We start from the raw sequence: 56,291 nt of genomic DNA, 5'->3' as shown, positions 1-56,291 counted from the left end.
CGCGCCTGAATTCGGATCTCCCGAACCACGCCAGGTTCGCGTACGACCTGGACTTTGAGCTGTCGGCGCCTATATTCCATGTTCGCCGGAAAATCTGTCACTTCCACCGTCTCCTGACCGGTAAGACCCTGCTCCGGAGTGTTCGTCTTCTCAAAAACCTTGCAGACGTATCGCGAGGGCGCGTCCTTGTCGCGGCCAGCAAAGTTTTTGAAGCTGCGTGACAAATACGTTCTGAAGCGTCCTGGTTTTCGTTCCGCTTATCGAACGCCCAACGGGTGGGCGTGTGATTGTTGATAGTAGGCGTCTTCCATCTCTTGTGGAGTGATGTATCCCAATGACTCGTGCAGGCGATGGTTATTCCACCAGTACACCCAGCGAAGGGTCGCGATNTCCGCTTATCGAACGCCCAACGGGTGGGCGTGTGATTGTTGATAGTAGGCGTCTTCCATCTCTTGTGGAGTGATGTATCCCAATGACTCGTGCAGGCGATGGTTATTCCACCAGTACACCCAGCGAAGGGTCGCGATCTCGACTTCCCCAACCGACGCCCACGGCCGGTGGGGATAGATCAGCTCGGTCTTGTATAGACCGTTGACCGTTTCTGCCAACGCGTTGTCGTAGGAATCGCCGACGGTGCCAACGGACGGATCAATCCCAGCTTGAGCAAGCGCCTCACTGTAACGAATGGACACGTACTGCGAGCCGCGATCGCTGTGATGGACAAGTCCTTCAGCACGGAGATCACCTGCGTGATAAAGAGCATGCTCAAAAGCCTCAAGGGGCAGTTCATCGGTGCGCATGCTCGCCCTGGTGGCAACCCCGACAATCTTGCGGGAGTACGCATCGGTGATGAACGCGGTGTACGCAAACCCCGACAGGGTACGCACGTAGGTGATGTCAGCGACCCACAGCCGGTGCGGTGCTGACGCGGTGAAGTCACGATTGACCAGATCAGGACGACAATCCGGGACATCAGCCCGAAGCGTTGTGATCGGAGTGCGGCCCCTTCTGCGGCCTTGGATGCCGGCGAGTTTCATCAACCGTGCCGTCTGATCATGACCGATGTCCCAGCCGGCGCGCTGCATGGCCTTCCACATCTTGCGTACCCCGTACACGCTGAAGTTGTCCTCGAAGACTTTCACCAATTCGGGGATAAGCAGCGCGTCTGACAAGCTCCTGGCCGACGGGGCTCGTGTTTTCGCTGCTCGGTAGCCACGAGAGGTGATAAACCCACATTCTGTCTGCCTTAACGTGCGACAGATGGCCTCGACCCCGAAGCGATCGCGATACGTGTCGATGTATTCGATCATCTTCTGGTGGGACGGTCGAGTTCCGCTGCGAAAAAAGCTGAAGCGGTCTTCAAGATCTCGTTTGCCCTGCGCAGCTCTTTGTTCTCTTGCCGCAGACGCTTCAGTTCGTCGTCGACCGACTCGCCAGTGCTCCGCTGAACGTCGGGGGACGCTTTGACAGGTTTCAACCAGTTGTTGAGCGTGTGCGCCGAGACGCCGAGCTTCTCGCCGATCTCCTCCGCCGCCGCCCACTTCGAGCACCCCTCAAGCTCAACGAGCTCCTCGGCTAACCGCACCGCCTTGTCCTTGAACTCGTCACTGAACTTCCTAGGCATGGTCCAATCCTCCTCTAGAAACGATCGGAACTAAACCCAGGACACTTCAGCGCTTCCCGAAGAAGCCCACGCCTCCCGCGACCCCTCCTGACGGTCGAAAGACTCGCGGTCGCGACGAGACCGGCACCGACGCTTTCCCCAACGCGCCACCGCTTGTGGCATAAACCGACCAAGGCCACCGGCTGGTCCTCAGAACAACGAGGACGAAGCCCGTGGCCTAGAGGTCGTGGGCGAGTGCCGAAATTCGGCCCAAAACGGCGTTCAGGCAAAGAAAAATGACCCCTCCGAACGAACGGAGCGGGTCATTTTTCTGTTCGCGGCCAATTACCTTCGGCCGGAGCGGGGTTTCGTGAAAAGATTGGAACAGTTTCGTGAAACCCCCGGGGCCGACCGTGTCCCCGACAGGATTCGAACCTGCGACCTTCGGTACCGGAAACCGATGCTCTAATCCACTGAGCTACGAAGACATCCGAAGCGCATCGCTGCGCAACGAATTACAACACTAGCACCCCGCCCAGGCGGGGTGAAAACCAGTTGCGAAAACCGGACGCGGTTACTGGTCGAGCGCCTCGAAGTAGCCCGGGGCGTCGGTGGTGTGCACCTCGCCGGAGCGCAGGTAGTCCACCACGATGCGGTCGACGACCTTGTTGCCCAGACCGACGTGGCCGTGGCCGGGGCCGTGGACGGTGACCAGCTGGGAGCTCATGGCGTTGGCGATGGTGCCGCGGCCGGAGTAGACCGTTTGCGGGTCGTTGGTGGCGTTGATCTGCAGCGGGCGCGTGGCGAGCCCGGCCCCGCTCAGCGGGGCCTTCCCGGTGACGGGGGCGGCTCCGGAGCAGTAGGCCCCGGAGCCGATGCCGGCGCTGGGGATGGTGAACAGGTCGCCGGTAACGAAGGTGGACCAGATCGCGCTGGGGATCAGTCCGTGGTCGGCGGCGGTGATGTTCTCGTTGCACATCTGGACGGCCTGCAGGTTCATGAGCGCAATGCCGGAGCCCTGGAGCTCCTCGATGACTGCGGGGGAGGGCTCCTCCGAGGCGGGGGCCTCGTAGGTGCCGTTGGTCATGCGGGCCAGGGTGTCCCAGTTCATGGCTTGGGGCAGCATGAGGCGGGTGCGGTTGAACAGGGGGGGGATGATCTGGTTGGCCCCGGGGGGGAGGAAGCGGGAGACAACGCCCTCGGCTTCGACGCGCGCCTTGCCGGTGGCGGTCATCGCGTCGGCTCCGGCCTGGCCGGCGAAGGCGAGCCCGGGCGGGAGGTCGCCGACCTGGGCGGGCGGCGGGGTCACGGTCGGGTTGGTGCCGGTCTCGGCAACCACGCGGTTGGACCAGTACTGGTAGGCCTGCAGCGGGGTCTCGCCCATGCCGTAGGTGGCGTTGTTGGCGGCCACCCAGGCGAAGTACTCGTTGAGGACGGCCTCGTAGCCGCCCTGCTGGTCGCGCATGAGCTGCTGCCACTGGGCGTCGGGGTCCATGGCGGAGTCGAGCACGACGCGGTCGGTGGTGGCGGGGAAGAGGCTGGCGTAAGTGGCACCGAGGTAGGTGCCGTAGGACAGGCCCATGATGGAAATCTTGTCGTAGCCGAGGGCGCGGCGGGCGGCGTCCCAGTCGCGGGCGTTGTTCTCCGTGGTGATGGTCTCCGGGTAGCCGGGGCGGGATCCCTGGCAGGAGGAGCGGCTCACGGCGCCGGAGTTGACGAAGGAGTCTAGCTGGTACTTGGCGGCCGAGGAGGCGTCGGCAAGCTCGGGGGCGTTGCACTCGAGCGGGGTGGAGTGGAGCAGGCCGCGGGGCTGGACGATGACGCGGTCCCACTCGTTGGTGATCTCCTCGGGCCATTCGAAGCCGGCGTCGGGGTTGCCGAAGTACGTGTAGGCGTCGCCGCCGGGGCCGCCGGGGTTGCCGAAGAGCACGCCGCGGCCCGCGGCGGGGTTGCCGGCGGGGATGCGCATGACGCCGACGGAAATCGTCGGGCCTGCGGGGTCGTCGTAGCGCATCGGGGTGACAAAGCTGCCGCACTCCGCCCCGGGCTGGGTCACCGTCGGCGGGCACGCCTCCCAGCGGATCTGCGGGTCGGCATCCGCGGAGGCGGAGGGGGCGGTGAGGGCGCCCGCCGTCAGGGCGAGGGCCGCCCCGAGGGACAACGGCAGGGCTTTTGCTGGGAATTTCGCTGGCAACGTGCCGGACCTTTCCAGGGTTGTGTCATTGTTTTCCAGGCTCAGTGTTCCATACTTTCCTTGCGCGCGATGGAAAGCGTGGCACGGGAAACAATGACAGCAGCTGGGCCGGTCCCCTCCTCGAGGGTGACCGGCCCAGCTGTGTGTCCGGCTACGGTGCCACGAGCATGACAACCAGGTCGCGGGGGCCGTGGACCCCCTCGACGCGGACGAGCTCGATGTCGGAGGTGGCCGAGGGCCCGGAGATCATCGTAGACGGCTTCGAGGGGTCGATGCGCGCGATCATCTCGGGCACGCCGTAAACCACGGTGTCGTCGCGCACGATGACCACGTGGCGGTCGGGCACGAGGCTGAGCGCCCGGCGCCCGCAGACCTCGTCGGCCTCCAGGGTGATCGTGCCCGTCTGCGCGGAGGTGACGTGGGAGTCGGTGACCACCGCGTCGGCGGTGCCCAGCGAGCGCGGGTCGGAGGCGGGGTCGTCGGGGCGGGCCTCGCCGTCGAAGGAGGAGAACAGGGCGTCGGGAAGCCCGGGGGCGTAGACGACGCTGCGGCAGCCACGCCCGTGAAGCACCTCTGCGAGGTCGCCGGCGAGCGCGGACTCGGTGGTCTCGACCACGTCGGCCTTGTAGTCGAGGAGGCGGTCGACAAGCAGCGCGCGCAGCTCGCCGGGGCCGACGGGGGAGTCGACGCGGTAGCCGCGCGCCACCTCCACGTGCGCGGGGGCCTCGGACAGGGCGAGGGCGTCGCGCACGCGAGAGAGGATTTCCTGCTTCGCGGAGTCGTTTCGTGTGCGGGGCATCTACTTTTCCTCCCGGGCGGTGCGGTGGGCGTCGTCAAGCAATGTGCGGGCCTCTGCGGAGTCCCACCACGAGCGGAAGGACTTCTTCGGGGGCACCGCCACGTCGCGGTAGTCCGTCCAGCCGGACATGGGGGCGGGCAGCGTGGTGATCTGGCCGGAGAAGCCGCCGAGCACGCGGCCGAGCGCAACCGCCCGCACAGCCTTGTCCCACAGCGCGGGGTGGCCCCAGAACAGGCTGATCGCGCCGAACGCGCGCGCCTCAAGGAACGGGGTGTGCTCCTCGACCTTGCGGTGGCGCAGCTCCAGCAGGATATCCGTGATGGGGATCTTCACGGGGCAGACCTCGTCGCAGCGGCCGCACAGCGAGGAGGCGTAGGGCAGGGAGGCGTTCGGGTCGTCCGCCGCGTCCATGCCGGTGAGCTGCGGGGTGAGGATCGCCCCAATCGGCCCCGGGTACGTGGAGCCGTAGGAGTGCCCGCCCGCGCGCTCGTAGACGGGGCAGACGTTGAGGCACGCCGAGCAGCGGATGCACTTGAGCGCCTCGCGCCCGATCTGGTCGGCCAGCGCGGCGGTGCGGCCGTTGTCCAGCAGCACGATGTGGAAGTTGCGCGGGCCGTCTCCCTCGGTCACCCCCGACCACAGGGAGGTGTACGGGTTCATCCGCTCGCCCGTGGAGGAACGGGGCAACAGCTGCAGAAACACCCCGAGGTCCTCGAAGGTGGGCAGCAGCTTCTCGACGCCCATCACGCTGATCAGGGTCTCGGGCATGGTCAGGCACATGCGCCCGTTGCCCTCGGACTCGACGATGGAGACGGTGCCGGTCTCCGCGATGCCGAAGTTGGCGCCGGAGATGGCCACCTTGGCCTTCATGAACTGCTCGCGCAGGAAGGTGCGCGCCGCCTCGGCCAGCTCGGCGGGCTCCGCCGTCAGCGAGTCGTCGGTGTTCGGCATTTTCTCCACGAAGATGTCGCGGATCTCGGCGCGGTTGCGGTGGATGGCGGGCACGAGGATGTGGGAGGGGAAGTCCTCGCCGAGCTGGACGATGAGCTCCGCGAGGTCTGTCTCCTGGGCGTGGATGCCGGCCTTTTCCAGCTCCTCGTTCAGCGCGATCTCATGGGTGGCCATCGACTTGATCTTGACCACCTCGGTCTCGCCGGTGTCCTCGATCAGCTCGCGGATGATGTCGTTGGCCTCGCGGGAGTCGCGGGCCCAGTGCACGTGCCCGCCGCGGGCGGTGACGGCGGCCTCGAACTGCTCGAGCAGCTCGGGCAGGCGGGCCAGCACGTCGCGCTTGATGGTGGAGCCGGCCTCGCGCAGCTCGGCCCAGTCGTCGACCTCGTCGACGACGTTCTGGCGCTTCACGCGGATCGAGGTGGTGGCGTAGTTGAGGTTGCGGCGCTTGGTGGCGTCGTCAAGCTCGATGTGGGCCCTCTTCTGGAACTTCATCGACCCGCGCAGGTGGTTCGGGCCCGCCGCGCGCGGCGGCATCGTGGGGGTGCCGAGCGAGACTTTCACAGCATTGCCTCCCTGGAGTAGGCCGCCGAGGTGGGCGTCCACGGGTGCTCCTTCGTGGACGCGAGGATCTCGGCGATGTGCAGCGCGCGCACGCCGAGGTGCTGGCGGCTCATGGCGCCGGCGATGTTCATCAGGCAGGAGGAGTCGCCGGCGGTGACGTACTCGGCCTGGGTGTCCTTGATGTGGCGTGCCTTGTCGGCCACCATCGCGGCGGAGACCTCGGACATCTTCAGGGCGAAGGTGCCGCCGAAGCCGCAGCACTCCTCGCGCTGGGGAAGCTCCACGAGCTCGAGCCCCTCGACGTTGCGCAGCAGCTGGTAGGGACGCTCCCCGACGCCGAGGATACGCTTGGAGTGGCAGGATTCGTGGTATGTGACGCGGTGGGGGAAGAACGCGCCGAGCTCCGTGGTGCCGGCGACGTCCGTGATGAACTCGGTGAGCTCGTAGGTCTTCTTCGCGGTCGCCGCGGCGGCCTCAGCCAGCCCCTTCGTGCCGTAGCGCTCGGCGAGCCGGGGGTGCTGGTGGCGCACCGCGCCGGCGCAGGAGCCGGAGGGGGCGACAACGTAGTCGATGGAGGGGTCGGAGAAGGCGTCGACGTAGGCCTCGACGATGGGCACGGCCTGGCGCTGGTAACCGGTGTTGACGTGCATCTGGCCGCAGCAGGTCTGGCCCTCGGGGAAAACCACCTCGTAGCCGAGGCGGGCCAGCACGAGGGCGGAGGCCTTGTGTGCGTCGGGGAAGAGAGCGTCGCCGATACAAGTAGAAAACAGTGCTACTCGCATGTTCGAACTCCTAAATTTGAGAGATCACAGGGAAAGTGGAAGCCCCCGCATGCTGTGACGACCTCGAGGGCTCCGATATTCAGTTGTCGGTTACGGAACGACCGGCGCAAGCGCGCTGAGGACGTTCGACTGAAGGAACACTATCACGCATACCGCGATGAGGAGTCCGAAGCTCCACCCGACGACCTTCTTCAAGATCTCGGACTCCTTGCCCTCCATGTTCACCGCGGTGGCCGCGATGGCGAGCGTCTGCGGCGAAATCATCTTGCCCACGACGCCTCCGGTGGTGTTTGCGGCCAGCAACAGGTCCGGGTTCAGACCCAAGTTCTGCGCGGCGGTGACCTGCAGGTTGGCAAACAAAGCGTTTGCGGACGTGTCCGAGCCGGTGACAGCCACGCCCACCCAGCCGAGCACCGGGGCGAAGAAGGCAAACGCCGGGCCGAGGTTGGCGAAGAACTCGCCGATCGTGACAGTCTGGCCGGAGTAGTTCATCACGTAGGCCAGGGCCAGCACGAGGATGATGGTCAACGCGGACCAGCGCATCTTCCAGGCAGTATCCACGAATTCTTTACCCACCTGGCTCCAGGCCAGGCTGTAACGTCCGTTTTCGTTGAAGACCATGTACAGGACGGTCACGATAATGGCAGAGATGACCAGAAGGCTGCCCGGGTTGTTGATGTAGGCGAACGAGTAGTCGCTGTTGACAGGTTCACCTGCTGCATTGAGCAGCTTGCCGTCCAGGCCCGGCCACGGGAAAGAGATCTTGAACTGCTTCAGCCAATTCGGGATGGCAGAGCCGAGGTTGGCCAGGCCGAAGACAACCACGACCACGGCGTACGGCAGAAGCGCCATGAACACTCGGTTAGCCGGCAGTTCGGCCTCTTCCCCGTCCAGAGAGGCGCGGTGCGGAAGGCCCAGGCGCTCGCGCATGGCGTCGACACCGCAGGGCTGCCGAAAGCGTAGGAGCACGAATGCCGCCCCAAGCGCGACGATGCAGGCAACAACGTCAGTGAGCTGGTAAGCGAAGTGGTTGGAGGTCCACCACTGGGCGATGGCGAAGGAGCCGCCGATTACAATAGCCGCGGGCAACGTCTCGCGGACGCCGCGCCAGCCGTCGATAATTAGCGCGATGATGAAGGGAACGAATAACGCGAGGATCGGTGTCTGGTGGCCCACGATCGCGGCGATGTTCTCGGTTTGCTCGGGGGTGCGGCCGCCCATGTCACCGGCTGTGGTGATGGGGATCGCCACGGCGCCGAACGCCACGGGGGCGGTGTTCGCGATGAGCACGACAGTTGCGGCCTTTAGTGGCGGGATGCCCAGCGCCAGAATCATGGTCGCGGTGATGGCCACTGGCGCACCGAAGCCGGCGAGTGCTTCAAGCAGGCCACCGAAGCAGAATGCGATGAGCATGGTCTGGATGCGCACGTCGCCGTTGCCCATCTTGTCGAAGACGAGGCGCAGGTCCTCGAAGCGGCCGGACGCGACGGTGATTTGGTAGAACCAGATCGCCGTCAGGATCACAAAGACAATGGGGAAGAGGCCGAAAAGCCCACCGCGCAGTGCTGCGGAAAGTGCCATTCCGGTGGGCATGTTGAAGCCCAGGATGGCCACCAGCAGCGCAACGACGAGTGCTACAGCACCCGACGTGTGCGCGCGGGCTTTCAGCCCCAACAACATGATGAAAAAGGTCAGAAGTGGTAGGGCAGACACCAGCGCCGAAAGACCCACACTGCCAGCGATGGCATCGGTGACCACTTGAAATTGATCCATTGAAAACGCTCTTTCGAGTCTGGGAAGTTCAGTGTCCAAAACAATATGCCACCTTCCGAAGGAAAGTGACGAATTCAGGGGTAGTACATTAGTGTGACCTATGGCACCTGGGTTGCTGTGGGCATGCTGCGTGCGGTGTCCGCGGGTGCTTTAAACTTGTGCCCCATGACGCCAGCTGAACTCGCAACCACCGTGAAAGAGGCCGCCACGCGCGTGCTCGCCACCCACGACCTCGACGCCTCCGTCGTCCCGGACACCGTGACCGTGGAACGCCCCCGCAACCCCGAGCACGGCGATTACGCCACCAACGTCGCGCTCCAGGTGGCCAAGAAAGCTGGCACCAACCCGCGCGAGCTCGCCGGCTGGCTTGTCGACGCCCTCGCGGCCGACCCCGCCATCGACACCGCCGAGGTCGCCGGCCCCGGCTTCATCAACCTGCGCCTGGCCACCGGCGCCCAGGGCAAGATCGTCACCGACATCCTCGGCGAGGGTGGCGAGTACGGCCGCAGCCACGGCTACGCGGGCCAGAAGATCAACCTCGAGTTCGTCTCCGCCAACCCCACCGGGCCGATCCACCTCGGCGGCACCCGCTGGGCGGCGGTGGGCGACTCGCTCGGCCGCGTGCTGGAGGCGGCCGGGGCGACGGTGACCCGCGAGTACTACTTCAACGACCACGGCGGGCAGATCGACCGCTTCGCCCGCTCCCTGGTCGCCGCGGCGAAGGGTGAGCCGACGCCCGAGGACGGCTACGGCGGGGACTACATCTCCGAGATCGCCGCCCGGGTCGTCGAGAAGCGGCCCGACGCCCTCGAAGGCGACGACGCCGAGGTACAGGAGACCTTCCGCGCCGAGGGCGTGGAGATGATGTTCGCGCACATCAAGCAGTCGCTGCACGACTTCGGCGTGGACTTCGACGTCTACTTCCACGAGAACTCCCTATTCGACACGGGCGCCGTGAACAAGGCCATCCAGACGCTCAAGGACAACGGCAACCTCTACGAGGCCGAGGGTGCGTGGTGGCTGCGCTCGACCGACCTCGGCGACGACAAGGACCGCGTCGTGCTCAAGTCCGACGGCAACGCCGCCTACATCGCCGGCGACATCGCGTACGTGGCCGACAAGTTCGACCGCGGCCACACGCTGGCCATTTACATGCTCGGCGCGGACCACCACGGCTACATCGCCCGCCTGCGCGCCGCCGCGCAGGCACTCGGCTACGACCCCGAGGCCGTCGAGGTGCTCATCGGCCAGATGGTCAACCTGGTGCGCGACGGCCAGCCGGTGAAGATGTCGAAGCGCGCCGGGACGATCATCACCCTCGACGACCTCGTCGACGCCATCGGTGTCGACGGCGCCCGCTACGCCCTCGTGCGCTCCTCGGTGGACCAGACCCTGGACATCGACCTCGACCTGTGGACGAAGCAGTCCTCCGACAACCCCGTCTACTACGTCCAGTACGGCCACGCGCGCCTGTGCTCCATTCAGCGCAGGGCGGCCGAGGCCGAGGTGAGCTACACCGACGCCGACGTCTCCCTGCTTTCCCACGAGAAGGAGGGCGAGCTCATCCGCACCCTCGGTGAGTACCCCGCCGTCGTCGCCGCGGCCGCCGAGCTGCGCGAGCCGCACCGCATCGCGCGCTACGCCGAGGAGCTGGCCAGCAGCTTCCACAAGTTCTACGACGCCTGCCAGATCTTGCCCAAGGCGGGCGAGGACGCCGAGCCGATTCACGCGGCCCGCCTCGCGCTGGCTATGGCCACCCGCCACGTCCTGGAAAACGCCCTCGGACTTGTGGGCGTCTCCGCGCCGGAAAGGATGTAGACGGTGCACCAGCCGGACAGCTTCAACGACCTGCCCGCCCACGTCTGGCCGCGCGGCGCAGCCCGCCAGGAGGACGGCGTGGTCACCGTCGCGGGCGTGCCCCTGCCCGAGGTCGCCGAGGAATTCGGCACCCCCGTGATGGTCGTCGACGAGGACGACTTCCGCTCCCGCTGCCGCGACATGGCGCGCGCCTTCGGCGGGCCGGGCAACGTCCACTACGCCTCCAAGGCCTTCCTCACCCGCCAGATCGCCCGCTGGGTGGACGAGGAGGGCCTGGCCCTGGACGTCGCCAGCGAGAACGAGCTGCGCATCGCGCTCGCCGCGAACTTCCCGGCCGAGCGGATCACGGTGCACGGCAACAACAAGTCCGGCTCCTTCCTCCGGCTCTGCGTGGAGGCCGGGGTCGGCCACGTGGTGATCGACTCCCACCAGGAGCTCGCCGAGCTCAACGCCGTGGCGGGGGAGTACGGCGCCACCCAGGAGGTCTTCGTGCGCGTCAAGCCGGGCGTCGACGCGCACACCCACGAGTTCATCGCCACCAGCCACGAGGACCAGAAGTTCGGCCTCTCGCTCGCCTCCGGCTCGGCGTTCAAGGCGGCCGTGGATGCGATCGAGGCCCCGCACCTGTCGCTGACGGGCCTGCACTGCCACGTCGGCTCCCAGGTCTTCGACGCCGAGGGCTTCAAGCTGGCCGCCGAGCGCGTGCTCAAGCTCTACCGCCGGATCTGGGAGGAGTGCTCCATCGCGCTCGAGTACCTCGACCTCGGCGGCGGCTACGGCATCGCGTACATGACGGAGGAGGAACCCCTCGACGTCAGCGCCGTCGCCGGCGACCTTCTTCGCGAGGTGCGCGCCGTGGCCGACGAGCTGGGAATCGCGGCGCCAACCGTGGTGGTCGAGCCCGGACGCGCGATTGCCGGACCCTCGACCGTCACGGTCTACACCGCCGGCACGATCAAGGACGTCCACACCTCCTACACCACCACGCGGCGCTACATCTCCGTCGACGGCGGGATGAGCGACAACATCCGCCCGGCGCTCTACGAGTCCGCCTATGACGGCCGCGTGGTCAACCGCTTCACCGACGGCGCCCCGGTGGACACGAGGCTGGTCGGCTCGCACTGCGAGTCCGGCGACATCCTCATCAACGACGCCGCCTGGCCCGACGACGTCACCAGCGGCGACCTGATCGCCCTCGCCGCGACCGGCGCCTACTGCTACTCCATGGCCTCGAACTACAACTCCTTCGGCCGGCCCGCGGTCGTCTCCGTGCGCGCGGGCCGCGTCACGCCGATGGTGCGCCGCGAGACGGTCGAGGATATCTTGGCCCGCGAGTACTAGCCCGCGGCCGGAGCGAATATTATCGCCGCGCAATATAGACTGAGCGGTACACTTACCCACTGTTAGCCAACCACTGCGACGACAGGAGCAAGCGAGGAACATGACTGCGACACATGCCGAAAACCGCAACGGGAACTACCCCGGCAAGGGAATTGGCGAGGCCGTCGGCGTGGCCATCCTCGGCAAGGGCACCGTCGGCACCGAGGTCCTGCGCCTCATCGGGGAGTTCTCCGACAACCTCGAGCACCGCATCGGCGGGCGCATCGAGGTCCGCGGTGTCGCCGTGTCCAACCTGGACAAGCACCGGGACGCGCCCGAGGTGCAGGGCATCGAGCTGACCGACGACGCGCGCAGCCTCGTCGCCCGCGACGACGTGGACGTCGTCGTCGAGCTGATCGGCGGGATCGACTACCCGCGCGAGCTCGTGCTCGAGGCGCTGAAGAACGGCAAGTCCGTCGTCACAGCCAACAAGGCGCTCGTCGCGGCCCACGCCGACGAGCTTTCCGACGCCGCCAACGAGGCTGGCGTGGACCTTTACTACGAGGCCGCCGTCGCCGCCGCAATCCCGGTCGTCGGCATGCTGCGCCGCTCGCTGGCCGGCGACCAGGTCCAGCGCATCTCCGGCATCGTCAACGGCACCACCAACTTCATCCTCGACGCGATGGCCTCCACGGGCATGAGCTACGAGGACGCCCTGGCCGAGGCAACCCGCCTGGGTTACGCCGAGGCGGACCCGACCGCCGACGTCGAGGGCCACGACGCCGCCTCCAAGGCGGCCATCCTGGCGTCGATGGGTTTCCACACCCGCGTCACCTACGATGACGTCTACTGCGAGGGCATCACCAAGATCACCGCCGACGACATCGAGGCAGCGAAGAATTCCGACGAGACCATCAAGCTGCTCGCCATCTGCGAACGCCTCACCGACGAGGAGGGAAACACTGTGGGCGTCAACGCGCGCGTGCACCCCACGCTGGTGCCCAACGAGCACCCGCTGGCCAGCGTGGACAAGTCCTACAACGCCATCTTCGTCGAGGCGGAGGCCGCCGGGCGCCTCATGTTCTACGGCAACGGCGCCGGCGGCGCCCCGACCGCCTCGGCCGTCCTCGGCGACCTCGTCGGCGCCGCGCGCAACAAGGTGCACGGCGGGCGCGCCCCGGCCGAGAACCCCTACGCGAACTACCCGGTGGTGGACTTCGGCGAGGTGCCCACCCGCTACCACATCAACATGACGGTCAACGACCGCGTCGGCGTGCTCTCCGACCTCGCTCAGAAGTTCGCGGAGGCCGGGGTGTCGCTGTCTGCGGTGCGCCAGGAGGAGTCCGGCGAGGAGGCCCACCTGATCGTGGTGACGCACAAGGCGCTGGAGAAGGACCTGCAGGCGATCGTCGCGAAGCTCACCGAGCACGAGGACGTGCGCGCGGTCAACTCCGTCATCCGCCTCGATGCGTAAAGGGGGGCGGCATGGCGATCGAACTTCCCGTCGGCCTGAAGGCCACCGTCACCGTCCCGGGCTCCTCGGCGAACCTCGGGCCCGGCTTCGACACCCTCGGCCTGGCCCTGGGCATCTACGACACCGTCGAGGTGGAGGTCACCGCCTCCGGCCTCGAGATCGACATCTTCGGCGAGGGCGCCGACGAGCTGCCCCGCGACTCCTCCCACCTCGTGGTCAAGGCGATCCGCTCGGGGCTGAAGGCCGCCGACGTCGAGGCGCCCGGGCTGAGGATCGCCTGCACCAACGCCATCCCGCAGTCCCGCGGGCTGGGCTCGTCCGCCTCCGCCGCCGTCGCCGGCGTCGTGGCCGCGAACACCCTGGCGGGATCCCCGCTCGACACCGAGAAGGTGGTGCAGCTGGCATCGGCCTTCGAGGGCCACCCCGACAACGCCGCCGCCTCCGTGCTCGGCGGGGCGGTGGTCTCCTGGACCGATGTGCCCGTCGACGGCGTCTCGCACCCCTCCTACCGGGCGGTGGGCATCGACGTCCACCCCTCGATCCGCGCGACGGCGCTGGTGCCCGACTTCCACGCCTCCACCAACGCGGTGCGCAAGGTGCTGCCCAGCCACGTCACGCATACCGACGCCCGCTTCAACGTCTCGCGCACGGCCGTGATGACGGTGGCCATCCAGCACCACCCGGAGCTTTTGTGGGAGGGCACGCGCGACCGGCTGCACCAGCCGTACCGCGCCGACGTGCTGCCGGTGACCTCGGAGTGGGTCAACCACCTGCGCAACCGCGGTTACGCCGCGTTCCTGTCGGGCGCGGGCCCGACCGCGCTGGTGCTGAGCACCGAGCCCGTGCCGGAGAAGATCCTCGACGCCGCCCGCGAGGCCGCGCTGCGCGTGATCGATCTGGAGATCGCCGGGCCCGCCACGGCCGAACTGACCCAGGGCTGACCCGGGGCTAGTTGCCTGTGTAGCGCTCCAGCCCGCCGCGCAGGCTGGCCAGGCCGCGCACGCCGCGCGACTCGAGCGCGGCGACCGCCTGCGCCGAGCGCACCCCGCGCGCGCAGACGACCACCGCGCCGTTCTCCGCCTCCGGCGGGGTGTGGCCGCCGAGGATGTCGCCCAGCGGGACGTTGAAGGAGCCGGGCAGGTGGGAGGCGGCGAACTCCTCGGGTTCGCGCACGTCGATGACGGTCGCGCCGGGGGAGAGGGCGTCGACCTGGGCCGGGCCGTGGGGTGGGGCGTCGCGAAGCACGCGACGGGTGACCCCGGGGTCGGCGACGACGGGGACGAACTCCCAGCTCATGGATAGTGAGTCGAGGTAGGCGAGGCGGCCGACGAGCGGCTCGCCGAGCCCGGTGACGAGCTTGAGCGCCTCCATGGCCATCGCGGAGCCGACCATCCCGACCAGCGGCCCGAGCACCCCGGCCTGCGCGCAGGAGGGCACGCTGCCCGGCGGGGGCGGGGCGGGGAAGAGGTCCTCGTAGACCGGGCCGCGTCCCGCCCAGAACACGGAGAGCTGGGCCTCGTGGCCGAGGATCGAGGCCCAGACGTGGGGGATGCCCAGGCGGGCCGCGGCGTGGCTGGCCACGTGGCGGGCGTCGAAGTTGTCGGAGCCGTCGAGGAGCACGTCCGCGCCGCAGAGAAGATCGAGCGCGTTGTCCCAGGTGAGGCGCTGCGCAACGGCGTTGACGCGGACCTGCGGGTTGAGCTGCGCCATCCGCTGCTTCGCCGAGCCCGCCTTGGGTTCTCCGAGCGCGGCCGTCGAGTGGATGACCTGGCGGTGCAGGTTTGTCAGGTCGACGGTGTCGGCGTCGATGACGGTGATCGTGCCCACCCCCGCGGCGGCGAGGTAGAGCAGGGCGGGCGAGCCCAGGCCCCCGGCGCCGAGCACGGCGACGTGCGCCGCGGCCAGCTTCTCCTGCGCCTCGGGGCCGATGAGCGCGACCTGGCGCGCGTAGCGGCTACTCAATGCCCACCCACTGCGTGGTGCCGTCCGCGAGGTCCTGCTCCTTCCAGATGGGCACCTCGGCCTTCACGCGGTCGGCGACCTCCGCGCACGCCGCGAACGCTTCTCGACGGTGCGCCCCGGCCACCAGCACCACAAAGGCCATCTCGCCGATCGGGACGGGCCCGGTGCGGTGGGCGGCGAAGACGCGCACGGGGTGGGCAGCCGCCACCTCGCCCGCGACGCGCTCGAGCTCAGCGGCGGCGCTCGGGTGGGCCTCGTAGCTCAGGGCGGCGACCTCCGCGCCGCCGTCGTGGTTGCGCACCACGCCCTCGAAGCGCACGAGCGCGCCCATCGCCTCGGTCATGGTGGCGGCCGCGGCGACGTCGAGAAGCTGCTCGAGGGGCTGCTCCGTGATGGCCGTGCCCGTGACCTTCGAGGTCTGGGCGGCGACGTAGTCGGGGTCTTTAGTGGCCATGAGTGCCCTCCACCAGGTTGAGGATGTGGTCCAGGAGCGGGTCGAGCACCGCGCAGCCGTCTTTGACGCCGCCGCGGGAGCCGGGCAGCGTCATCACGAAGGTGCGCCCGGCTATGCCGGCGACGGCGCGGGAGAGCACGGCGGTCGGGGTGTTCTCCAGACCCTTCGCCCAGAAGGCGTGGACGATGCCGGGCAGCTGCTTGTCCAGCAGGGGCTCGACGACCTCGACGGTGAGGTCGTCCGGCGTGATGCCCGTGCCACCGGAGGTCAGCAGGACCGCAGGCTGCGCGGCGAGGGCTTCGTGCACGGCCTGGGCGATGGCCGCGTCGGGCACCACCGTGGCGTCGGGGGTGTCGAATCCCCGGGCGCGCAGGAAATCGACGGCGTACGCGCCCGAGCTGTCCTCGTAGGCGCCGGCGGCGGCGCGGGTGGAGGCGACGATCACTGAAGCTTTTCGCATGTTGGCGACCACTCTACAGAGGGTAGACGCGTGCGAGGTCCCCGGCCGGAAGCGTCGCGCCCGCCGGCACACGGATCAGGCACTGCGCCGGCGCCGCCTGGGCCAGCAGGTGGGACCCGGCACCGCCGACGGGGGCGGCGCGGCCGTTGTCGAAGCGGCCGCGGAGGAACTGCTCGCGGCCCTCGAGCCCGGTCACCGGCTCGGCGAGGGGAACCAGGACGGGCTCCGGGGCGTGGCCGAGGGTCGGCGCGACGTAGAGCCGGAAGCTCACCAGCGTGGACACAGGGTTGCCCGGCAGGCTGAGCACGGGCACCCCGCGGAAGGTGGACAGCCCCTGCGGCCCACCAGGCTGCTGGGCCACGTGGCCGTACCAGCCGTCGGCAAACACCTGGCGGATGACCTCGAATTTTCCGTGGCTGATGCCGCCGGAAGTGACCACGGTATCCGGGGCGAGCCGCTGCATAGCCTCGCCCACGGCGCGCTCGAGGGCGGCAGGGTCATCGTCAGTGGTTATTCTTCCCGCCACCGCGATGCCGTGGCGCTGGGCTAGCAGCTCGATGAGCGGGCCGTTGGTGTCGCGCACGGACGCCGCGCCCACCGTCGAGCCCGGCGCGCCGACCTCCGCGCCGCCGGTGATGATCAGGATCCGCGCCTGGCGGACCACCTCGACGGTCTCGATGCCCTGGGCGACGAGCGAGCCGTACAGCGCCGGGGTGACCTCGGCGCCGGCGGGGGCGAGCACCTCGCCCGCGCGGATGTCCGAGCCCGCCCGACGGCAGAACTGGCCGGCCGTCGCCTTCGGCAGCCCGACCTGCTCGCCCTCGGCCACGAACTCGGCGGGTGAGCAGCGCTCGACGGGTACAACGGCGCGCGTGCCCGCGGGCAGCCGCGCGCCGGTCATGATCGGGGCGGCGAGTGCGCCCAGGCCGGCGGGGTAGAGGGAGGCGGGGTCGGTGCCCGCCGGGATGGTGGGGCCGGACGTCGCCAAGCGGGGCTCGAGCGAGCCGACCGCGTAGCCGTCCATCTGCGAGTTGTCGAAGCCGGGCTGATCCTCGCGCGCGCGAACGTCGGCGGCGAGCCGCGCCCGGAGGCGCGCTGCGTCCGCGACACTCACCCGCGAGGCGGGGCGCGGCGGGAGCAGAGCGCGGACGGCCGCAGCGTGCTCCTCGGGGGTTCTACTCATGGCCTAAGAGTAAGCATGCTGGCCTAGGATGAGGGCCATGCGTATCCACTACTTCGCCGCCGCCCGCGCCGCCGCCGGGGTCCGCGAGGAAGAGGTCGGGGAGTTTCCCACCCTCGGGCACTTGCTTGACGACGCCACTTCCCGCCACACCGGCACCACCGACGCGGGCCTGAGCCTGGCGGATGTCGTGGAGCGCTGCACCTTCCTCGTCGACGGCGCCCGAGCCGGGCGGGACCGGTCGCTGGAGAGTGCCGCGCGGGTGGATGTGCTGCCACCGTTTGCGGGGGGTTAGGTGGGCTCGGCTGACGAGGTGGACCCGCGCGTTCACGTGAGGCTTCTTCCTGCGGCGGAGCGACTCCCGAGGTGAAGAACGGAAGGGCAAGAATCCACCGATCCGGCCTCCGCGAGCGGATCCTTACCCTTTCGATCTTGTCCTGTGCGCCTGTTCCTGAAGGTCTTTGCGTGGCGCTGCTGTCGAACGCGTGATCCGTCCTCGATTGCTTCTTCCACGTAAGAGGGACGAAACATGGGTTGGTCCGGCATCGAGCTCAGCGCCGGAGCGCCCGAGGAGCGTAAGTCAGGGCCGCGCCGGTGGGCACGTGGACGCCGACCCACGCCCCCGGTTCGAGCGCGAGCGCCTCGTCCCGTCCCGTGGGGCACACGAGAACTCCGTCTCCGGCGTCAAGTTCGATGTCCACTCCGCCCGAGGCCGTCGGGGTCAGGGAGAGCACCCGCGCCCGCAGGTCGCCGCTGGCCGGGTCCGTCAGGCGCGCGTCGGCGGGGGAGAAGACGGCCACCACCGGCTGGCCGGCTTCGCAAGCTGCCGCGGCCGTTGCCCTCAGTGGGCCGTACGGCGTGCGCGCAACGCCCGGCTGGCCGGGGCGGGCGCCGCTCGTCAGCGTCGCGGGCAGGAGGTTGCGCCCGGCCAGGCGCGCGGAAAACGCGGTGCTCGGGGCGCGCAGCTCGTCGCCCGTGGGCCGCAGCGCAACGACATCTCCCCGCTCCATCACCGCGGTGTGCTGGGACAGCGCGGCGATGTCGAGGGGGTTGTGCGTGACCACGATGGCGGTGCGGCCGGAGGCGGTGGCGCGCAGGATGTGGCGCCAGCGGCGGGCGGAGTCGACGTCGATGGCGGCGAGGGGCTCGTCGAGAAGCAGGACGCGGGGGCGCGCCGCCAGCGCCCGGACGAGGGACACCTGGGCAGCCTGGCCGCCGGAGAGGGCGCGGACGGGGACGTCGGCAAGCTCGGCGAGCCCGGCGGCGTGCAGGAGCGAACCCGCCGCGCTCACCTCGCCGGTGACCATCGCCACCGCCTTCAGCGGGGTGGACGTGGGCGGCAGGCCGGGGGTTTGGGTGAGCATGACCACCCCGCGCCGGTGGGCGGGCAGGCCGTCGACGCGGCGCCCGGCGATGCGGACCTCCGGGCCCGTGAGCCGCCCGGCGATCTGCCCCAGAAGGGTGGTCTTGCCCGAGCCGTTCGGGCCGATCAGCGCCGTGGTCGCCCCGGCCGGGAAGGTGGCGCCGCCCACCGAGACCTCCGGCCCGTCGGCCGCGGGGCGGCAGAGGTGCTCCAGCGCGGCGGCGTCGATCGAGCCCGTGACACGCGGGCGCGGCGCGGGCCCGCGGCCCGACAGAGCAGACGGCAGGAGGGTGAGGGCGAGCGTGGCAACCGCCAGGCCCGTCAGCACCGCGGCCAGCCCGTAGGCGAGCGGCTGGTCGATCTCGCGGGCGATGTAGATCCCCAGCGGCATTGTGCGCGTCACCCCCGGTAGGGAGCCGGCGAAGGTCAGCGTGGTGCCGAACTCGCCGAGCGAGCGCGCGCACGCCAGCCCCGCGGCGGAGACGAGCGCCGGCGCGACGGCGGGCAGCGTGATGCGCAGCGTCGCCCGGGACGGCGAGATGCCCACCCCGGCGGCGGAGTCGAGGACCTCGCCGTCGAGCTGGCGCAGGGCGGAGTCGAGGGTGATCACCACGAAGGGCAGCGCGACGAAGACGTGAGAGGCCACCACCCCGGGGAAGGCGAAGGCGAACTGGACCCCGAGCAGGTCAAGGACCGGTGCTGCGAGGCCTCGGCGCCCGATGAGGGCTGTCAGCGCCAGGCCCGCGACCACCGGCGGTAGGGCGAGCGGGACCAGGACGAGCAGGCGGGCAAGCTGCGCCCCGCGTCGCAGGTTGCGCATCCACAGAGCCAGCGGCGCGCCGATGAGCACTGTGATCAGGCAGGAGAGCAGGGAGGAGGCCACGGTGACGCGCAGGAGCTGCGCCGTCTCCTCCGCGGCGAGGATGGTGCCGATCCGCCCCCATGGCACCCGCGTGCCCAGCGCGGCGACCGGCGCGACGATGGTGGCCAGGGCAACCAACCCGAGCACGCGCACGGCCGCGGGGGTGGGGCGCGCGGCCGGGTACGGCGGTCTCGTGGTTGCCTGGGTTGGGCCGGTCACTGGCGCCTACCCCGCCGGGGTGAAGCCGTGGCGGGACCAGGCTTGCGCCATTTCCTCGCCGCTGAGCGTCTCCAGCAGCCGCCCGGCCTCGTCCCTGTGCTGCGTGCCGGTGGTCACGGCGGCGACCAGCGAGTTCGGGTACTCCTCGGCGTGGGGGATCTCGATGACCTCGACGGCGTCGCCCGCGGCCGCGGCGTCGGTGCGGTAGACGAAGCCTGCGTCCGCCTCCCCGGAGACGACCTTGCCCAGCGTGTCCGCCACGTTGTGCTCGAGCGAAACCGGGGCCAGGGCCAGCCCGTTCGCCTCCGCGAGCTGGCCGGCCACCGCGCCGCAGGGCACCTGGGCGTCGCAGGTGACAAGGTGGACGCCCTCGCGCTGCACGTCCTCAACCCGGGTGATGCCGGCGGGGTTGCCCCGGGGAACGACGAGAACCATCGAGTTGGTGGCCACCACGCGGGGGTTGTCGGCCACGCCGTCGGCGACGGCGGCGTCCATGGTTCTCTGGTCGGCGGTGATGAGGAGGTCGCCGGGGGAGCCGTCGCGAAGCTGCTGGACCAGGTCGGAGGAGCCCGCGTTGACGAAGGTGAGTGCGTCGGGGGAGAGGCGCTGGATGTCCTCGTTGAGCACGCGTGTCGACGCCGCCCCGAGGACCACCAGTTCGTCGGGCCCGCCCTGCCCGGTCGTTCCGGACGGCGAGCAGCCGGCAAGCGCGGCGGCGGCGAGCAGCGCTGCGGCGGCGCGGGTCACACGCATGGTCTCCTCCTGTGGGGTCGGTTTTGTAGTGAACGTTACCTATTGCAGTTGAGGGTCACGGCGCCGAGTCCCCGAGGTCGACGTCCCCGAGCTCGGAGAGTTCGCCGGGGGTGTCGAAGTCGCGCTCGCGGCCGTCGCCGTCTACGAGCGCGACGGAGCCCGCGGCGCGCAGCAGCTTCATCGCCGCCGCGTCGCGCGCACCCACGGCGTCTAACGCCGCGAGCAGGCTGTCGCGCCGCCACAGGGCGCACAAGGGCTGCACGGCACCGTCGGCGGAGACGATCGCGGCGCAGTCGTGGGTGCCCAGGGCCGCCGATAGCGCCGGCAGCAGGCCGGGCGAGTGCGGGGCGTCCACCGCCACGACGGCCACAAACGGGGTGTCCAGGGCGCGCGCCCCGGCCGCGATCCCCGCCACCGGGCCGCCGTAGGGCGGGTCCTCGCTCACCGTCGGCACCCCCAGGTCCTCGGGCGAGACGACGATGACGGGGTGAGGGGCGGGGAGGGCGTCGAGAAGCTTGTCGACGAGCCGCCTGCCCCCCACCCTGACCCGGGCCTTGTCCGCGCCCATGCGCGTCGAGCGGCCCCCGGCGAGGACGACCACCCCGATCTCCCCGGGCTTAGGGCAGCTCACGCGACCAGTCCCCGGAGCGCCCGCCCGACTTCGCCGTGATGCCCATGCGGCGCACGTAGGCGCTGCGGTCGACGCCCTTGACCATGTCCACCACGCTCAGCGCAGCGACGCTGACGGCGGTGAGCGCCTCCATCTCCACGCCGGTGCGATCCGCCGTGCGCACGGTCGCCTCGATGGCGACGTGGTCGTCCCGGATGTCCAGGTCGACCGAGCAGCCGTGCACCCCGATGGTGTGGGCCAGCGGCAGCAGGTCGGGCACCTTCTTCGCGGCGGAGATCCCGGCCACGCGCGCGACGGCCAGGACGTCGCCCTTGGGCACGGTGCCGTCGCGAAGCGCCGCGAGAACCTCGGGCGAGCAGGCGACCTCGCCGCGGGCGGTGGCGGCGCGCACCGTGGGCTGCTTCTCGGTGACGTCGACCATGTGCGCCTGGCCGGTAGACGTGAGGTGGGTGAACTTCATGGCTAGCTTTCTGTCAGGTAGACGGTGAGGGAATCGGGCACCGGCCCGGGCCGCAGCACGACGTAGCCGGACACGCCGGTGAGGGAGGCGACGTCGCTGGAGCCGTGGGCGCTGCGCGAAAACGGGGTGGCCACGGGGTCCGCGCCGGAAAGATCGAGGCGGACCGGCACCACCTGGGGAGACGGGGAGCGCGGCGGCCGGAAGCCCTCGCCCGCCCGCGCCCGCAGGTGCGGGGCGGCGGCGGGTCGGCCGCAGCGCAGGGCGCGCAGCAGGGGCGCGGCGTAGAGGTGGAAGGACACCCACGCTGCCACCGGGTTGCCGGGCAGGCAGAGCAGCGCGGTGCCGTTCCACCGCCCCGCCCCCTGGGGCCCGCCGGGGCGCTGGTCCGCGCCGCCGAACCACGCCCGCCCCGTCGGCTCGACGGCGGCGCGGACGACGTCGAAGGCGCCCGCGCTGATGCCGCCGGAGGTGAGGATGACGTCGGAGGTTTCCGCCGCGTCGTCAAGTAGCGCCGAGAGGCTGCCCGGGGCGTCGCCCGCGCGCGCTGTGTGCACCTCGCCCGCGCCGTTGGCGGCGGCGAGGCCGGCGAGCATGGGCAGGTTGGAGTCCGGCAGCTGCGCGGCGCCGGGAACGCGCGGCCACGGGACAAGCTCGTCGCCGGTGGAGACCACCGTGACGCGCGGCCGGTCGTACACGTCGACGCTTCGCACGCCCGCGGAGACGAACGCGGCCATCGCCCCGGCGTCGAGAACCGTGCCCTCCGCCGCCGCGACCGCGCCTTCCGCCAGGTTCGCGCCGCGCGGGCGGACGTGGCTGCGCGCCGGGTCCGCGCGGTGGATTGTGATGAGCCTCGGCAGCGGGACGGGCCCGGCGGGAATGTCTGTCTGCTCCACGGGCACGACGATGACGCCTTCGCCCGGGGGGACGGGCGCGCCGGTCATGACGCGCACCGCGTGGCCGGGCGGGCAGTCGAGGGGCGGGGAGCCCGCGGGGATGTCACCCGCCACCGGCAGCGTCCACGGCCCCTCGCCGGGCAGGTCGGCGGCGCGCACGGCGAAGCCGTCCATCGCGGAGTTGTCGAAGGGCGGCACGGGCAGCGCCGCCTCGGCCGCGGAAGCGAGGACGCGTCCCGCCGCGCGGTCGAGCGCGACACCCCGCTCCACCCGGGGGGAGGCCAGGGAGAGCACCCGTTCGAGGTGCTCGGCCACGGACACCCCGGAAACCCCGCGTGCCACCGCTAACCGCCGATCTCGCTCATCGTGCGCTCCGGCTGCAGGAAGCCGACGTCGTCAATGCCGTGCCCGGGCTTCTTGTTCCACATCGCCGCGGCCCACGCCTCGGCGAGCTCGTCGTCGGAGGCGCCCGCGCGCATCATGTCGCGCAGCGAGACCTCCTCGGCGGCCGCGGAGAACAGGCAGGAGCGCACCGCGCCGTCCGTGGTCAGGCGCGTGCGGTCGCACGCGCCGCAGAAGGGGTGCGTGACGCTGGCAATGATGCCCACCTTGCCGCTGCGGCCCGAGGCGTCGGTGACGTCCCACAGCGCGGCGGGCGCGGAGCCGCGCGGCTCGGCGGCGGGGCGCAGCGTGAACTCGCGGGCGAGCCTGTCCAGCAGATCGCGGGCGGTGACCATCCCCTCGCGCGTCCACTCGCCGCGCGGTCCGAGCGGCATCTGCTCGATGAAGCGCAGCTGCAGGCCGCGGTCCAGGCAGAAGCGCACGAGGTCGCACGCCGAGTCCTCGTTCACGCCCGGCATGACCACGGAGTTGACCTTCACCGGGGAGAGCCCGGCCTCCAGCGCGGCGTCGATGCCGGCGAGCACGTCGCCGAGGCGGTCGCGCCGGGTCAGCTCGGCGAAGGCCGCGCGGTCGGTCGAGTCAAGGGAGACGTTGATCCGGTCGAGCCCCGCCGCCGCGAGCCCGGCGGCGCGCTTGTCCAGGCCGAGGGCGTTCGTCGTGATCGCGGTCGCCGGGGCGCGGCCCTCGTCGGTGCGCAGCCGCGTCGTCGCCGCCACGATGTCCTCGAGGGAGCGGCGCAGCAGGGGCTCGCCGCCGGTGAAGCGCACGGAGCGGATGCCAAGCTTCTCGACGCCAATTCCCACCAGCCGGATCACCTCGGCGTCGTCAAGCGACTGCTCCGTCGGGATCCACTCGAGCCCGGCCGCGGGCATGCAGTAGGTGCAGCGCAGGTTGCAGCGGTCGGTGAGGCTGACGCGCAGGTCGCGGGCGACGCGGCCGAAGCGGTCGGCGAGTTCGAGGGGGACAGAAGCCATGGTGGGCCTCATTGTACGGGCCCCGTCAACTACCGGGTTCAGCTCCCGCTGTTGTCCAGGCGGGTCTTCTCGGAGGCGGCCTCGACCTGCTCGGTGGTGGGGTTGCCGTGCGAGCGGTTGCCGGGCCCGGGCAGCGAGATGATGTCGAACTTGTTGTTGGCCAGGTGCTTGCGCAGGTCCTTCTTGTCGAACTTGCCCACCGAGGTCTTGTCGATCGAGCGGACGAACGCCCAGTACTCCGGCGCCATCCAGGTCGGCAGCGTGCCCGCCAGCGACTCGCGCAGCGAGGCGGCCGTCTCCGCGGTGGGCTCGATGCCCTCGTGGAGCACCGTGATGGCGAGCGGCCGCTCGCCCCACTTGCGGTCCGGGTAGCCGATCACCGCGCACTCGACGACCACCGGCGACTCCATGATGAGGTTCTCCACCTGCGCGGAGTAGATCCACTCGCCGCCGGAGCGGATGACGTCGCGGGCGCGGTCGTAGAGCGTCATGAAGCCGTCGTTGGTCACCGTGCCCACGTCGCCGGTGCGCAGCCAACCGTCGGCGGTGAAGAAATTGCGGGCGTCCGTGATCTCCTCGCCGCGGAAGGTGCTGGCGATCTCCCCCGGCTCCTGCGTGGGGGAGTGGTAGTACGACGCGGCGACCATGTTCCCCCGCACCTGGATCTCGCCCTGGGAGCGGTCGGTGGAGGCCATGACCTCGCCGTCGTTGACCACGCGGTACTGCAGCCAGGGGGCGAAGCGGCCCTGCGAGACGCGGTAGGCCCAGCGCGCCTCGCCGGAGACCCCCGACGGCGGGCGGGCGATCGTGCCCACCGTGGAGGTCTCCGTCATGCCCCAGACGTGCACGACGTCCACGCCGTAGCGCTCCTCCCACAACTTGATCAGCGCCGGCGGGGCGGGCGAGCCGCCGACGTAGAGCTCCGTGAGGCTCATGCGCTCCGGCGGGTTGTGCAGGTAGTGCACCATGAGCTGGATCCACAGCGTGGGCACGCCGTGCGCGACACGCGGGTGCGTGCTGGCGATCAGTTTGGCCAGCGTCGGGGCGGACATGTCGGAGTCCGGCAGCACCAGCGGCGCGCCGACGAGGAAGGCGGAGAAGGGAACACCCCAGCTCAGCACGTGGTAGACCGGGATGCAGCAAAGGAAGGACTCGCCGTGGGAGACGGCCAGGGAGTCGGTGGCGCGCAGGCTCATCGCCTCCAGCCAGATCGAACGGTGCGAGTAGGCCACGCCCTTCGGCGCGCCCGTCGTCGCGGTGGAGTACACCAGCGCGGCTGCGGTGTTCTCGGGCAGCGAGGGCCAGGGGTAGACGGTCGACCTGCCGTCGAGAAGCGCCTCGTAGCTGTGGACCTCGATGCGCTCCGGCAGCTCCCGGGCCGGCTCGTGGATGGGCTCGAGCCCGGTGAAGACCACCGCCCGCACCTTCGGACAGCCCGCGAGGATGCGCCCCAGTTTTCCCGCCAGGCGGGGGTCGGCGACAACGACCTCGGCCTCGGAGTGGTTCACCACGTAGGCCACCTGGTCCTCCACCAGCTGCACGTTCAGGGGGGTGAACACCGCGCCCTTCGCCGCCACGCCGAACATCACCTCGAGGTGCTCGGCGCAGTTGTACATGAACGTCGCCACGCGCTGGTCGTCGTCGATGCCGAGGTCGTCGTGGATCGCGTGCGCGAAGGCGGCCGCCCTGGCCCCGACCTCGGCGAAGCTCGACCCCTCCGCCCGGCCCGCGCGCCACGTGGTGATCTTCGTGGTGCCGTGGATCGTCTCGCCGTGCTCGAGGATCCGCCCGACGGAAAACGGCACTTCCTGCATGGTGGAGAGCATGCCCCCACTCTAGCGCCAGCTTTTCGACGCCCCGGAACCGCGTAAAATTTGCGCGGTGCGTTACAATAACGCGCGGGACCGTGAATTCCCCGTTCGGGAAACGCCATGAGCGATCCCCGCAGCGCCCGCACCTACCTGGGCACGGCACAGTTGCCGCGGACGGCGCGCGGGCTGCGGATCTCCCCTCCTGAAGCTTTGCACCGCACCCGCCGACGGCGGGTGCGCGAACGGCAGGGGAGAGACAGGCGGATGAAGTAGCGCAGCAGCGCTCTCCGCGCGAGCAGCACAACGATTTAATTGCACACGAAAGCTTCCGGCACACAGCGCAGAAATAGATCGCGAGAGCATTATCGACGCCGGTCAAGCGACGAAAGGACATCCGTGACCGAATCGGGCACCACCGCAGCAGGCCAGAACCTGGCTGCACTGAAGATCCCAGAGCTGCGCAAGATCGCGGCTGAGCAGGGCCTCAAGGGCCTCTCCGGACTGCGCAAGGGGGAACTGATCCAGGCCATCTCCACCGGCGTCGTGCCGCGCAAGGGGGCCGAGAACGCACCGGCAGCCGGGGGTCGCGAGGGCGCCGAGCCCGCCGGGTCCGAGGGCGCCTCGGTTCCGCGCCGCCGCGCGGCCCGCCGCTCGGCCGCCCCCGCCGCCGAGCAGGCGCCGGGGCAGGACGCTCCCGCGGAGCAGCCGCAGCAGGCCCGGGACAACCGGGAGACCCGGGACGCTCAGGAGCCGAACGAGGCCGCGACCATGAAGAGCGGCAAGGCCGAGGGCGGCGCCGACGGCGAGGAGCAGCGCTACGAGTCGCGCTCCGCCGCGCGCCGCGCCCGCCGCAACCGCGCCCGCCAGGGCAACGACAACGCCCACGACGCCTCGGGCGCGCAGCACGGCGAGGACAAGCAGGGCGGCCAGGACCGTCAGGACCGTCAGGACCGCAACGACAAGCAGGCCCGCAACGACCAGCAGGACAAGCAGGCCGGCCAGGAGGAGCAGCAGGGCCGCGGCAACCGGGACAACCGGGACAACGGCCGCGGCCACCGCGACGAGCGCAACGACGGCGAGGGCGGCAACCGCCGCGGACGCCGCAACCGCCGCAACCGCAACCGGGGGCGCGACAACCGCGATAACCGGGACAATAACCATGAGGGCGGCAACGGCGGCCACAACGGCAACAACCAGGACTTCGACCCGGCTGACCTGCAGGAGGTTGCCGGCATCGTGGACGTGGTGGACAACAACACCGCCTTCATCCGCACGACGGGTTACCGCCAGAACGCGGCGGACGTCTTCGTGAACAACAAGCTGGTCCGCTCGAACGGGCTGCGCTCGGGCGACGCCGTGATCGGCCAGGTCCGCGCGAACGGCCAGAGCCACTCCCACGGCAACGGGCGCAACCGCCAGCGCTACAACCAGCTGGTCCGCGTCGACTCTGTCAACGGGATGAGCCCGGGGGAGGCGAAGCAGCGCAAGGAGTTCCACAAGCTCACCCCGCTGTACCCGAACAAGCGCCTGCGCCTGGAGACCGAGCCGAACATCCTCACCACCCGCGTGATCGACCTGGTCATGCCCATCGGCAAGGGCCAGCGCGCGCTCATCGTCTCCCCGCCGAAGGCCGGTAAGACGACGATCCTGCAGAACATCGCCAACGCGATCGCCACGAACAACCCGGAGTGCTACCTCATGGTCGTGCTCGTCGACGAGCGCCCCGAGGAAGTCACCGACATGCAGCGCAGCGTGAAGGGCGAGGTCATCGCCTCGACCTTCGACCGCCCGCCGAGCGAGCACACCGCCGTCGCGGAGCTGGCCATCGAGCGCGCGAAGCGCCTCGTGGAGATGGGCCAGGACGTCGTCGTCCTGCTCGACTCCATCACCCGCCTGGGCCGCGCCTACAACAACTCCTCCCCGGCGTCCGGGCGCATCCTGTCTGGCGGCGTGGACTCCAACGCGCTCTACCCGCCGAAGCGCTTCCTCGGCGCCGCGCGCAACATCGAGGAGGGCGGCTCGCTCACCATCATCGCCACCGCGATGGTGGAGACGGGTTCTGCCGGCGACACGGTGATCTTCGAGGAGTTCAAGGGCACGGGCAACGCCGAGCTGAAGCTGGACCGCAAGATCGCGGAGCGCCGCGTCTTCCCGGCCGTCGACGTCAATCCCTCCGGCACCCGCAAGGATGAGCTGCTCATGAGCCCGGAGGAGGCGCGTATCATGCACAAGCTGCGCCGCATCCTCTCAGCGCTTGACCCGCAGCAGTCCATCGACATGCTGATCAAGCAGCTGAAGAAGACCAAGTCCAACGGCGAGTTCCTCATGGGCGTGGCGCAGTCCGCCCCGATGGCGGCCAGCCAGGACGAGGAGGAGTACAGCTAATGGCCAAGAACACCGGCAGCCCTGTCTCGCAGGTCTCGCTCGTCGACGACTACGTCTCCGAGTACCAGGGCATCCAGGCCCAGATGGGAGACCCGGAGATCGCGGGCGACCAGGACCGCTTCCGCAAGCTGTCCAAGCGCTACGCGGAGCTGCAGCCGATCATCAGGGCCAACGACGAGCTCGTGCAGGCGCGCGAGGACCACGAGGCGGCGGCCGAGATGGCCTCCGAGGACAAGGAGTTCGCCGAGGAGGCCAAGCGCCTCGAGGGCGAGATCGTGCGCCTCGAGGAGGAGCTGGCCGACCTGCTCGCCCCGCGCGACGAGCACGACGGCGACGACATCATCATGGAGATCAAGGCCGGCGCCGGCGGCGAGGAGGCGGCCCTGTTCGCCGGCGACCTCGCCCGCATGTACCAGAAGTACTGCGAGAAGCACGGCCTGAGCTGGGACGTCCTCGACCTCGCCGAGTCCGACCTGGGCGGGGCGAAGGACATGACCGTGGCGATCAAGTCGAAGACGCCCTCGCGCGACGGCGCCTGGAGCAAGCTGAAGTTCGAGGGTGGAGTGCACCGCGTCCAGCGCATCCCCGTGACCGAGTCGCAGGGCCGCATCCAGACCTCGGCGGCGGGCGTGCTCGTCTACCCGGAGCCGGAGGAGGTCGGCTCGGTGAACATCGACGAGAAGGACCTGCGCATCGATGTCTACCGCTCCTCGGGCAAGGGCGGCCAGGGCGTGAACACGACCGACTCGGCCGTGCGCATCACCCACCTGCCCACCAACATCGTGGTGACCTGCCAGAACGAGCGTTCCCAGATCCAGAACCGCGCCCGCGCCATGCAGGTGCTTCAGGCCCGCCTGGACCAGCTGGAGCGCGAGAAGGCCGAGGCGGAGGCCGCCGAGGGGCGCGCCTCCCAGGTCCGCACGATGGACCGCTCCGAGCGCATCCGCACCTACAACTGGCCGGAGAACCGCATCTCGGACCACCGGATCAACTACAAGGCCAACAACCTGGATTCGGTGCTCGACGGCAACATGGACGAGCTGATCACGGCTCTCCAGGCCCACGAGCGCCAGGAGCGCCTTGAAGCCGAGTAGCCTGCGCGACCTCATCGCCCGCGCCTCCCGCACGCTGGGGGACGCGGGCGTCGCCACGCCGGAGGTCGACGCGCGCCTCATCGCGGCATCGCTTCTCGACGTCCCACCTCTCAACCTCCTGTTCACCGACGCCCCGGCCGACTTCGAGCGGGACTACGCCGCCGCGATCGCCCGCCGGGCGCGCCGCGAGCCGCTGCAGCACATCACCGGCTCCGCCCAGTTCGGCCCGCTCGAGTTGCGCGTCGGACCCGGGGTGTTCATCCCGCGCCCTGAGACCGAGGTGCTGGCCCAGTGGGCCGTGGACATCCTCGAGGCAGTGGCCGACCCGCTCGTCGTCGACCTGGGCACCGGCTCCGGGGCTCTGGCCATCTTCATCGCGGCGGCGCGGCCCGACGCGCGCGTCGTCGCGGTGGAGCGCTCGGAGGCGGCGCGCGGGTACGCCCGAGCGAACGCCGAGGACAACCTGGGGGCCGGGGTGGCGTCGCTAAGCATTGTGCCGGGGGACATGACCGACCCGGAGCTGCTCGCGGAGCTGACCGGCGCCGTCGACCTCGTCGTGGCCAACCCTCCGTACGTGCCGGAGGACCCCGCGCTGGAGCCCGAGGTCTACTTCGACCCCGCGGAGGCGGTGTTCTCCGGCGCCGACGGGATGGAGGCGATCCGCGGGCTGGTGCCCGTCGCGGCTCGGCTGCTCGCCCCCGGCGGGGCCCTCGGCATCGAGCATGACGACACCACCTCGGACGCGGCGCGCGCGGCGGTGCGGGAAAGCGGCGCGTTCAGCAGGGCGGAGGTGCTCGAGGACCTGACCGGTCGAGCCCGCTTTGTCACCGCGAGTAAGCTGAACGCCTGAAGAACGCTGACCGAACACCGCACACGAGCGAGGGAGACTCATGCCGAGCACGATCTACAACTGCCTGGACCCCGAGGGGCGCAAGGAAGGCCTCGCGGCCGCCGTGGAGGCAGTGCGGGCGGGCCAGTGCGTGGTCCTGCCCACGGACACCGTGTACGGCATCGGCGCCGACGCGTTCAACAACGACGCGGTGGCCCGCCTGCTGGCCACGAAGCGCCGCGGGCCCGACATGCCGGTGCCGGTGCTCGTCGGCTCCTGGTCGACCATCCAGGGTCTCGTGCGCGAATTCTCCGACACCGCGAAGACGCTGGTGGAGGCATTCTGGCCGGGCGGGCTGTCCATCGTCGTTCCTGAGGCGCCCAGCCTGCCCTGGAACCTCGGCGACACCCGGGGGACGGTGCTGCTGCGCATGCCGAACCAGCCGCTGGCGATCGAGCTGCTGCGCGAGGTCGGCCCCATGGCCGTCTCCAGCGCCAACATCTCGGGCCACGAGCCGCCCACCCACGCCATCGGCGCGAAGCAGCAGTTCGGCGACGCCATCTCCGTCTACCTTGACGGTGGCGACTCCGAGGTGGGGGAACCCTCCACCATCATCGACATTTCCGGGCCCGCCCCCGTGATCCTGCGCGAGGGCGCCATCTCCGCCGAGCGCATCGGTGAAGTCCTTGGCCTTGACGCGGAGCAGCTGCGGAGGAAGTAGATGTCTGGAGCGGGAGTGCCGCTGCGCGAGCTGGGGCTGGTCCTGCTCGTCGCCGCCGCGATAACGTACCTCGCCACCGGGCTGGTGCGTTCGCTGCTCGTGCGCACGGGGCGCGTGGCGGAGATCCGCCAGCGCGACGTGCACACCCAGCCGACGCCCTCGGTCGGCGGGGTGGCCATGTTCACCGGCTTCGTCTCGGCGGTGTTCCTCGCCCAGCAGCTGCCCGCGCTCACGCGGGGCTTCGCCCCCGTCACCCCGGAGATGACGGCCGTGGTGGCCGGGGCCTTCGCCATCGTCGTGGCGGGCGTGATTGACGACCTCTACGAGCTCGGCGCGGTGACCAAGCTCATCGCCCAGTTCTTCGCCGCCGTGCTGATGAGCCTGCTCGGCCTGGTCTTCACCGTGTTTTACCTTCCCGGCGGGGGAGGCACCACGCTCATCTTCGACCAGGTCCAGGGGGTGGTGGTCAGCGCGGTGTTCACGGTGCTGCTCATCAACGCGATCAACTTCGTCGACGGCATCGACGGCCTCGCCGCCGGACTGGGCATGATCGCCGGCGGGGCCATCCTGCTGTTTTCCCTGACCGTGCTGCACGACCAGGGCGGGGCCGTGTCCGCCTACCCGCCCGCCATCATCTGCGCGGCGCTGGTGGGGATCTGCGGCGGGTTCCTTCCACACAACTTTGAACCCGCCCGCATCTTCATGGGCGACTCCGGGGCCATGCTCATCGGCCTGCTGCTCGCCGCGGCGTCGATCTCCGCTTCCGGCAAGATCAACATGTCGCTCTACGGCGCTGCCGACTTCGTGGCTCTGATCAGCCCGATCGTCGTGGTCCTCGCGGCGGTGGCGCTGCCAGTACTCGACCTCGTCTGGGCGGTGGTGCGCCGCGCAGCGCGGGGCCAGAGCCCCTTCGCCGCAGATGCGGGGCACATCCACCACCGCCTCCTGCGCCTGGGGCACACGCACCGCCGCACGGTCCTGGTGCTCTACCTCTGGGTCTCCGCCGTGGCCTTCGGCGCGGTGAGCTTTTCTGTCGTGCCTGTGACCTGGGCGGCCACGTTCACGGCGGTGGCCCTCGTCGGGGCGGCAGCGCTGACGGCGGTGCCGCTGATGAAGGGCAAGATCGGGCCGAGGGCTCAGTAGCGCGGGCCCATGTTCACGGATGTCCTCGTCATCGGCGCAGGCCAGGCCGGGTTGTCAGCGGCGTATCACCTGCAGCGACGCGGTTTCGTCCCCCTGGCCCGGGCGGGCGAGGAAGACAGGACCTTCATGGTGGTGGACCGAAACCCGGCGCCGGGTGGCGCGTGGCAGCACCGCTGGGACTCGCTGACCATGTCCACGGTCAACGGGATCTTCGACCTGCCGGGGATGACGTTCGAGGCACCCGGCCCGGATGAGCGCTCGAACGTGGCTGTGCCGTCCTACTTCGCGCGCTTCGAGGAGGAGTTCGACCTGCGCGTGGCCCGCCCCGTCGCCGTTTCACGCGTGACGAGAAAGAGCCTCGAGCCAGCGTTCGCGCCCGAAGGCCGGCTACACGCCGAGCTTGACGACGCCACGTCCATCACCGCAGACTTCATCATCAACGCCACCGGCACCTGGGACCGTCCCTACTGGCCTGCGTACCCCGGTCAGAAAACGTTCGCAGGCACGCAGCTGCATACACGCGACTATGTCAGCGCCGAGGATTTCGCGGGGAAGCGGGTCGTGGTTGTCGGCGCGGGCGTCTCAGCGACACAGCTGCTCAACGAGATCTCGCGCGTCACCGACACATTCTGGGTGAGCCGCCGCGAACCCGTCTGGGAGGAACTGGGCTCGGACCGCCTGGCGAGGGGAGTCGAACAGGTGGCCGAGCGCACCCGGAAGGGTCTGCCGCCGGGCAGCGTGGTGCGGGCCACGGGAATGGGCCGCCAGCCCTGGGTGATTGAAGCGGAGAAGCGCGGGGTACTCATCTGGCACCCCATGTTTGCGTCCATCGAGCCGACTGGGGTCCGCATGCCGGACGGCAGCTTCGAACCCGCCGATGTCATTCTCTGGGCAACGGGTTACCGGCCCGCGCTGCGCCACCTCGCCCCGCTGGGCCTGCGCACCGCTGCCGGGGGCTATCGGGTTGCGGCCTCGCGCAGCCTGGACGAGCCGCGACTCTTCCTTATCGGCTACGGGCCGTCCCAGTCCACGGTGGGTGCGAACCGGGCGGGCAGGGAAGCGGTGGTGGCGCTGACCCGCACCCGACTGGGCTAGGGGATTTCTGGGCTAGGGGATTTTACGCGCTGAAGACGTCCTCGATGGGCGTCTCGCCGTCGTTGAACTCGATCACCCTGTTCAGCGGCGCGGCGTCTGCGGCGGGACCGTGCGCGACGGAGGCGGCGATCATCGCGGCGACGTTGTCCCTGCTCGTCTCCTTCGCGGTGGTGGAGGAGGCGTCGATTTTGCCCGTTGCCTCCTCGAGTGTGAGGCGGCTGGGCCGCAGCAGCGTGAAGTTTAGCCCCGAGCTCTCGAGGTGGGCGTCGGCCTCCGTCTTGGCCTGCGCATAGGGGTAAAAGCTGTTGTCCTCGTCGACGCCGTGGTCGGGCCCGGCGCCGAAGTAGGACACCATGACGTAGTGGCGCACCCCGGCCTTGGCGGCGGCGTCCATGGAGCGGATCGCCGCGTCACGGTCGATGGCCCACGTACGCTCCGGGCTGCCCCCGCCGGCACCAGCGGACCACACGAGCGTATCGACGCCCCGGGAGCGCAGCAGGTCCTCGATCACCGCCTCGTCGGCCTCCTGGATGTCGAGTACGGCCGGGGTGGCCCCGTCCGCCTCGACGTCGCCCGCGTGGTCCGGGTTCCGGATGACGCCGATGACCTCGTAGCCCTGCTCCGCGAGGCGGGGAATGGCGAGTCGGGCCACCTTGCCGTGGGCGCCGATGACGGCGACGGTGCCGGGTGCTGCGCTGTCGTTGGTGGTGTTGGTTTCCGTGCTGGACACGTTGACCTCCTGTTGTCGGTTCGTTGTGTGGGCGCCAGGGTAGGCCTCTTCCGGGGGTTGTGCACGGACGGAGCGCCCACGGTCGAGGTGGCTGCGCGATGCGTCACCGATCCGTGCTGGTAGCCGCAGGTTTACCTCGCCGCTGGCTCCGCCGGTAGGATGTGGCCCCGTGAACACTTCCCCGCGAGATGACAACGGAGGCGGCGCCGCTGGGGCGTCGTCAAGCGAGCGCGACCTCGTCGTCGCCGACGCTACAGACTTCGACGACCCGCGCCGACCCCTCGTGCGGGCGCTGCGGCTCGGCGGCTGGGTCCTCGTCGGCCTGACGATCGTCTCGCTCATGGGGTGGGGGGCCGCGCGCGGCCTGCCGGGGCTGTGGGCGGTGCTGCTCGGCATCGCCATCGGCGGGGGGTTCGTGCTGCTTACCGCCGCCTCCGTGCTCGCGACCTCGGGGACCTCGCCGTCGACGACCATGGCGATAGTGCTGGGCGGGTGGCTGGTCAAGATGGTGGTCTTGATCATCGTCCTCGTGCTCATCCGTGACCTGCAGTTCTACGACCACACGGCCTTCGGTGTCACCGCGATCATCGCCCTGGTGGTGGTCCTCTCGGCGGAGGCGTGGGGTGTGATCACCTCGCGGGTGGGCTACATCGGCCGCTGACGCGCGGCGCTGCCCGGGCGCGCCCGGCAAGGCGTGTGTGACAAATGTTACAAAAGTGTAAAAGTGCTGCTCGGCGCCCCCGGCGGGCCACCTTTCCGCGAAACCGGGAGGGGGTGCGAAACAGCCACCCCCTGACACGCCGGAATGCCCGTCGACCTGTTAGGCTATCCGCTGGGTTTGCTTGAGGTAGCTATGGGCCTGCTTGCGAGTTGGCGTCGAACTGCCTGAAGAAACATCCCCTGCACCGCGGTCGCTGATGTGCGACGGAGTCCGCCGCGGCTGCAGTCGACTTGAAGACGTCCATCGCACCGCACCCGTTCGCCGGGTGCGGCCCGAGAACGGGAGAGAACGCTGAGCGTTACAACTTTGGCCGAGGGCATGAAGGGTACCTTCCACGCGCCCGCACTTGGTCCAGAATTTTTCCCGGGGCAAACGTACGGCCAGCTCGTTGGCGCAGACTTCGCCAACGGTTGGTTCGCGCTGGATCGCATCATGATCGTCCGCCTCTTCGTGGCGGCAATCCTGGTGCTCCTCTTTGCTATTGCGTTTAGGAAGCCGCAGCTGGTTCCTAAAGGCCTGCAGAACCTGGCGGAGATGGGCGTGGACTTTGTCCGCGTCAATATCGCTGAAGACACGCTGGGCAAGAAGGACGGCAAGCGATTCCTTCCGGTTATCGCCACCATCTTCTTCACGATCCTGTTCATGAACGCGGCCACGATCATCCCGGGCCTCAACATTTCCCCGAGCTCGCGAATCGGCATGCCGATCGTGCTCGCCGTTGTGGCCTACATTGCGATGATCTACGCCGGCGTTCAGCGCTACGGAGTGAGCTACTTCAAGCACTCGGTCGTGATCCCTGGGCTGCCGCCCTTCCTCCATCTCCTGGTGGTGCCCATCGAGATCTTCTCGACCTTCATTCTGCGTCCGGTCACGCTGGCACTTCGTCTCATGGCGAACTTCCTGGCGGGCCACATCATTCTCGTCCTGCTCTACTCCGCCACGAACTTCTTCTTCTGGCAGCTGAACGCATGGACGGGCCTGAGTGGGCTCACCCTCGTCGCAGCGCTGCTGTTCACCCTGTACGAGTTGATCATCATCTTCCTGCAGGCGTACATTTTCGCCCTCCTGACGGCTGTGTACATTGAACTCTCGCTGCACGCGGATGCGCACTAAATCGCAACAGCAATGGCGCGAAGCAACAGGCCAAACTGAATAACCCCACACATTTCGTCACTCGCCCTTCACCGCGACCCACGCGGGAGGGCACCAAGAAAGGGAACGACTTTCACATGAACGACATCATCCTCGCTCAGGCAAACGAGACCGTCACCGCCTTCGACGGCCTGCAGTCCATCGGCTACGGCATCGCCACCATCGGCCCGGGCATCGGCATCGGCATGCTCGTCGGCAAGACCGTCGAGGGCATGGCTCGCCAGCCGGAGATGGCCGGCCAGCTCCGCACCACCATGTTCCTGGGTATCGCCTTCGTCGAGGCGCTCGCCCTCATCGGCCTCGTTGCCGGCTTCCTGTTCTAAAAAGAACCAACGCCACAACGTAAACCTTTTTAGATCAGGAGCAACCTATGACGAACGTCACTGAATTTATCGTGGCGGCGGAAGGCGAGCACCTCCCGATGGAGGGAGAGCCCTCGATCCTCCTGCCTCCCATGTACGACGTGTTCTGGTCTTTGGTCGTCTTCATCGTCGTCTTCCTGCTGTTCTGGAAGTATGTCCTTCCCAAGTTCCAGGAAGTTCTCGCTGAGCGCGAAGATCGGATCAAGGGCGGCATTGAGCGTGCTCAGGTCGCCCAGGCTGAGGCCAAGGCTGCCCTGGAAAAGAACAACGCCGAGCTGGCCGAGGCACGCGCCGAGGCCGCCGAGATCCGCGAGGCCGCCCGTGCGCGCGGCAAGGAGATCGAGGCACAGGCTCGCGCCAACGCTGAGGCGGAGTCCCGCCGCATCGTCGAGGCCGGCGAGAAGCAGCTGCTCGCATCCCGCGAGCAGGTTGTCTCGGAGCTGCGCAACGAGATGGGCCAGAACTCGATCTCCCTCGCCGAGCGCCTGCTCGGCACGGAGCTGTCGGATTCCACCCGCCGTTCCAACACGATCGACGACTTCCTTGCTGAGCTCGACGGGCTCAACGGCGTCTCGACGAGGAAGTAGGCGAGATGAAGGCAGCTAGTCGCGAAGCACAGAAGACCGTGGCGAACAAGCTCGATGAGCTGGTTCGCACCGCCGACGACTCCGTCGCTGTAGCCGCGCAGATCGGCACCGAGCTCTTCCTCGTCGTCGACCAGCTCGACGGCGAGCGCGCCCTGCGCGTCGCAGCCGCCGACCCGTCGCTCGACGCCACCCAGCGCGAGGGCATCCTCAACGATGTCTTCGGCGCCAAGGTGGCGGAGCCGACGCGCCAGATCCTGCACGCAGCAGCCAGCCAGGAGTGGTCCTCGTCGCGCGACATGCGTCGCGGTCTCGTCCACCTCGGCCGCCGTGCACTGATGCTCGGCGCGCAGGGGCAGGGCCAGCTCGAGCAGGTGGAGAGCGAGCTCTTCCAGCTCTCGGTTCTGCTGGAAAACGAGAAGCAGCTCACCCAGCTGCTCTCCGACAGGACGGCAGAGGCGAAGCAGAAGCGCGGCCTGCTGGCAAGCGTCATCTACGGCAAGGTGACCATGTTCACCGAGGCGCTTGCTCTGCAGGTCATCGGCCGCCCCGAGCGCAACCCGATCGACGACCTCGCCGCAGTCGCCGCGGAGGTCGCGGAGCTGCGCGGCAAGACCGTCGCGCGCGTGGCGACCGCCGAGGCTCTCAACGAGTCCCAGCGCGAGGCGCTCGCGGGCAAGCTTCACAACATTTACGGCCAGGACATCGCCATCCACACCGAGGTTGACCCCAGCCTCCTCGGCGGGATGATCGTCCGTGTTGGCGACGAGGAAATCGACGGCTCCACGCGCGGCAAGATCACGCGCCTGCGCGCCGACCTCGCCGCACAGATGGCCTACTAGACAGAAAATATGCTGGAACAAACTACCGAGAGCAGGAAGAACATGGCGGAGCTGACGATCTCCTCCGATGAGATCCGTAGCGCGATAGCGAACTACACCTCGAGCTACTCTGCGGAGGCCTCCCGTGAGGAGGTCGGCGTGGTGACTTCGGCTGCAGACGGCATCGCCCAGGTTTCTGGGCTGCCGGGCTGCATGACGAATGAGCTGCTCGAGTTCCCCAACGGTGTCATCGGCGTAGCGCAGAACCTGGAGACCGACACCATCGGTGTCGTTGTCCTGGGCAACTTCGAGACCCTCACCGAGGGCGACAAAGTCAAGAGGACCGGCGAGGTCCTGTCCATCCCGGTCGGGGAGAACTTCCTCGGCCGGGTGATCAACCCGCTGGGCCAGCCTATCGACGGCCTGGGCCCCATCGAATCCACCGAGGAGCGCGCGCTTGAGCTGCAGGCCGCCGGCGTTCTCGACCGCCAGCCGGTCGAGGAGCCGATGGCCACCGGTATCAAGGCCATCGACGCGATGACCCCGATCGGCCGCGGTCAGCGCCAGCTGATCATCGGCGACCGCAAGACCGGCAAGACCGCGGTCTGCATCGACACCATCCTCAACCAGAAGTCCTACTGGGAGACCGGCGATCCCTCGAAGCAGGTGCGCTGCATCTACGTCGCCGTCGGCCAGAAGGGCTCGACCATCGCCGGTGTCCGCGCCACCCTCGAGGAGCACGGCGCGTTGGAGTACACCACCATCGTGGCCGCCCCGGCATCCGACTCCGCCGGCTTCAAGTGGCTCGCTCCGTTCTCCGGTGCGGCCCTGGGCCAGCACTGGATGTACCAGGGCAAGCACGTCCTGGTCATTTACGATGACCTGACCAAGCAGGCCGAGGCCTACCGCGCCATCTCCCTGCTGCTGCGCCGCCCGCCGGGCCGCGAGGCATACCCGGGCGACGTGTTCTACCTGCACTCCCGCCTCCTGGAGCGCGCGGCCAAGCTCAACGACGAGCTCGGTGCCGGCTCCCTGACCGCGCTGCCGATCATCGAGACCAAGGCGAACGACGTGGGTGCCTTCATCCCAACGAACGTCATCTCGATCACCGACGGCCAGGTCTTCCTCCAGTCTGACCTCTTCAACCAGGGCGTGCGCCCGGCTATCGACGTGGGCATCTCCGTGTCCCGTGTCGGCGGCGCCGCGCAGACCAAGGGCATGAAGAAGGTCGCCGGCAACCTGCGTCTTGACCTCGCGGCCTACCGCGACCTCGAGGCCTTCGCCGCGTTCGCCTCCGACCTGGACTCCGCCTCGAAGCGCCAGCTCGAGCGCGGCCAGCGCCTCGTCGAGCTGCTGAAGCAGCCGGAGAACTCCCCCCAGCCGGTCGAGTACCAGATCATCTCCATCTGGCTGGCCAACGAGGGCGCCTTCGACGTCGTTCCCGTCGCAGACGTCCGCCGTTACGAGTCCGAGCTGCAGGAGCACATCCGCTCCAACGCCCCTGAGGTCTACGAGCAGATCGCCGGCGGCGCAGCCCTCGACGATCAGTCGAAGGAGACGCTCAAGCGCGTCAACGACGAGTTCGCGCGCGGTTTCCAGACCAGCGAGGGCCAGCGCGTCGTGCGCGAGCCCGAGGCTGAGCCGCTGGATTCCAGCGAGGTCTCCAAGCACCAGCTCAACGTCAACCGCGCCAAGTAGCCCCCTGCTTGGAAACGCACTACTAAAGGAAGGGAGGAGAGTACACCATGGCAACACTTCGCGAATTGCGTGACCGCATCCGGTCCGTCAACTCCACGAAGAAGATCACCAAGGCCCAGGAGCTGATCGCTACTTCGCAGATCACCAAGGCCCAGCAGCGCGTCGAAGCGGCGAAGCCGTACGCGGACGAGATGCTGCGCGTCATGGAACGCCTCGCGGCTGCGAGCTCCCTCGACCACCCCATGCTCCACGAGCGTGAGAACGGTCGGGTCGCAGCAATCCTCGTGGTCACCTCTGACCGCGGTATGGCTGGCGGTTACAACCACAACGTCCTGAAGAAGACGGCGGAGCTCGAGCGCATGCTCACCGACGCCGGCTACGAGGTCGTTCGCTACGTCACGGGCGGCAAGGGCGTCACGCACTTCCGCTTCCGCGACATGGATGTCGCTGGCGCGTGGACCGGCTGGTCGCAGAAGCCGACGTGGGAGGGCACGCACGATGTGCGCCACCACATCGTCAACGGCTTCCTCGCCGGTTCCGAGGGCGACGTTGAGTGGCGCGAGGGACTGAACGCTGCGGAAGGCGAGCGCGTGCGTGGTTTCGACCAGGTGCACGTCGTCTACACCGAGTTCGTCTCCATGCTGACCCAGGAGGCGCGTGTCCACCAGCTCCTGCCGATCGAGCCGGTTCTCACCGAGCTCGATTACGAGCAGGAGGACATGCTCACCACCAGCGGCGATGTCCAGCCCGACATGGACTTCGAGCCGGACCCGGACACCCTCATGGAGGAGCTGCTCCCGGCGTACGTCTCGAGGACCCTGTACTCGATCTTCTTGGAGTCCTCGGCGTCCGAGTCCGCCTCGCGCCGAACCGCCATGAAGAACGCGACGGATAACGCGACGGACCTGGCCAACAACCTGTCGCGTGAGGCCAACCAAGCCCGTCAGGCAAAAATCACCCAGGAAATCACCGAGATTATCGGCGGCGCCGGGGCGCTGTCCGGTAGCGGAGAAAGTGACTAAAACATGACTACTGCTCACTCTATTGAGGAGCGCAACGACGAGCCGTCGGGCGGGGCCGTGAACACGCAGAACCCTGCCGGTTCCGACAACGGCCGCGTCGTGCGCGTCATCGGCGCAGTCGTCGACGTGGAGTTCCCGCGCGGCGAACTGCCCGAGCTCTACAACGCTCTCCACGTCGACATCGAGCTCGACCAGATGTCCAGGACCATCACCCTCGAGGTGGCCCAGTTCCTGGGCGACAACCTCGTCCGCACCATCGCCATGGCCCCGACCGACGGTCTGGTTCGCGGCGCCCAGGTGCGCGACTCCGGCAACCCGATCTCCGTCCCGGTCGGCGACCAGGTCAAGGGCCACGTGTTCAACGCGCTCGGCGAGTGCCTGGACGACCCGTCGGTGGGCAAGGACGGCGAGCGCTGGGGCATCCACCGCGAGCCGCCCGCTTTCAAGGACCTCGAGGGCAAGACCGAGATCCTGGAGACCGGCATCAAGGTCATCGACCTTCTCACCCCGTACGTCAAGGGCGGCAAGATCGGCCTGTTCGGCGGCGCGGGCGTGGGCAAGACGGTTCTCATCCAGGAGATGATTACCCGTATCGCCCGCGAGTTCTCGGGTACCTCCGTGTTCGCCGGCGTCGGCGAGCGCACCCGTGAGGGCACCGACCTCTTCCTCGAGATGGAGGACATGGGCGTTCTTCCCGATACCGCCCTTGTCTTCGGCCAGATGGACGAGCCGCCCGGGGTCCGTATGCGCGTGGCCCTGTCCGGCCTGACCATGGCGGAGTACTTCCGAGACGAGCAGAACCAGGACGTGCTGCTCTTCATCGACAACATCTTCCGCTTCACCCAGGCCGGTTCCGAGGTCTCGACGCTTCTCGGCCGCATGCCTTCGGCTGTGGGTTACCAGCCCACGCTTGCCGACGAGATGGGCGTGCTGCAGGAGCGCATTACCTCGACCAAGGGCCGCTCGATCACCTCGCTGCAGGCCGTGTACGTCCCGGCGGACGACTACACCGACCCGGCCCCGGCGACGACCTTCGCCCACCTCGATGCGACCACCGAGCTTTCCCGCTCGATTGCCTCGAAGGGTATCTACCCCGCGGTGGACCCGCTGACCTCGACCTCTCGTATTCTCGAGCCGGGCATCGTCGGCGAGCGCCACTACGCGGTGGCCCAGAAGGTCATCGGTATCCTGCAGAAGAACAAGGAGCTGCAGGACATCATCGCCATCCTCGGTATGGACGAGCTGTCCGAAGAGGACAAGGTCACCGTCATGCGCGCACGTAAGATCCAGCGCTTCCTCGGCCAGAACTTCTTCGTGGCGAAGAAGTTCACCGGTGACGAGGGCTCCTACGTGCCGCTCGAGGAGACGATCGACGCCTTCGACAAGCTCTGCGAGGGCGAGTTCGACGCCTACCCGGAGCAGGCCTTCTCCAACCTGGGCGGTCTCGACGACGTCGAGGCCCAGTACAAGAAGCTGCAGGAGAAGTAGGAGGGCCGACATGGCTGAAATCACCGTGCAACTGGTCTCGGTCGACCGCATGCTCTGGTCGGGTCAGGCCAGCATCCTCACGGCCCAGACCACCGAGGGTGAGATCGGCATTCTGCCCGGCCACGAGCCCCTTCTTGGCCAGCTCAAGGAGAACGGCGTCGTCACCATCCGCCCGATTGAGGGCGAGCGGATCGTCGCCGCGGTGCAGGGCGGCTTCCTCTCCGTGCAAGGCGACAAGGTGACGGTCCTCGCGGACTACGCCATCTTTGCCGACGAGGTCGACTCGGCCTCCGCGGAGAGCGAGCTCGGCAATGAAGACGAGCTTCTCAAGGCTCGCGCCGAGGCGGAACTCGCGGCCGTGCGCCGCAGCTCCGCCCGCTAGGCCCGGCAGGCCTGTCTCACAGCCTCAAGCCCTCGCCCCTGTGGCGGGGGCTTGAGCATTTCCGCGTCCTGCGTCCGTCGTTCGGCTGATTGCATTGCACGGGCGGCGCACTAGAATTGCCGGGTAGGACGCGCGTGTAAGTCTCGCGCGGTAGACCGGCGTTTCCACTGGACAGGAGTAGCGGATGAAGTTTGTGGTTGTTGCGCTTCTGATCGTGTGCGCCCTCGCGGGGGCTGCGGCCGTCTGGCGGTTCGTGCGGGTCCGCAACGCCGGCGCCCGGGGCCTGTTTCGCCAGCTTCCGGCGTCTGGCCTGCACGGCTGGCGCCACGGGGTGCTGCGTTACAAGGGAGAGGAACTTGAGTTTTTCAAGCTCCGCTCCCTTTCGTTTTCCCGGGACCTCGCGCTGGCGCGCCGCGACATCTCGATCACCGGGCTGCGGGAGCTGACCGAGCAGGAGGCCGACTTCATGCCGGGGGTGTCGGTGGTCCTGCAGTTGGACTGCCCCGCGGGAGCCTACGAGTTCGCGGCGGACCGCCGCACCGAGATGGCTCTGGTGTCGTGGGTGGAGGCCGCGCCGGACCGCCGCCAGGAGCGGCGCGACCTGACCTTCCAGGCGCACCAGGCCCACCTGGCGCACCAGGCGCAGCGGGGGAGGGGCAAGGCGTAGGCCGCGCCGCGGGGCGGTACCCTGGTTCGCATGCGTTTGATCATTGCCAGGTGCTCCGTCGACTACGTGGGGCGTCTCGACGCCCACCTGCCCACCGCGAAGCGCCTGATCATGGTCAAGGCGGACGGTTCTGTGTCCATCCACGCAGACGATCGCGCCTACAAGCCCCTGAACTGGATGACCCCGCCGTGCACACTGCGTGAGGAGGCGGTGCTGGACATCGAGGGCACCGACACGGGCGAGCAGCTGTGGATCGTGGAGAACCCGAAGGGCGAGCAGCTGCGCATCTCCCTCGAGGAGGTGCTCCACGAGACGTCGGTGGAGCTCGGGGAGGACCCGGGCCTGGTCAAGGACGGCGTCGAGGCCCACCTCCAGGAGCTGCTCGCGGAGCACATCACCGCGCTTGGCGACGGCTTCTCGCTCGTGCGCCGGGAGTACCCCACCGCCATCGGCCCGGTGGACCTGCTCGCCCGCGACGCGACGGGCCGGACGGTCGCGGTGGAGGTGAAGCGCCGCGGCGGCATCGACGGCGTCGAGCAGCTCAGCCGCTACGTCGAGCTGCTCAACCGCGATGACCTGCTCGCCCCGGTGTCCGGGGTCTTCGCCGCGCAGGAGATCAAGCCGCAGGCGCGCACGCTGGCGGAGGACCGGGGCTTCCGCTGCCTCGTGCTGGACTACGACGAGCTGCGCGGCATCGAGTCCAACGAGCTGAGGCTGTTCTAGGGCCATGCCGCGCAGGAACAGGCGGGGCAACATCACCCCGGCGCGCTCCCTACCCCGGGACGGGTCGACCTACCTGGGCACCCGGGAGGAGGAGGGGCCGTCGTGGACGCACGGCGAGCCCTACCTGGTCCGCACCATCGGGTCCGCGGCGGCGCAGAAGTTCTACGTCTGCCCGGGCTGCAACCAGAACATCCCGCCGGGGGTGGCACACGTCGTGGCGTGGCCGAAGGAGACGGGGCGAGGGGCGGAGGATCGCCGGCACTGGCACCGGCACTGCTGGGGGCGTCGCTAAGCTGGGGTCCATGATTGCTGCTTTTTCCGTCGCCCCGACGGTGACCAACAACCCCACAGCGGAGATGTCCGCCGCCGTCGCGCGGGCGGTGAGGGTGGTCCGGGAGTCGGGCCTGCCCCACGAAACGACCGCCATGTTCACCACCGTGGAGGGGGAGTGGGACGAGGTGATGGACGTGATCAAGCGCGCGACGCAGGCGGTGGAGGAGGTCTCCCCGCGGGTGTCGCTGGTGATCAAGGCGGACATCCGGCCCGGCTACACGGACATGCTGCACCAGAAGGTGGAGTCGTTGAACAAACACTTTGAAAACGAGCACTTTGAAAACGAGCACTTTGAGAACGAGCACGGAGAGAGCGAGGAGTAAGGACCCATGGCGGATTTCGGAGCGGGAGCGGTGGACCTGTCGGCACTGGGAGGCGAGGAGGCCGGGCCTTCGGGTTTCGAGGCCTTCATCGAGGCGACGCAGGACAACCTCGAGGAGGAGGTGATCAAGCGCTCGGTCCAGGTCCCGGTGATCGTGGTGGTGGGCTCGTCGCGCTCGCCGCAGTCCGAAGAGCTCACCGCGGACCTCAGGGACCTCGCCGGCGGCCAGCGCGCGTTCCGCGTGGCCTACGTCGACGCCGACGCGCACCCGATGCTCGCGCAGATGCTCGGCGTGCGCAGCGTTCCGACCACCCTGGCGCTCGCGGCGGGGCGCCCGGTGGCGAGCTTTGAGGGCGGACAGCCGCGCGCCCAGCTCGAGCAGTGGGTCTCCACCCTCGTCTCGCAGATCGGACCGCAACTCGAGGGCCTGCCTGACGACGCCGATGGGAACGCCCCCGGCGAACCCGCGCCCGACCCCCGCCTCGACGCGGCCACCGAGGCGCTGAACCGCGGAGACTTCGACGCGGCGACGTCCGTGTACGACGAGATCCTCGCCGAGGAGCCCGGCAACGCCGAGATCAAGCAGGCGAAGGCCACCGTGGCGGTGCTGAAGCGGCTGAACCCCGCCAACCGCACGACCGACCCGATCGCGGAGGCCGAGGCGGCGCCGGGGGACGTCGACAAGCAGCTCGACGCCGCCGATGCCGAGGTGGTCGCGGGCGCCCCGGAGAAGGCCTTCGACCGCCTCATCGCGCTGGTCAAGGCCGAGCCGCGGGCGAAGGAGCGCCTGCTCGAGCTGTTCACCCTCTTCGAGCCGGGCGACCCGCGCGTGATCGCCGCGCGCACGAAGCTCGCCTCGGCTCTGTTCTAGGGCGCTAGCGCACCAGCCGGTAGTACTGGACGCTGAGCGCGGGCAGGTGCAGCGCGACCGACTGCTCGACGCCGTCCCAGGGCGTCGGCTCGGTGTGGACGAGCCGCGGAAGGTCGTTGCCCGCGCCGCCGTAGACCGCGTCGTCGGTGTTGATGATTAGCTCCCAGTTGCCCGCCTCAGGCAGCCCGACGCGGTAGTCCACGTGCGAGGCCCCGGACAGGTTGACCACGGCGAGCACCGGCACCGCGTCGACGCCCCAACGCACGTAGGCCAGCACGTTGTGGTGGGCGTCGTCGCCCTTGATCCACTGGAAGCCCAGCGGGGTGTTGTCCTGGGAGAACAGGGCGGGGGTGTCACGGTAGACCATGTTGAGGTCGCGGACGAGGCGGCGGATGCCGCGGTGGTACTCGTGGCCCCAGCCGTCGCCGACGTTGTCCCAGTTGATCGAGTGCGCCTCGTCCCACTCGGTGGTCTGGCCCCACTCGCAGCCCATGAACATGAGCTGCTTGCCGGGGTGGGAGAACATGTAGCCGTAGAGGGCGCGCAGGCCGGCGGCCTTGTTCCAGTCGTCGCCGGGCATACGCTGCCACAGCGAGCCCTTGCCGTGCACGACCTCGTCGTGGGAGAACGGCAGGACGTAGCGCTCGGAGAAGGCGTAGACCAGCGAGAAGGTGATCTCGTTGTGGTGGTGCGAGCGGTGCACCGGGTCGAGGGAGAAGTACTCGAGGGTGTCGTTCATCCAGCCCATGTTCCACTTCAGGCTGAAGCCGAGGCCGTCGGCGGAGGTCTGGGCCGTCACGCCAGGCCAGGCGGTGGACTCCTCGGCGACGGTGACCACGCCCGGGTGGGTGCGGTGGACGGTCGCGTTCATCTCCTGGAGGAATTTCACGGCGTCCCAGTGCTCGCGCCCGCCCTGCTGGTTCGGCAGCCACTCGCCGGGGTTGCGGGAGTAGTCGAGGTAGAGCATGGAGGCCACGGCGTCGACGCGCAGCCCGTCGAGGTGGAACTCCTCGCACCAGTACAGGGCGTTGGCGACGAGGAAGTTGCGCACCTCGTTGCGCCCGAAGTCGAAGACGTAGGTGCCCCAGTCCTTCTGCTCGCCGCGGCGCCAGTCGGGGTGCTCGTAGAGCGCGGTGCCGTCGAAGCGGGCCAGCGCCCACGCGTCCTTCGGGAAGTGCGCGGGGACCCAGTCGACGAGCACGCCGATGCCGTGGGCATGGAGCTTGTCGACGAGAGCGCGGAACTCGTCCGGCGTTCCCCACCGCGCCGTCGGCGCGTAGTAGCCGGTGACCTGGTAGCCCCAGGAGCCGCCGAAGGGGTGCTCGGCGACGGGGAGGAACTCGACGTGGGTGAAGCCGTTGTCCACGAGGTAGGGGACGAGCTCCTCAGCCATCGTTCGGTAGTTCGCGCCCTCCTTCCAGGAGCCGATGTGGCACTCGTAGACGCTCATCGGGGCGTTGGTGGCGTCGATGCCCGGCCGGTTTGTCATCCACTCGTCGTCGCCCCACTCGTAGGAGGAGGCGTCGGCGACAATGGAGACCGTCTCCGGCGGGGCGAGGGTCTGCTTGGCCAGGGGGTCGGCCTTGTCCACGCGCTCGCCGCTGGCGGTCTGCACCGCGAACTTGTACGCCGTGCCGGGGCCGATGCCGGGGATGAAGATCTCCCACACGCCGGTGGAGCCCAGTGTGCGCATGGGGTACTGGTTCGGGTTCCAGTTGCAGAACTCGCCGACCACGGCCACGCCCTGCGCGTTGGGCGCCCACACGGCGAAGGAGGTTCCCGTGACCTCGCCGAGCGAGGTGGAGTAGGAGCGCACGTTCGCGCCGAGGACCTCCCAGAGCCGCTCGTGGCGGCCCTCGCCGATCAGGTGCAGGTCGAGCGCGCCCAGGGTGGGCAGGAAGTGGTAGGGGTCCGCGACGATAACGGGCTTGCCCTCGGGGTAGGTGACGCGGAAGCGGTAGTCGGGGGCGTGCTCGTCGTCGAGTCCGGCGACCCAGATGTCGTCCCCGATGCTCTCCATCTCCACGTGGGTGTTGTGGATGAGCAGCTCGACGCGCTGCGCCCCGAGCAGGCGCGCGCGGATGACCGACCCGTTCGCGGTGGCGTGCCAGCCGTAGAAGTCGTGCGGGGCGTGGTGCTTGCACGTCAGCAGACGCTGGCGGTCGTGCTCGGGGATGAGAAGCGATGGATCGGTGCCCGTCATGGCCTTCCTTACAGGGGTTGTCGGGTGCTGGTGTGTTGTTTCGACGCTACCGGAAAGTGCGGCTACGGCCTGTAGTCGTGGTCCGAGATGCGGCGGAACGCGAGGTTCTCGCGGCGCTGCGCGATCACGTCCGGGAGCCGGAAGATGTGGGCGACGTTGCTCTCCGGCGCGAGGCGGACGTAGTTGTCGGTGGACCACGTGTAGTCCGCCCCGGTGACCAGGTCGTGGACGGGGAAGGACTCGCCCGGGTTGAGGCCGATCGCCTCGGCGTCGACGCGCAGCATCGCCTCCTGCGTCGCGGTCGGGTCGAGGTTGATGACCACCAGGACGGCGTTGCCGCTGATCGCGTCGACCTTGGAGTACGCGATGATCTGGTCGTTCGACACCTCGTGGAAGCGGATCTGACGCAGCTGCTGCAGCGCCGGGTTCTCGCGGCGGATCGTGTTGAGCAGCGCGATGTAGGGCTCGAGGGAGTCGCCGCGCTCGAGGGCAGCGGCGAAGTCGCGCGGGCGCAGCTCGTACTTCTCCGAGTCCAGGTACTCCTCGCTGCCCTGGTGGACCGGCTCGTGCTCGTAGAGCTCGAAGCCGGAGTACACGCCCCACAGCGGGCTCATCGTCGCGGCGAGGGTGGCGCGCACGGCGAAGGCAGCCCGGCCGCCGGTCTGCAGGGAGGCGTGGAGGATGTCGGGGGTGTTGACGAAGAGGTTGGGCCGGGACACGTCGGAGACGTCGACAAGCAACTGGGCGAAGTCGGTGAGCTCGGCCTTCGTGGTCTTCCACGTGAAGTGGGTGTAGGACTGCGAGAACCCGGCCTTGGACAGTCCGTACATGCGCGGCGGGCGGGTGAAGGCCTCGGCGAGGAAGATGACCTCGGGGTGGGTCTCGTGGACCTTCGCGATGAGCCAGTGCCAGAAGTTGACGGGCTTGGTGTGCGGGTTGTCCACGCGGAAGGTGGTGATGCCGAGGTTCACCCAGTACATGAGGACCCGGTAGATCTCCTCGTAGAGCGCCTCGGGCGCGTTGTCGAAGTTGATCGGGTAGATGTCCTGGTACTTCTTCGGCGGGTTCTCCGCGTAGGCGATGGTGCCGTCGTCGAGCACGGTGAAGAACTCCGGGTGCTCGGCCGCCCACGGGTGGTCGGGCGCGGCCTGCAGGGCGAAATCGAGGGCGATCTCCAGGCCGAGCTCGTCGGCGTGGACCTTCATCGCGAGAAACTCCGCCTCCCCGCCGAGCTCGGGGTGGAAGGCGTCGTGCCCGCCGTCGGCGGAGCCCACGGCCCACGGCGAGCCGACGTCGCCGTCCTCGATCACCAGCGCGTTGTTGCGCCCCTTGCGGTTCTCCGTGCCGATCGGGTGGATCGGCGGGAAGTACACGGTGTCGAAGCCCATCGCGGCGACGCGGTCGAGAGCCTTCGCCGTGGTCTCCCACGTGCCGTGCACAGGATTGCCCACGGCGTCCACGCCCCCGGTGGAGCGGGGGAAGAGCTCGTACCAGGAGTTGACCAGCGCCTCGCGGCGCTCCACCAGGATGTCGCAGACCGGCCCGCGGGTGACCAGCTCGCGCAGCGGGTAGGCGTCAAGGACCTCCACCACCTCTTCGCCCAGGCCGGGGCGCAGGCGGTCGTCGAGGGGGAGGGTGTCGTCGGCGAGCGCGCGGCGGGCCCGCTCGAGCACGGCGCGGTCGGGCTCGGGGGTCTGGGCCGCTGCGGCGTCGAAAAGCTCGATGCCGTGGGCGATGTCGTTGGCGAGCTCGGCCGCGCCCTGGCCTGCGTCGAACTTCTTCGTCACCGCGTTGCGCCAGGTGGCCATGACGTCGCTCCACGCGTCGACGCGGAAGCGCCACAGGCCGGGGCTGTCGGGGACGAACACCGCGTGGACGTAGTCGGGGCGGTAGACCTCCTGCTGCATGTGCACGGAGAACTGCTCGCCGTCCGGCTGCATCAGCTCGAGGGTGGCGGCGACGGCGTCGTGGCCCTCGCGCCACACCAGCGCGAAGATGGGCACGACCTCGCCGACCACCGCCTTCGACGGCAGCGTGCGCCCGGAGATCTGCGGGCGGACGTCGTCGATGCCGAAGCGGCCGATCGCCGGAGTCGCGGGGGTGCTCGTCGTCCTGGTGGTGCTGTTGCTCATCCTCTTGCCCATCCTCGTCCTGTGCGTTGTCCGTTCCTGTTGAGGCTGTTTTCTCTGCGCCGGCCTGCGCGAAACGGGCGGCGCCGCAGCCAGCTCAGGTACGCCACCCCACACTAGTGTCAGAACACCCCGCGCGCCGGGCGCACCGGGAGGGCGAGATTTAGGACAGAATGGAGGGCGTGAGTGACCAGAGCCTGAACCCAGAGGAAGCAACCGATCCCGACCTGCTGCTCGATTTCCGCGGAGTCGAGTTCGTCCGCGGGGGAAAGACGCTGGTCGGGCCCGTCGACTGGCAGGTCGAGCTCGACGAGCGCTGGGTGGTGATCGGCCCGAACGGAGCCGGCAAGACCACCCTGATCCGCATCGCCTCCGCCCAGGAGTTCCCCTCGCGGGGCAGGGCGTTCGTGCTCGGGGAGAGGCTCGGCCGCACCGACATGCGCGACCTTCGGGCGTCGATAGGCGTGACCTCCTCGGCGGTGGCGCAGCGCGTGCCGGCAGGGGAGACCGTGAAGGACCTCGTGGTTTCCGCGGGCTACGCCATCCTCGGCCGCTGGCGCGAGGAGTACGACGAGATGGACTACGACCAGGCCCTCGAGGTGCTTGAGCAGGTGGGGGCGCTGCACCTCATGGAGCGCACGTGGGGCACCCTGTCCGACGGCGAGAAGAAGCGCGTCCTCATCGCCCGCGCGATCATGACCAACCCCGAGCTGCTCATCATGGACGAGCCCGCCGCCGGCATGGACCTCGGCGGGCGCGAGGACCTCGTCGCCTACCTCGGGGACCTCGCGCTCGACCCGGACGCGCCGGCGATCGTCATGATTACCCACCACGTCGAGGAGATCCCCTACGGCTTCACCCACGCGATGCTTCTCGACGAGGGCCAGGTGATCGCCCAGGGTCTCATCGACGACGTGCTGACCTCGGAGAACGTCTCCAAGGCCTACCACCAGCCCATCGAGGTCACCCGCACCGACGGGCGCTGGGCCGCGCGCCGCTCCCGCCGCGGCGGCACCCACCGCGCCCCCGCCGAGGAGACCCGCGGGCAGGGGCGAGGGTAAAAAGGCGGATGTGCAAGGCTGAAGAAGTGAGATAGCAGCGGCAGGGAGGAGGCGAGCGAACGTGTCACCGCGAGGTCTGCCCCGCGCCAGCGACGTCACCGACGCCATCGACGCCACCGACACGCGCGGCTACAACGGCGCGCGCCTGGCCAGCACGGTCATCCTCACCCGCGACGGCCGCAGCGGCCTCGAGGTGTGGGTGCAGGAGCGCGTCATGACGATGCCGAACTACCCCGGCATGACCGTTTTCCCGGGCGGCGGGGTGGACAGCCGCGACTTCCCGGGCAGGTCCTGGAACGACGGGGACCTGTGGTTCGGCTGCTCCGCCATCTCGCTCGCCCGCCAGCTGGGGGTGACCAAGTATAAGGCGCACGCCCTGCTCTTCGCCGCCGTGCGCGAGCTCTTCGAGGAAACCGGCACCCTCCTCGTCGTCGACGGCGACGGCGAGCTGCTCCGCGACGCACGCCCCTTCCACCAGCAGCGCCTCAAGCTCGAGTCCCACGAGCTTTCGCTTACCGACGTCCTGCAGGCCAACACCCTCAACGTCCACGCCGACCTGCTCACCCCCTACGCCCGGTGGGTGGGCCGCTCCGAGAGGGGCACCCTCTTCGACACCTTCTCCTGGCTGGCCGTCAAGCCGGGCGGACAGGAGCCGGACTCGGAGACGGAGGAGGCCGACGACGCGAACTGGTTCAGCCCCCGGCTGCTCCTCGACGGCTGGCGCGCCGGGCTGGTGCGCTTCGCCCCCTCGACGTGGGCGCAGCTGCTGGACATCTCCGGTTTCGGAAGCGTGGGCGAGCTCGTCGCCGCCACCCGCGGAGCGGCGCTCACCCCCGTGGTGGGCGACCCGGTGCACCACCCGCGCTACAAGGAGTTCTTCACCTTCTGCCCGGCCGACAGGATTGGAAAGGGCCCCGACCACCCATGAGTTTCAGCGAAGCGGAGGTGCGCTTCCTTGCCGCCCACGCCGGGGAGATCGCGGAGGTGGAGCCCGAGCTGGGGCTGACCAAGGCCTCCCTGTTCGCCGACCGCGCCCTGCTCGAGCGCTGCTTCGGCGAGCGCGCCCGGGCGGTGCTCGAGCTCGCGGCGGCCCGGCGGGGAGCGCTTGCCAAGTTCCCCGCCTCGTGGCTGACCGACGCCGACGCCGCGCAGCAGGCCACCCCCGCGCGGGTGGCCGCGGTGCGCGCCGCCCGCCTGCGCGGCCACGGCGTGGAAATCGTCCACGACGTGACGTGCTCCGTCGGCTCCGAGGCCCCGGCGGCGCGCGCGGAGGGCCTGGCGTGGCTGGGCTCGGACCTCGACCCCGCCCGCCTGCTCATGGCACGGCACAACCTCGGGCCCGGGGCGTGGCTGGCCCGCGCCGACGCCCTGGCCCCCGTGAGCCGGGCGGGCGCGGTCGTCGCCGACCCCGCGCGGCGGGAGGGCGGCCGGCGCATCACCGACCCGGCGAAGCTCCACCCGCCGCTGCCGGCGCTTCTGGAGGCGCACGCCGGGCGCGAGCTGGCGGTCAAGTGCGCCCCGGGCATCGATTACTCCGGCTGGGAGGGGCTGGTCAGCGTCATCTCCCTCGACGGCGGGGTGAAGGAGGCCTGCCTGTACACCCCGGGCCTGGCGGGCGGGGTGACCCGCGAGGCTGTCGTCCTGGACGGTGGGAACGGCTCCGGGGAGGGCGCCGAGCGCGTGACGGACGCGGAGGACGACGCGGTGGACGTCGGCGCGGCGCGGGAATTCATCGTCGAGCCGGACGGGGCGGTCATCCGCGCCGGGCTGGTGCGTCACTGGGCGCACCGCCACGGGCTGAGCATGCTCGACGAGCACATCGCCTTCCTCACCGGCGACGCCGTGCCGCCCGGCTACTCGGGGTTCCGGGTGCTGGAGGAGGTTCCGCTAAAGAAGCTGCGCGCCGCCCTGGCCTCCCATGACGCCGGGTCTGCCGAGATCCTCGTGCGGGGCGTGGACGTCGACCCGGACCAGCTGCGCAAGAAGCTCAAGCTGCGGGGGACGCAGCAGCGCGGGGTGGTCATCGCGCGCGTGGGCCAGCGGGCGGTGGCCTATATCTGCGGCCCGCGCGAGCGGGGCTAGTTCCCGGGCTAATCTGGGGCGCATGCCCTACTTCGATCACGCCGCCACCACCCCCATGCGACAAAGCGCCATCGACGCCTGGGTCCGCCACGCGGGCGCGCTCAACCCGGGTGGCCAGTACGCTTCGGGCCGCAGGGCGAACGCCGCGCTCAGCGACGCCCGCGAGGCCGTCGCGCACGCCCTCGGCGCGGACCCCGCCGAGGTCGTGTTCACCGGCTCCGGCACCGAGTCCGACAACACGGCCGTGCGGGGGCTGTACCGCACCTCTGTCAAGGACAGGGGCGTGACCCGGGTGGTCGTGCCGCCGACCGAGCACTCGGCGGTCCTCGAGGCGGTCAAGCTCCTCGAGCGGGAGGAGGGGGCCGAGGTGGACTGGCTGCCCGTCGACCGCTCGGGGGTCGTCGCGGACCTCGCCGCGCTGGACACGCCGGCGGCGGTGGCGACGTGCATGATGGCCAACAACGAGACGGGCGCGCTGCAGCCCGTCGCCGAGCTCTGCGAGCGCGCGGCGGCGCAGGGGACCCCTGTCCACATCGACGCGGTGCAGGCCGTGGGCAAGATCCCGGTTGACTTCCACGCGCTCGGAGCGACGACGCTGGCGGCGTCCGCCCACAAGTTCGGCGGGCCGCGTGGGGTGGGCATTCTGCTGGCCAAGCGCTCCCCGGCGCCGCTGCCGTTGATCGTCGGCGGAGGGCAGGAGCGCGGCCTGCGCTCGGGGACCGTGGACGTGGCGTCGGCGGCCGCGGCCGCGGCCGCGCTTACCGAGGCGGTCGCGGAGATGGAGGAGGAGACGAGGGGCGTCGAGAAGCTGCGCAAGAAGCTCGTGCGCGGGGTGGTGGAGCTGGTGCCCGACACGATCGTGACAGTCGAGGGGCCGACCCTGCCGGGGCACGCGCATTTGCTTTTCCCCGGTGCCAGCGGGGACGCGATGATCATGCTGCTCGACGCGAAGGGGATTGAGGCGTCGACGGGATCCGCCTGCTCGGCGGGCGTGCACCGGATGAGCCACGTGCTCGAGGCGATGGGGGTGGGCCGGCGCGAGGGGATGGGCGCGCTGCGGCTCACGCTCGGGCGCACGACCACCGAGGAGGACGTGAACGCGGTGCTGGGCGAGATCGCGGGTGTCGTGGAGCGGGCGCGGGCGGCGGGCGCGCTCTCCTGAGAGCCTGTTTCATTTGTGACTAGTGTGTTGCAAATGAATTAGTGGGGCTGGTGCTATACACTGCGGCTCATGCATGTCAACCGGAGGTACCACACCGTTCTCGCCGCCCTCGTGGCCGCGCTGCTCACCGGCGCCCTCGCCGTCGTCGTCCCCTTCAGCCCCACCCGCGACACCGAGGCGGGCGCGCAGGGCATCCCGGGCCTTGTCCAGGGCGTCGACGTCGCCGGGCACCAGCGCCCCGGCGGCGCCGCTATCGACTGGAAGACCGTCGCCGGCCCCGGCGGCCAGAACTTCGCCTTCGTCAAGGCCTCGGAGGGCGAGGGCTGGAAGAACGTCTACTACGACGAAGACGCACAGGCCGCGCGCGACGCCGGCCTTGCCGTCGGCGCCTACCACTACGCCCGCCCGGCCGAGGACCCGACCGTCCAGGCCCGCTACTTCTCCGAGGTCATCAACGCCGGCCCCGCTCTGAACCTGCCCCCGGTGCTCGACCTCGAGGTTGATGAGGGGCTCAACCCGGCCGCGCTCGCCGCCTGGACCCAGACCTTCCTCACCGAGGTCGAGCGCGCCACCGGCACGAAGCCGATGGTCTACACCTACCGCTACTTCTGGTACGAGCACATGGACAACACCAGCGCCTTCACCGGCTACCCGCTGTGGCTCGCCGCCTACCAGAACCAGGCGCCGCGCCCCGTCGGCGGCTGGGACAAGGTGTCCATCTGGCAGCGCTCCGGCGACGGCCGCGTCGCGGGCGTGTCCACCCCGGTGGACCAGAACATCTTCAACGGCAACAGCGGCGCCTTCGGCAGCTTCGTCGCGGGCGACCTCACCGCCGGCGGCGGCGTCCTCGAGGCCTTCCAGGCCCCGGAGGCGGGCGACCTCGCGGTCCTCGAGCAGAACAGCACCGCCCTCGTCGTCGCGATCCTCGGCCTCGCCGGCGGCATCCTCGCCGCCCCGCAGGTGGCGCAGGCGGCGCAGCAGCTCGGCTTCAACGACTTCGACGCCGACAACATCGCCGGCGCGGTCCGCGACCTGGTCACCAGCGGCCAGCTGCCGGTGGAGGACCTGCGCACGATGATGGTCGGCGACTACTCGGTCGGCGACCTCCTCATCCTGCTCAACAACGCCTCCAAGTAACAGCGCTTTCCGACGCGCCGCCCCCGCCACCTCCCGGGGGCGGGGCGTTTTCGGCGCTCACGCGCAGCCGGGGCCGATGTCCAGCGCCGCCAGGATGGCGTCGGTGCGCCGCGGCAGGCGCGCGTGCGCCACCTCGCCCACGCCGATCACCCGGCCGAGGCGCGACGAGCGGGCGGGCACGATCCGGTCCGCGGCCGAGACGATCGAGACGACCTCGACGCCCTCCGGGACGGGCTCTCCCGCGACGTCCTCCAGCTCCACGAAGGACTCGCCAAGGACCCGCCGCACGAGCCAGTCGGGGCGGTACCAGGCGCGGTGGTCGGTTCCCCGCCACGGCGCGCCCAGCCCGACGAGCGTGCCCAGCCGCCCCCGCACCTCCGGGTCGGCGAGCGCGCGCAGCGCGACCAGCGCGCCCGAGGAGTGGCCCACGACGTCGACGCGCGAGACGGCGGCGGGGAGGGCGCGGATGTCTCGGGCGATGGCGGCGGCGGAGGCGTCGAGAAGCGCCGTGCCCCTCGCCCCGTGGAAGGGCGCGAGCAAGTCCACCCCGCGCTCCCCGAGGGTCCGGCCGAGGGCGCGGAAGGCGGCGGGCTCCGACAGGGTCCCGTGAACGGCCACGACAACCCGGCCAGCGGACTGGGAGGTTGCTGTGGAGGGGTCGGGAAGGAGGCGCGGAAGGTGGGAGAGCAGGCCCATGGCGACCTAGATTACAAACCGTGGAGTTTGTCCGATCTGTGTCTCTCGTCTCGCCCGCCGCGGCCGTAGTCATCTACGTCGCCGCCGCCGCGTGCGCGCTCCTGGCGCTGCTGCGCCCCAACCGGCGCACCGCGTGGGCGGCGGGGGCGGCGCTGGTTCTCCTCGCCGTCGTCGCCTTCTGCCTCGGCGTGTGGCCGAAGCCCTTCCCGGACTCGGTGCCCGCGAGCATCTACGCCTGCGGGACGGGCGCCGCCTTCGTTCTCTTCTCCGCGCTGTTCCAGCGGGGCCGGAGGCTCTGGCTCGCGCCGCTCGCCGTCGTGGCGGTGGTCGTGGCCTACCTCGCGTCGAACCTCGTCTACCAGGAGTACCCGACGATCGGCTCGTTCAAGCCGGTCCCCGTCACCGTGCCGATGACCCTCGAGGAGTTCCAGGCGGCCACCTCGGCCCCGACGCTCGACGGGCGCGAGGTGGGGGCGCTCGTCACGGTGCCCGCGGAGCCGCTTCGCGACGCCGTGGCCTACGTCCCGCCCGCTTACTGGCACGACGCGAACCTGCCCGTCCTCGTGCTCCTCTCCGGCAGTCCGGGTCGTCCGAGCGGCTGGTTCACCGACGGCCAGGCCGCCCAGGCCCTCGACGACTTCCAGGTCGAGCACGACGGCGTTGCCCCGCTGGTGATCAGCGCGGATGCGACAGGCTCGGACACCGGCAACCCCGGCTGCGTCGACGGCCCGGAGCTCGAGATGCAGACCTACCTCTCGCGCGACATCCCCGAGCTTGCGCGCTCGACCTTCCGCGTCAACCCCGACCAGCGCACGTGGACGATCGGCGGGCTGAGCTACGGTGGCACCTGCGCTCTGCAGGTGGTGACCAACAACCCCGCCGCCTACGGCTCCTTCCTCGACTTCTCCGGCGAGCCCGAGCCGAGCATCGGCAGCCACGACAAGACGGTGAACGAGCTTTTCGACGGCAGCGAGGA

Annotated in this window: 53 protein-coding genes, 1 tRNA gene and 1 pseudogene (2 of these 55 only partly in view); 31 read left to right on the top strand and 24 right to left on the bottom strand. The window is 69.5% G+C overall.

The annotated features are described in order from the left end of the window. From DYZ02_RS11200 to DYZ02_RS02405, 9 genes and pseudogenes are all read right to left on the bottom strand, one after another. Positions 1–224 carry the 5' end (the start) of a hypothetical protein gene (locus tag DYZ02_RS11200; RefSeq protein WP_147291468.1) on the bottom strand. 304 nt of this gene lie to the left of the window's left edge, so the window shows 224 of its 528 coding nt (coding positions 1–224); its start codon is at positions 222–224; its stop codon lies off the left edge, out of view. A gap of 171 nt (positions 225–395) precedes the next feature. Continuing rightward, positions 396–1,481: an IS3 family transposase gene (locus DYZ02_RS02440; RefSeq protein WP_245945824.1), complete on the bottom strand. Its 1,086-nt coding sequence runs from the start codon at positions 1,479–1,481 to the stop codon at positions 396–398. Further along, positions 1,430–1,624, bottom strand: a pseudogene (locus tag DYZ02_RS11495) (transposase); the annotation flags it as partial. The gene DYZ02_RS02440 and the pseudogene DYZ02_RS11495, both read right to left, overlap by 52 nt. A 393-nt stretch (positions 1,625–2,017) precedes the next feature. Next, positions 2,018–2,091, bottom strand: a tRNA-Arg gene (locus tag DYZ02_RS02430). Between the two features lie 86 nt (positions 2,092–2,177). Then, positions 2,178–3,797, bottom strand: coding sequence for an alpha/beta fold hydrolase (locus DYZ02_RS02425; protein WP_245945549.1), 1,620 nt, complete (start codon positions 3,795–3,797; stop codon positions 2,178–2,180). A 151-nt stretch (positions 3,798–3,948) separates the two neighbouring features. Beyond that, the gene (locus DYZ02_RS02420; protein WP_115684838.1) at positions 3,949–4,596 is read right to left on the bottom strand and encodes a LutC/YkgG family protein; all 648 of its coding nucleotides are present in this window, start codon (positions 4,594–4,596) and stop codon (positions 3,949–3,951) included. Further along, positions 4,597–6,111 carry a LutB/LldF family L-lactate oxidation iron-sulfur protein gene (locus tag DYZ02_RS02415; RefSeq protein WP_115684837.1) on the bottom strand — a complete coding sequence of 505 codons (1,515 nt, stop codon included), beginning with the start codon at positions 6,109–6,111 and terminating at the stop codon, positions 4,597–4,599. Next, positions 6,108–6,893 (bottom strand): (Fe-S)-binding protein, encoded by a 786-nt coding sequence (locus DYZ02_RS02410; protein WP_115684836.1) that lies wholly within the window; start codon positions 6,891–6,893, stop codon positions 6,108–6,110. The genes DYZ02_RS02415 and DYZ02_RS02410 overlap by 4 nt, the downstream gene beginning before the upstream one ends. Positions 6,894–6,983: 90 nt before the next feature. Further along, positions 6,984–8,666: an L-lactate permease gene (locus tag DYZ02_RS02405; RefSeq protein ID WP_115684835.1), complete on the bottom strand. Its 1,683-nt coding sequence runs from the start codon at positions 8,664–8,666 to the stop codon at positions 6,984–6,986. 165 nt (positions 8,667–8,831) lie between these two features. Between DYZ02_RS02405 and argS the strand changes: the two genes are divergently transcribed. The 4 genes from argS to thrB all read left to right on the top strand — a co-directional run bounded on the left by argS (position 8,832) and on the right by thrB (position 14,219). After that, positions 8,832–10,484 carry an arginine--tRNA ligase gene (gene argS / locus DYZ02_RS02400; protein ID WP_115684834.1) on the top strand — a complete coding sequence of 551 codons (1,653 nt, stop codon included), beginning with the start codon at positions 8,832–8,834 and terminating at the stop codon, positions 10,482–10,484. Between the two features lie 3 nt (positions 10,485–10,487). Next, positions 10,488–11,825: a diaminopimelate decarboxylase gene (gene lysA / locus DYZ02_RS02395; protein WP_115684833.1), complete on the top strand. Its 1,338-nt coding sequence runs from the start codon at positions 10,488–10,490 to the stop codon at positions 11,823–11,825. Between the two features lie 100 nt (positions 11,826–11,925). Then, on the top strand, positions 11,926–13,278 hold the full coding sequence (locus tag DYZ02_RS02390) for a homoserine dehydrogenase (protein WP_115684832.1): 1,353 nt from the start codon (positions 11,926–11,928) through the stop codon (positions 13,276–13,278). Between the two features lie 11 nt (positions 13,279–13,289). Further along, positions 13,290–14,219, top strand: a complete 930-nt coding sequence (thrB, locus tag DYZ02_RS02385; RefSeq protein WP_115684831.1) for a homoserine kinase — start codon at positions 13,290–13,292, stop codon at positions 14,217–14,219. 7 nt (positions 14,220–14,226) lie between these two features. Here thrB and DYZ02_RS02380 read toward each other — a convergent pair whose 3' ends face one another. From DYZ02_RS02380 to DYZ02_RS02365, 4 genes are read right to left on the bottom strand one after another with little or no spacing between them, the layout of a single operon-like run. After that, entirely contained in the window at positions 14,227–15,240 is a 1,014-nt protein-coding gene (locus DYZ02_RS02380; protein ID WP_115684830.1) for a ThiF family adenylyltransferase, read from the bottom strand. Further along, on the bottom strand, positions 15,233–15,694 hold the full coding sequence (locus tag DYZ02_RS02375; RefSeq protein ID WP_115684829.1) for a molybdenum cofactor biosynthesis protein MoaE: 462 nt from the start codon (positions 15,692–15,694) through the stop codon (positions 15,233–15,235). Before DYZ02_RS02375 ends, DYZ02_RS02380 begins: the two co-directional genes overlap by 8 nt. Then, a complete protein-coding gene (locus tag DYZ02_RS02370; RefSeq protein ID WP_115686331.1) occupies positions 15,684–16,154 on the bottom strand; it encodes a MogA/MoaB family molybdenum cofactor biosynthesis protein in 471 nt (156 codons plus the stop codon). Before DYZ02_RS02370 ends, DYZ02_RS02375 begins: the two co-directional genes overlap by 11 nt. A gap of 13 nt (positions 16,155–16,167) precedes the next feature. Beyond that, complete coding sequence (locus tag DYZ02_RS02365; RefSeq protein ID WP_115684828.1) at positions 16,168–17,337, bottom strand: molybdopterin molybdotransferase MoeA; 1,170 nt, start codon at positions 17,335–17,337, stop codon at positions 16,168–16,170. 37 nt (positions 17,338–17,374) lie between these two features. Between DYZ02_RS02365 and DYZ02_RS02360 the strand changes: the two genes are divergently transcribed. Further along, positions 17,375–17,629, top strand: a complete 255-nt coding sequence (locus tag DYZ02_RS02360) for a MoaD/ThiS family protein (RefSeq protein ID WP_181896869.1) — start codon at positions 17,375–17,377, stop codon at positions 17,627–17,629. Between the two features lie 256 nt (positions 17,630–17,885). Here the strand turns inward: DYZ02_RS02360 and DYZ02_RS02355 are convergent, their stop codons facing one another. From DYZ02_RS02355 to DYZ02_RS02325, 7 genes are read right to left on the bottom strand one after another with little or no spacing between them, the layout of a single operon-like run. Next, entirely contained in the window at positions 17,886–19,778 is a 1,893-nt protein-coding gene (locus DYZ02_RS02355) for an ATP-binding cassette domain-containing protein (protein WP_115684826.1), read from the bottom strand. 6 nt (positions 19,779–19,784) lie between these two features. Further along, the gene (gene modA / locus DYZ02_RS02350; RefSeq protein ID WP_115684825.1) at positions 19,785–20,531 is read right to left on the bottom strand and encodes a molybdate ABC transporter substrate-binding protein; all 747 of its coding nucleotides are present in this window, start codon (positions 20,529–20,531) and stop codon (positions 19,785–19,787) included. A 55-nt stretch (positions 20,532–20,586) separates the two neighbouring features. After that, on the bottom strand, positions 20,587–21,138 hold the full coding sequence (gene mobA, locus DYZ02_RS02345; RefSeq protein WP_115686330.1) for a molybdenum cofactor guanylyltransferase: 552 nt from the start codon (positions 21,136–21,138) through the stop codon (positions 20,587–20,589). A 10-nt stretch (positions 21,139–21,148) separates the two neighbouring features. After that, entirely contained in the window at positions 21,149–21,622 is a 474-nt protein-coding gene (moaC, locus tag DYZ02_RS02340; RefSeq protein WP_115684824.1) for a cyclic pyranopterin monophosphate synthase MoaC, read from the bottom strand. A gap of 2 nt (positions 21,623–21,624) precedes the next feature. After that, the gene (locus tag DYZ02_RS02335) at positions 21,625–22,857 is read right to left on the bottom strand and encodes a molybdopterin molybdotransferase MoeA (protein ID WP_245945541.1); all 1,233 of its coding nucleotides are present in this window, start codon (positions 22,855–22,857) and stop codon (positions 21,625–21,627) included. Between the two features lie 2 nt (positions 22,858–22,859). Further along, positions 22,860–23,891: a GTP 3',8-cyclase MoaA gene (moaA, locus tag DYZ02_RS02330; protein ID WP_342767214.1), complete on the bottom strand. Its 1,032-nt coding sequence runs from the start codon at positions 23,889–23,891 to the stop codon at positions 22,860–22,862. A 38-nt stretch (positions 23,892–23,929) separates the two neighbouring features. Further along, positions 23,930–25,717: a long-chain fatty-acid--CoA ligase gene (locus DYZ02_RS02325; protein ID WP_115684822.1), complete on the bottom strand. Its 1,788-nt coding sequence runs from the start codon at positions 25,715–25,717 to the stop codon at positions 23,930–23,932. A gap of 381 nt (positions 25,718–26,098) precedes the next feature. Here DYZ02_RS02325 and rho point away from each other — a divergent pair, with 381 nt between their 5' ends. Genes rho through DYZ02_RS02295 form a run of 6 tightly spaced genes read left to right on the top strand, consistent with a single transcriptional unit; the run spans position 26,099 to position 32,969 of the window. Next, positions 26,099–28,087 carry a transcription termination factor Rho gene (gene rho / locus DYZ02_RS02320; protein WP_115684821.1) on the top strand — a complete coding sequence of 663 codons (1,989 nt, stop codon included), beginning with the start codon at positions 26,099–26,101 and terminating at the stop codon, positions 28,085–28,087. Continuing rightward, positions 28,087–29,181: a peptide chain release factor 1 gene (gene prfA / locus DYZ02_RS02315; protein WP_115684820.1), complete on the top strand. Its 1,095-nt coding sequence runs from the start codon at positions 28,087–28,089 to the stop codon at positions 29,179–29,181. Before rho ends, prfA begins: the two co-directional genes overlap by 1 nt. Continuing rightward, on the top strand, positions 29,168–30,031 hold the full coding sequence (prmC, locus tag DYZ02_RS02310) for a peptide chain release factor N(5)-glutamine methyltransferase (RefSeq protein WP_115684819.1): 864 nt from the start codon (positions 29,168–29,170) through the stop codon (positions 30,029–30,031). Before prfA ends, prmC begins: the two co-directional genes overlap by 14 nt. A 40-nt stretch (positions 30,032–30,071) precedes the next feature. Beyond that, positions 30,072–30,731: an L-threonylcarbamoyladenylate synthase gene (locus DYZ02_RS02305; protein WP_115684818.1), complete on the top strand. Its 660-nt coding sequence runs from the start codon at positions 30,072–30,074 to the stop codon at positions 30,729–30,731. Next, entirely contained in the window at positions 30,732–31,874 is a 1,143-nt protein-coding gene (locus DYZ02_RS02300) for an MraY family glycosyltransferase (protein ID WP_115684817.1), read from the top strand. Between the two features lie 9 nt (positions 31,875–31,883). Further along, positions 31,884–32,969 (top strand): NAD(P)-binding domain-containing protein, encoded by a 1,086-nt coding sequence (locus DYZ02_RS02295; protein ID WP_115684816.1) that lies wholly within the window; start codon positions 31,884–31,886, stop codon positions 32,967–32,969. A gap of 22 nt (positions 32,970–32,991) precedes the next feature. Here the strand turns inward: DYZ02_RS02295 and DYZ02_RS02290 are convergent, their stop codons facing one another. Next, a complete protein-coding gene (locus DYZ02_RS02290) occupies positions 32,992–33,699 on the bottom strand; it encodes an SDR family oxidoreductase (protein ID WP_115684815.1) in 708 nt (235 codons plus the stop codon). A gap of 283 nt (positions 33,700–33,982) precedes the next feature. Here DYZ02_RS02290 and DYZ02_RS02285 point away from each other — a divergent pair, with 283 nt between their 5' ends. The 14 genes from DYZ02_RS02285 (at position 33,983) to DYZ02_RS02220 (ending at position 44,845) form a co-directional block, all read left to right on the top strand. After that, positions 33,983–34,360: a Cg1360 family ATP-synthase-associated protein gene (locus tag DYZ02_RS02285; protein WP_181896970.1), complete on the top strand. Its 378-nt coding sequence runs from the start codon at positions 33,983–33,985 to the stop codon at positions 34,358–34,360. Between the two features lie 378 nt (positions 34,361–34,738). Continuing rightward, on the top strand, positions 34,739–35,533 hold the full coding sequence (atpB, locus tag DYZ02_RS02280) for a F0F1 ATP synthase subunit A (RefSeq protein ID WP_115684813.1): 795 nt from the start codon (positions 34,739–34,741) through the stop codon (positions 35,531–35,533). 116 nt (positions 35,534–35,649) lie between these two features. After that, positions 35,650–35,895 carry an ATP synthase F0 subunit C gene (locus DYZ02_RS02275; protein ID WP_038589976.1) on the top strand — a complete coding sequence of 82 codons (246 nt, stop codon included), beginning with the start codon at positions 35,650–35,652 and terminating at the stop codon, positions 35,893–35,895. A gap of 47 nt (positions 35,896–35,942) precedes the next feature. After that, the gene (locus tag DYZ02_RS02270) at positions 35,943–36,521 is read left to right on the top strand and encodes a F0F1 ATP synthase subunit B (protein ID WP_115684812.1); all 579 of its coding nucleotides are present in this window, start codon (positions 35,943–35,945) and stop codon (positions 36,519–36,521) included. A gap of 5 nt (positions 36,522–36,526) precedes the next feature. Next, positions 36,527–37,360 carry a F0F1 ATP synthase subunit delta gene (locus DYZ02_RS02265; protein ID WP_115684811.1) on the top strand — a complete coding sequence of 278 codons (834 nt, stop codon included), beginning with the start codon at positions 36,527–36,529 and terminating at the stop codon, positions 37,358–37,360. Between the two features lie 9 nt (positions 37,361–37,369). After that, positions 37,370–39,037, top strand: coding sequence for a F0F1 ATP synthase subunit alpha (gene atpA, locus DYZ02_RS02260; protein WP_115684810.1), 1,668 nt, complete (start codon positions 37,370–37,372; stop codon positions 39,035–39,037). Positions 39,038–39,084: 47 nt separating this feature from the next. Then, positions 39,085–40,059, top strand: a complete 975-nt coding sequence (locus tag DYZ02_RS02255) for a F0F1 ATP synthase subunit gamma (protein WP_115684809.1) — start codon at positions 39,085–39,087, stop codon at positions 40,057–40,059. A 3-nt stretch (positions 40,060–40,062) separates the two neighbouring features. Continuing rightward, positions 40,063–41,547 (top strand): F0F1 ATP synthase subunit beta, encoded by a 1,485-nt coding sequence (gene atpD, locus DYZ02_RS02250; RefSeq protein WP_115684808.1) that lies wholly within the window; start codon positions 40,063–40,065, stop codon positions 41,545–41,547. Between the two features lie 10 nt (positions 41,548–41,557). Next, positions 41,558–41,929 carry a F0F1 ATP synthase subunit epsilon gene (locus DYZ02_RS02245; RefSeq protein ID WP_115684807.1) on the top strand — a complete coding sequence of 124 codons (372 nt, stop codon included), beginning with the start codon at positions 41,558–41,560 and terminating at the stop codon, positions 41,927–41,929. A gap of 184 nt (positions 41,930–42,113) precedes the next feature. Further along, positions 42,114–42,596 carry a DUF2550 domain-containing protein gene (locus tag DYZ02_RS02240; RefSeq protein WP_115684806.1) on the top strand — a complete coding sequence of 161 codons (483 nt, stop codon included), beginning with the start codon at positions 42,114–42,116 and terminating at the stop codon, positions 42,594–42,596. Between the two features lie 30 nt (positions 42,597–42,626). After that, complete coding sequence (nucS, locus tag DYZ02_RS02235) at positions 42,627–43,319, top strand: endonuclease NucS (protein WP_115684805.1); 693 nt, start codon at positions 42,627–42,629, stop codon at positions 43,317–43,319. A gap of 4 nt (positions 43,320–43,323) precedes the next feature. Beyond that, a complete protein-coding gene (locus DYZ02_RS02230; RefSeq protein WP_115684804.1) occupies positions 43,324–43,611 on the top strand; it encodes a hypothetical protein in 288 nt (95 codons plus the stop codon). A gap of 10 nt (positions 43,612–43,621) precedes the next feature. After that, positions 43,622–43,975 (top strand): thiamine-binding protein, encoded by a 354-nt coding sequence (locus tag DYZ02_RS02225; RefSeq protein WP_115684803.1) that lies wholly within the window; start codon positions 43,622–43,624, stop codon positions 43,973–43,975. A gap of 6 nt (positions 43,976–43,981) precedes the next feature. Next, on the top strand, positions 43,982–44,845 hold the full coding sequence (locus DYZ02_RS02220) for a co-chaperone YbbN (protein ID WP_115684802.1): 864 nt from the start codon (positions 43,982–43,984) through the stop codon (positions 44,843–44,845). 4 nt (positions 44,846–44,849) lie between these two features. Here DYZ02_RS02220 and glgB read toward each other — a convergent pair whose 3' ends face one another. Then, complete coding sequence (gene glgB, locus DYZ02_RS02215; protein ID WP_115684801.1) at positions 44,850–47,048, bottom strand: 1,4-alpha-glucan branching protein GlgB; 2,199 nt, start codon at positions 47,046–47,048, stop codon at positions 44,850–44,852. A gap of 62 nt (positions 47,049–47,110) precedes the next feature. After that, positions 47,111–49,180, bottom strand: coding sequence for a maltotransferase domain-containing protein (locus tag DYZ02_RS02210; RefSeq protein ID WP_115686328.1), 2,070 nt, complete (start codon positions 49,178–49,180; stop codon positions 47,111–47,113). A gap of 170 nt (positions 49,181–49,350) precedes the next feature. Here DYZ02_RS02210 and DYZ02_RS02205 point away from each other — a divergent pair, with 170 nt between their 5' ends. From DYZ02_RS02205 to DYZ02_RS02185, 5 genes are all read left to right on the top strand, one after another. Then, positions 49,351–50,238 carry an ABC transporter ATP-binding protein gene (locus DYZ02_RS02205; protein ID WP_115684800.1) on the top strand — a complete coding sequence of 296 codons (888 nt, stop codon included), beginning with the start codon at positions 49,351–49,353 and terminating at the stop codon, positions 50,236–50,238. 61 nt (positions 50,239–50,299) lie between these two features. After that, on the top strand, positions 50,300–51,166 hold the full coding sequence (locus DYZ02_RS02200) for an NUDIX hydrolase (RefSeq protein WP_245945539.1): 867 nt from the start codon (positions 50,300–50,302) through the stop codon (positions 51,164–51,166). Beyond that, positions 51,163–52,320, top strand: coding sequence for a THUMP-like domain-containing protein (locus tag DYZ02_RS02195; protein ID WP_115684799.1), 1,158 nt, complete (start codon positions 51,163–51,165; stop codon positions 52,318–52,320). The genes DYZ02_RS02200 and DYZ02_RS02195 overlap by 4 nt, the downstream gene beginning before the upstream one ends. A gap of 22 nt (positions 52,321–52,342) precedes the next feature. Continuing rightward, complete coding sequence (locus DYZ02_RS02190; protein WP_115684798.1) at positions 52,343–53,482, top strand: cysteine desulfurase family protein; 1,140 nt, start codon at positions 52,343–52,345, stop codon at positions 53,480–53,482. Between the two features lie 69 nt (positions 53,483–53,551). Then, positions 53,552–54,619, top strand: a complete 1,068-nt coding sequence (locus DYZ02_RS02185; protein ID WP_115684797.1) for a glycoside hydrolase family 25 protein — start codon at positions 53,552–53,554, stop codon at positions 54,617–54,619. 57 nt (positions 54,620–54,676) lie between these two features. Here DYZ02_RS02185 and DYZ02_RS02180 read toward each other — a convergent pair whose 3' ends face one another. After that, entirely contained in the window at positions 54,677–55,315 is a 639-nt protein-coding gene (locus DYZ02_RS02180; RefSeq protein WP_115684796.1) for an esterase/lipase family protein, read from the bottom strand. A gap of 20 nt (positions 55,316–55,335) precedes the next feature. On the opposite strand from DYZ02_RS02180, the gene DYZ02_RS02175 reads away from it, so the two are divergent. Continuing rightward, a protein-coding gene (locus DYZ02_RS02175) for an alpha/beta hydrolase (RefSeq protein ID WP_115684795.1) crosses the window boundary here: on the top strand, positions 55,336–56,291 show its 5' portion. 262 nt of this gene lie beyond the right edge of the window; only the first 956 of its 1,218 coding nucleotides appear in the window; it begins with the start codon at positions 55,336–55,338; its stop codon lies off the right edge, out of view.

Source organism: Corynebacterium senegalense (genome assembly GCF_900411315.1).
Taxonomy (GTDB): Bacteria; Actinomycetota; Actinomycetes; order Mycobacteriales; family Mycobacteriaceae; genus Corynebacterium; species Corynebacterium senegalense.
The sequence above is the reverse complement of the archived record's forward strand: the minus strand, read 5'-3'. Positions and strand labels throughout refer to the sequence as shown.

Excerpts from the sequence above, each read along its gene's own strand:
- DYZ02_RS02420 (WP_115684838.1), bottom strand. The coding sequence starts at position 4,596 with ATGCCCCGCACACGAAACGACTCCGCGAAGCAGGAAATCCTCTCTCGC.
- DYZ02_RS02410 (WP_115684836.1), bottom strand. The coding sequence starts at position 6,893 with ATGCGAGTAGCACTGTTTTCTACTTGTATCGGCGACGCTCTCTTCCCC.
- DYZ02_RS02405 (WP_115684835.1), bottom strand. The coding sequence starts at position 8,666 with ATGGATCAATTTCAAGTGGTCACCGATGCCATCGCTGGCAGTGTGGGT.
- argS (WP_115684834.1), top strand. The coding sequence starts at position 8,832 with ATGACGCCAGCTGAACTCGCAACCACCGTGAAAGAGGCCGCCACGCGC.
- DYZ02_RS02390 (WP_115684832.1), top strand. The coding sequence starts at position 11,926 with ATGACTGCGACACATGCCGAAAACCGCAACGGGAACTACCCCGGCAAG.
- thrB (WP_115684831.1), top strand. The coding sequence starts at position 13,290 with ATGGCGATCGAACTTCCCGTCGGCCTGAAGGCCACCGTCACCGTCCCG.
- DYZ02_RS02375 (WP_115684829.1), bottom strand. The coding sequence starts at position 15,694 with ATGGCCACTAAAGACCCCGACTACGTCGCCGCCCAGACCTCGAAGGTC.
- DYZ02_RS02370 (WP_115686331.1), bottom strand. The coding sequence starts at position 16,154 with ATGCGAAAAGCTTCAGTGATCGTCGCCTCCACCCGCGCCGCCGCCGGC.
- DYZ02_RS02365 (WP_115684828.1), bottom strand. The coding sequence starts at position 17,337 with ATGAGTAGAACCCCCGAGGAGCACGCTGCGGCCGTCCGCGCTCTGCTC.
- DYZ02_RS02360 (WP_181896869.1), top strand. The coding sequence starts at position 17,375 with ATGCGTATCCACTACTTCGCCGCCGCCCGCGCCGCCGCCGGGGTCCGC.
- modA (WP_115684825.1), bottom strand. The coding sequence starts at position 20,531 with ATGCGTGTGACCCGCGCCGCCGCAGCGCTGCTCGCCGCCGCCGCGCTT.
- moaC (WP_115684824.1), bottom strand. The coding sequence starts at position 21,622 with ATGAAGTTCACCCACCTCACGTCTACCGGCCAGGCGCACATGGTCGAC.
- moaA (WP_342767214.1), bottom strand. The coding sequence starts at position 23,891 with ATGGCTTCTGTCCCCCTCGAACTCGCCGACCGCTTCGGCCGCGTCGCC.
- DYZ02_RS02325 (WP_115684822.1), bottom strand. The coding sequence starts at position 25,717 with ATGCTCTCCACCATGCAGGAAGTGCCGTTTTCCGTCGGGCGGATCCTC.
- prfA (WP_115684820.1), top strand. The coding sequence starts at position 28,087 with ATGGCCAAGAACACCGGCAGCCCTGTCTCGCAGGTCTCGCTCGTCGAC.
- DYZ02_RS02305 (WP_115684818.1), top strand. The coding sequence starts at position 30,072 with ATGCCGAGCACGATCTACAACTGCCTGGACCCCGAGGGGCGCAAGGAA.
- DYZ02_RS02300 (WP_115684817.1), top strand. The coding sequence starts at position 30,732 with ATGTCTGGAGCGGGAGTGCCGCTGCGCGAGCTGGGGCTGGTCCTGCTC.
- DYZ02_RS02295 (WP_115684816.1), top strand. The coding sequence starts at position 31,884 with ATGTTCACGGATGTCCTCGTCATCGGCGCAGGCCAGGCCGGGTTGTCA.
- atpB (WP_115684813.1), top strand. The coding sequence starts at position 34,739 with ATGAAGGGTACCTTCCACGCGCCCGCACTTGGTCCAGAATTTTTCCCG.
- DYZ02_RS02275 (WP_038589976.1), top strand. The coding sequence starts at position 35,650 with ATGAACGACATCATCCTCGCTCAGGCAAACGAGACCGTCACCGCCTTC.
- DYZ02_RS02270 (WP_115684812.1), top strand. The coding sequence starts at position 35,943 with ATGACGAACGTCACTGAATTTATCGTGGCGGCGGAAGGCGAGCACCTC.
- DYZ02_RS02265 (WP_115684811.1), top strand. The coding sequence starts at position 36,527 with ATGAAGGCAGCTAGTCGCGAAGCACAGAAGACCGTGGCGAACAAGCTC.
- atpA (WP_115684810.1), top strand. The coding sequence starts at position 37,370 with ATGCTGGAACAAACTACCGAGAGCAGGAAGAACATGGCGGAGCTGACG.
- DYZ02_RS02255 (WP_115684809.1), top strand. The coding sequence starts at position 39,085 with ATGGCAACACTTCGCGAATTGCGTGACCGCATCCGGTCCGTCAACTCC.
- atpD (WP_115684808.1), top strand. The coding sequence starts at position 40,063 with ATGACTACTGCTCACTCTATTGAGGAGCGCAACGACGAGCCGTCGGGC.
- DYZ02_RS02245 (WP_115684807.1), top strand. The coding sequence starts at position 41,558 with ATGGCTGAAATCACCGTGCAACTGGTCTCGGTCGACCGCATGCTCTGG.
- DYZ02_RS02240 (WP_115684806.1), top strand. The coding sequence starts at position 42,114 with ATGAAGTTTGTGGTTGTTGCGCTTCTGATCGTGTGCGCCCTCGCGGGG.
- nucS (WP_115684805.1), top strand. The coding sequence starts at position 42,627 with ATGCGTTTGATCATTGCCAGGTGCTCCGTCGACTACGTGGGGCGTCTC.
- DYZ02_RS02230 (WP_115684804.1), top strand. The coding sequence starts at position 43,324 with ATGCCGCGCAGGAACAGGCGGGGCAACATCACCCCGGCGCGCTCCCTA.
- DYZ02_RS02225 (WP_115684803.1), top strand. The coding sequence starts at position 43,622 with ATGATTGCTGCTTTTTCCGTCGCCCCGACGGTGACCAACAACCCCACA.
- DYZ02_RS02220 (WP_115684802.1), top strand. The coding sequence starts at position 43,982 with ATGGCGGATTTCGGAGCGGGAGCGGTGGACCTGTCGGCACTGGGAGGC.
- glgB (WP_115684801.1), bottom strand. The coding sequence starts at position 47,048 with ATGACGGGCACCGATCCATCGCTTCTCATCCCCGAGCACGACCGCCAG.
- DYZ02_RS02210 (WP_115686328.1), bottom strand. The coding sequence starts at position 49,180 with ATGAGCAACAGCACCACCAGGACGACGAGCACCCCCGCGACTCCGGCG.
- DYZ02_RS02205 (WP_115684800.1), top strand. The coding sequence starts at position 49,351 with ATGGAGGGCGTGAGTGACCAGAGCCTGAACCCAGAGGAAGCAACCGAT.
- DYZ02_RS02195 (WP_115684799.1), top strand. The coding sequence starts at position 51,163 with ATGAGTTTCAGCGAAGCGGAGGTGCGCTTCCTTGCCGCCCACGCCGGG.
- DYZ02_RS02190 (WP_115684798.1), top strand. The coding sequence starts at position 52,343 with ATGCCCTACTTCGATCACGCCGCCACCACCCCCATGCGACAAAGCGCC.
- DYZ02_RS02185 (WP_115684797.1), top strand. The coding sequence starts at position 53,552 with ATGCATGTCAACCGGAGGTACCACACCGTTCTCGCCGCCCTCGTGGCC.
- DYZ02_RS02180 (WP_115684796.1), bottom strand. The coding sequence starts at position 55,315 with ATGGGCCTGCTCTCCCACCTTCCGCGCCTCCTTCCCGACCCCTCCACA.